A 57,671-nucleotide genomic window follows, 5' to 3' on the forward strand; every position below is an offset into this window, starting at 1 on the left:
CGTAGAACAGCGCCGGTTGCGCTTCCTGCCTCGGTCCCATCATCGCCGGTCCTCCCCCTCGATTACAGGAATTGAATCAGCAGTTCAGACTTCGATCAAGGAAGAGTTTTTCAACAAAATAAGCCCATAGGAGGCGTGTCATATTTTTTTCTGGATGCGTTCGCAGCACGAAATTTTCTGTGACTGCAAACATACCGGTGCTGCCCAGCTGCGAAATGAACGGCCATTCGCGCAAGGCGCAGCGAACATGAGAACGCCTGCAACCGGGTTGCGGGACAAAGAACAAATTCGCTGCAAATGCTCCGATGACCGCTTAGACAAAGGAAGTACAATGTCAGTCTGCGTTCGCACCGATCGTCGCAAAGTGCCTGCGGTGATCAGCGTCGAAGACGTATCGGTTTTACTGTGGGTCACCTCTGGTCCAGGGCCCAGATTTCGTGCGGCGCTCTGCACGTCCTTTGACGCCGGTTAGTAGAGGTCGCGCTACGCCTGATGTTCGCGGATGCCCAAAAGATCCCCATCAAGAACAGGTCGCAGGAAGTGTCGATCGTACCGCAGGATGCACTTCGTCCTTACGGCGAAATCATACACGGCATTGCAATCTGGGTCGGCTGCGCTTTCTGTCCGATAGACTTCGTAAGCGGCCAAAGACGGGAATGAAAACGCGGCAAAGGCGAGGTCATTTGGCCCCTCGTGTGGGAGGAAGTATCCATGATGTTTGCCCCCAAAACGCTCGACGAGAGGGATCCATGCTCTTGCATAGACTTCGAAATCCGCAGTTTTGGCAGGGTGAATCTTGTAGGTCACGTGACAGGTTATCATGATTTCTCCGGTTTGATGATTGGGCTGTTGCCCGTCGGCAGTGATTTTGAACCCAAAGGCTCTGATCCCAGAGACTCCGGGAACTTTGCGTGTGTGGAGACTTGCTCCAGATCCAATGCCCACGAAGGTAGCTCTGAGGCGAATATTCTGACCCGTTCGACAACGTTAACCGGTTCGCTCAGAGATCCGGCCGGAACGATCATCTTTGTTCCGTCACCATTTGCCCACGGAACGCCTGACCCGCAGACCCGGCAGAACGTTTTGGAGATATCACGCCCTGGCACTTGGTAGCTGACGATATCGTCCGCGCCCGCCAGCCAATCGAGCCCTTCGATCCCCCCGAACAGGTTGGATGCAAACGCTGATCCAGTGATTTGGCGGCACTGATCACAGCTGCACAAAAACAGTTTCTCAAACGCGTTGACGACCTCAAAGGAGACGGCCCCGCACAGGCAGCCACCTTTGATTTTCTGGACCGTTCGGTTGTCTGGAGAGGTCATTACCTGTGCCTTTCATACTGCATCACGCCGCCCGTTTTCACGCGCTACTTTGCCGTTTCGATCAACTCGATGCTGTATCCATCCGGATCCTCGAGAAACGCGATGACTTCCTTTTTCCCTATTTCCGAGGGTGCAGATTTCATGGGGCCAGCCGGTCTTGTTATCTTAACGCCCATTTTCGACAGACACTCGCAGGCCGCGTAGATATCCGATACTTCAAGCGCGATGTGGCCGTATCCGTTACCGTGTTGATAGCTGGTTTCATCCCAGTTCCATGTCAATTCAATCGTCGGGGCCGATGGGCTGTCGCCGTATCCCATAAAGGCCAGTGTGAAACGGCCTTCGGGGAACGTCTCGCGCCGCATCTCACGCATGCCTAAAGCATCCCGGTAAAAAGCAATAGAGCGATCAAGGTCACCCACACGTAACATCGTGTAAAGAATGCGTGTGGGGAGGATGGTTTGTTCGGTCATTCGAATTGTCCTTGCGAGAGATAGGGTGCCGACAAGCCGCGACGCGCGGCTTGTCGGCTAAAGAAACTAACTTAGGTTTTTTGGCATACTTCGCCGCTGTAGCGAACCAGTCCTTCAAGGCCGTTAGGGTCACGCAAGTCGACCAGGCCATAGCTGTTGAAAGAACCGTTGGCCCCCTCCATCGTGCCGCGTCCGGTGCCCTCTTGGATGTCATAGGTGATCTCAATCATGAAACGTCCGGGTTTGCCGGGCACAGCTGTCAAAATCCCGAGATCTTTGGTCTGGAACGCGCCGCCATCGGCACGGCCAAAGTAATGCTCCATATCCATTTCGAGGCCCGTAGCTGTTTCGCGCTGACCGGTTATTTTGCCCGCTGCGTTTTGCACACTGCCCGTCAATGTGGCGGAGATGATGATGGGGTTGCCTTCACCTTCGGCGAAGAAGTTCGGGATTGCGACGCCACCGATAGGGGAGCAGACAGCCGGAGCGGCAGACGCGCCTGTGGTGCCCGAGAGGGAGATGCCGGACGCGAGGGCCAGTGCGACGAGGGAGAGTCTAATCATGTTATTTTCCTTTGAGTAAGATGGAGTTGAGACGAGTGGTTTCGTTAGGGTGCGCGCACCCGCCCGCTGGCCCTCACATACGGGCCAGCGGCTTGTTAAAAGAGAGATATTGCAGCTGGCTTTGGCTCAGGCGGCGGTAATATCCATCGCCTTTTGGATGTCACCAAGACGGAAAATCTGCCCGGCTCCGGCCCAGCCACCGTCAGTGACCTCATAAAGCATGGCCCAGTGGTTGAGCCTGTCCTCGTGGGGGCCGACGAAATCATCGACGATACGGCCGATTTCAGCGACCAGGCTCGTTCTGGTCTCGTCGCTCAACGCGCCCTGCGGTGTTGTCACAGCGATGCGAAACGGAGGTTTATCCAGCGGCACGCCGCCCACATAGAATGTACCCTGAGGCTTTTCATTGAAATGGGCCCAGACAAGCGACTGTGCGCCTGCGCTTGCCAATGGTGCACCTTCGGCTGTGAGGACGGCATTCGAGAGTTGTGACATCAGCGCGTCTTGCTTCGATTTATCCAGATCACCCAATGGGGCGTCTACTTGAATGAGCGGCACGGATATTTCCAATCTTTGCTTAGGTTAGATGTAATAAGGGGAATGGAGGCTACGGCTGGCGGCCTCTGCGACGCTTGCGTCAAACACGCGGGTGTAAAAAGCAGCGTTGAGCTTCGCTGCGGTTTTCGGGAAGTCGTCAACTGCGAATGCATGCGCGTTTTCCACCGTGTCGAACGCATCGACTCCGCCAAGCGTATTGGTGTTCAACCCACTGAGCCAAAGCTTGGAGATCAGCCCTTTTTGCTGCTTCAGGACCGGGTTGCGATCCCGCCACGGGGCTTTTTCAAACGGGACGTTGATTTGCACTTCGGTGTACACAAAGGCACCAGGGGCCTGCGTTGGGACAGCCCCAAAATGCGGTGACCCCATGTCGCGACTTGCATCCGAAACGACAGCGGCATCAAACACGCGGGTTGTTTGTGCGACGCCGAAGTTTCTGGAAGCTGCGGGGAAGAAGGTGGTGCAGTAGTGCTGTGCCGTCTCGACGCTGTCGAAGCTGTAGATGCCACCAACCGAGTTATTCCCGACCCCCGAGAACCACGTCTTGTTGAGAAAGCCCGGCTCATTCGCAATCTGGTCGTTGAGCGCCTGCCACGGCACGGTTTCGAAGGGCACGGAGATTTGCAATTCGGTGTATACGAAGGCCTTGGGGATCATTTGTTTTTCTCCTTTTTCAGATTCGGTGCTGGCCATCGCCAGCTTGCCGCAGAGTGTGAGGTTGACGGTTGTCACGGCCGCAACTGTGCTCGCTATGATTGTGCGTCGGTTGATCCCTTTCGCGGCCTGCGACCTTTTCTGATATGTCATCTCGCTATCCTTTGTGTCTGCAGCGCCCAGCTTGATCGGTTGCGTCGCGGTAGAGTTTGATTTATAACGATCACTATATATCCACTATATAACGATCCCTATATCGTCAACCTCAAAAAATAGAGATCGCTATATATACCTGAAAGAACAGTTGATGGCGCAGTTGAAAACGAAGAAAGAACAAACCCGCGCGCGCATTCTGGACGCTGCAAGCCAGAGCTTTAGAAGCAGCGGCTATGCGGGCACCGGCGTCGACGGTATCGCAAAGGCCGCAGGCGTGACGTCGGGCGCGTTTTATGCCCACTTCGGATCAAAGGACGGCGCGTTTGAAGCCGCACTCGCGACCGGAATGGACGAAGTGATAGAGAGCATTCCGAATTTTCAAAGGGATTTTGGTCCTGATTGGGTCGCTGCCTTTGCCGATTATTATCTAGGCGAGGCGCATCGTAACGATCTTGCCTGCGGGTGCGCGATGACGACCCTGTCTCCCGAGGTCGCGCGGGCCGACCCCGAAGTTCACATGGCGTATGAAGCAAAGATGAACAAAATTGTGGGTTTGATCGCTGATGGTTTGAGCGGGGACTCGGATGAGGCCCGCCGAGCCCGAGCTTGGGCGATGTTGAGCGCGCTGATCGGTGGGCTGACGTTGTCACGCGCCGTAGCAAGCCCGGATATCGCGAACGGGATCGCTGCGGCAGTCCGCGCCGCAGCCTTGGTCGCCTCTAAGGCTTGACGCACGGTCTTGAGCCACAACGTCCGACTTGGCCTTCAATCTCCCGTTAGGCTGTGCGCTTCTCACGGCACGAGAACCTTAAAACCGCGCGTCGAACGACCGGTTTGAATTTAGGTCAATTCGCTCGCAGTGAACGGCCGTTTCTATGAAATTGTGCTGCAGCGCCGCGACTCATTCGGCAACTTGATCGAGATGCGAAGGCGAAATTCGCTGCGTCAGTATCGGTCGGCTTCGTCCCGCAACCCGGTCATAGCTGCATCGTTCGCCAGTGTCTGCTCTGTCGCATAGCAGGCCTTGGTTCATACCGCACCGAACGGCAGCCTTTAACCCGGTACCGGACTTGCTTGGCGGGCTGATGTTGGGCAAGCTAATAGTACAAGCTGACGGGTTGGAGACTATCATGATTGAACTTGAACGGCCGTTTCGACTTGCCGACGAAAAAGACGCGCACAGCCTGGCAGATTTGGTCAATTTCGCCGGTGAGGGGCTTCCGCTTCATATCTGGACTGGTCTTGCTCGGGACGACGAAGATCCTTGGGAGATTGGACGGGCCCGGCAGGCTGAAAAGGCGCGCGATGGCCAGATTGTTGTCATGGACAATGGTGACGGAGCCGTCGCAGGCCTAACAGGCTATTCGATCAGATCAGAGCCCGAGCCGATTGGCGAAGATTTTCCGCCACTGTTTCGACCTCTTCAGGAGCTTGAGAACAACGCTCTCGAATCTTGGTATGTCAACGTTCTAGCATGCTACCCTACACACCGCGGTCAGGGCATTGGATCACAGCTCCTCGAGTTGGCGGAAAGGATTGGCGCCTCCGAGGGGTTGAGGCGCATGAGCGTGATCGTTGCAAGCAACAATACCGGTGCGCGCCGTCTCTACGAACGACATGGCTATCGTCAGGCGGCCACTCTACCATGTGTCAAAGCGACATGGGAAACGGATACAGAGGCTTGGGTTCTTCTCATCAAATCGCTTTGAGGTAGCGATTGTCGGCTTTGTCCCGCTCAGCAGACCTTAAAGAAAGACGCTGCGAATGGCTGCTTCCAGCCAGTTTTTAGGTCCAGAGAATGTTGGAAAAACGAACATTTCTTCCAACCGTCATGTTTTGGCCGAACCTTCTAAAACACTTAATTTAAAGGGCTTTATCACGCTTCTACACAGATTGGAGAATATCGGGAAAATACCGTGGCCGAACCGAAAAAAGCAGTGAAATAGCCTTGTTTCTAGCCATATTTTGAAGGGTAAACTGATGAGTGTCCCCGATGGTGACCCAACCCTTCACACAGACCGAACTTTTTCGCATAGTAACCTATCATTGCCTTCAAAGACAGCCCCATCGGTAAACGGTGGGGCTGCAGGGACGCGGATGTGGTGCCAAATGCGCCGCTGGAAGAGCTGGTGGATAGGGAGCTGGAAGAGTGGGTGGCTGAAACGCGTAAAAAACGCGGTGCAGCGCTTGATCTGCCGACCGTGATGCAGGCTTGTCCTGAATTTGCGTCCTGGGCGCGCAATATGGGCGGATATCTAAAGGATTGGGGCGATCTTCACCGGGTTGTAGGTCAACTCAGGCCGATGATCGGCATATCAGAGCACGCCTGGAATCTTGCGCAGGGCACCGCATACGTTTGTGACGACGTCAGAGCTCCTGTCGACGTTTGATCTGCAGAGCTTGAGGGATTTGCCTGAACTGAACCTAGCCGAAACACTTCCGCATCCGATGTAGTCAGATTAGTGTGCCTTTGCGGCGACTATAGAGTGCGTCCGCGCATTAGAACTTCTTGGTTCGTTTCTACGTGATATTCGTTTGGAAAAAGCGCGCTTAGCCAACCCTTAAGTACCTGCCAACGGCGTGCAGCTTCTTTTTCCGTGATGCCGCATAAAGAACGCAAAAGGTCATGAGCGGCGCCGTCAGTAAGGCCCGTTGTTGATAGCCGTTCAATCTCCTGAACAATGACAGTGTTCCTGAAAATAGTCGTGAGTGCTTCGCGGAATCCCACCTCGTTTAGGCCCGGCGGAATTGCAAGCATTTCAAGGTCGTTTTTGGCAGAACGCATTGCGCTTGCTGGCATTTGATCCTCATCGCCGACGTAGGCTTCCCATAGGCCTGACCATCTAGGGCATTGCGGCGCCCACACAGTCGTATCTTCGGCATCTTCCGGATCTGCTTCCGGCCGAGCAATAGGATTGCCAGATATCCGCAACGCTTCTGCTTGTTCAGCGAGTGCAACCTTCATTTCTTGTGTTGCGATAATAGAGTTGGCCATCAATTTGGTCCACCACTCGTTCAGGCCATGTTTATGTGAATCCAACTCTACGAGCAATTCCAAGTTAGCTGGAGAGCGCCATCCCAGAGCGGTGTGGGTCAAGTTGGCTGAGCCAACGAGGCAAAGATCATCAGCAGCAAAGAATTTGGCATGAAGATGTGGATGAACCAACAAAGTTGACCCCGCACGTGCGCTCAGCTGATCCAAAATTTCAAGATCACAGACGCCGCTGGCGATGTCCTCTGGCCGCCAACGCGTTACGCAAGTAACAGTTACGCCTGCAGGAACCGCCATTAGCGCCCTTTCGAGCGAATGAGACTTAATAAACGGCGCGGCAATTTGCACGCTGGTTTGCGCTCGGCTAAGGATCGAGAGAAGGTGCTCACCAATCTTCATCTTCAGTTTTCTGATCCTTCACGAAGAAAAACTTTGGCCATCTTTCCCCATTCTTGACGCATCTCCATCAGGTCATCGTGCTTCTGAGTTTCTTCAAGCTCGTAACGAGCCCATGCCGCGAACAGCAGCCTTAGTGTATCTGATGCCCGGTGCACCCTATCGAGAAGCTCAGCGTCTGTGTCATCATCGGTCTCGGGATTTAGTGCTTCCACAAGTTGGTCGTAGATGGGGTGATTGGTATTGAAAGTGATCTTTGTCAGGTCACCAAACTGTTTGGTTGAGAAAAAATGGTGACCATCGAGGTGACCTGTAGAAAACTGCACTTTGCGTTTTCGGCTTACTACGGCTTCAGTGATGTTCTTGGCGTCTTGGGCGGAGTAATGGTCATTCTCAACCAAATCAGTTTCAAGTTCTGTCTTGTCCTGATCTGTAAACCCCGCCTCATCAGTTTCGGTTTCGTGGCCAGATTCGGCGCGCTCACGGAACTTGTCACTTGCCTGATCGTCGACGTCAGGATCTTCGTGACGTTTCTGCGAGCTGCGTTTGCCCTTTGTCTGTGCCTTTACCCGGCGTCGAATTTCATCAAGTTGCTCGTGAATATATTCAGTAACATCAATTAGCAGCGAACGTGGATCGCCATCTGCCTGAAGGCGCTCGCGGAATGCGGAACGTTGCTCACCAGGATCGGCTTCGTCGGTCCAGTCGAATTGCGCCATGGCAGCAAAGGTGTTTGCGTGCTGCTTGTTGTTTGTGACACCAAATATTTCATCAAGCGCCGATGGAAATTCGACCTCAATCCCCCACCATCGTTCACGTGGGTCGTACCCAATCGTCCAACCCTTATCGAGCTCAAGCTCTCGGCGCTCACGTACGACAGAAACCCCGACGTTCCTGGAGGAGTGCTTGCCATAAGGCATTGAGCCGCGGTCTGGCGAAGATCCCCGCGTAATTGTATCCTCTTTGGCCCAACTGATCCGGACAAGAACTGTGTGAACCTCTCCGTCCAACTCGATTTCAAACGATTGATCGCCCTCTCCCCATCTTTGGAACATGGGTTCTTTGTCGAAAGGGGCAGGCGTAGATGAATTTGGCATCAAGTACAGTGGGTCATTTACCCTTGCAGGCGCATCAAATGATGCGCCGTCTTCACTATAAGCCGCCAATCGAATGGTAAGATCACCCGCATCGATAAACTTGCGATACATCCGCCCTATGAGGACCTCAGTGTTTTCTAAAGTGGCCTTAGCGCCGCGCCATTGTAGTCTATGGTCGTCGAAATTCGACCAAAGCACGAGTGTACCGGAAGTGCCTATGACATCGGACCTATCACGCCATTCTTGTGGCACTGGTCTTTGCTCCGGTATTGGTACCGACTTCAGAAGTCCCTGCTCAATCTCATCCACGTCGAGATAGGTCCACATCGCGTTCTGCGGCCCGGCCTGCCAGGACCAAACTTCCAAGCGCCGACACTGAGAGATCGATGAGTTGGGAAGCCCCATGCCGAAACGGCCAATTCCTTTTCGGTCCTTCAAGTGCGTGCCATTGCCGAATTGGAGCGCGATACGTAGTGTTTCCGGTGTCATACCGTCACCATTGTCAATGACAGCGATCTGGTCAATTCGCCGACTTTTACGTTGGTTGACCTGCTTCATTACTTCGAAACATACGACATCAACTTGTGTGGCATTAGCCTGAACTGAGTTATCTATGAGTTCGGCCAGCGCGTAGTCTGTATTTCTATATCCGCTGTCACGCATCGCGCGCACGGCAAGCTCCGGGGGAATGATGTCGCCATTGAATCTGTTTGCTTCGTTAGCCGTAATCTGGTTCATGCCAGACATCCTCCCAGTTTTGAAATGCTTCCGCCACGCTGCCAAACCCAGGTAGATCGGGATCAGTAACCGTAATGATCTCTGCCTCTTTGTTGCCACCGGCTCGAAGACCTCGAGTCGCCCGACCAACCATTTGGCTGTACAGGACAAGCGACTTAGTTGGCCGCGCAATAATCGCGCAGCTCGTGCGTGGAGCATCGAATCCAGTGGTCAGTACGCCATAGTTCAACATGACTATCTTGCCGGACCCACTAGATTTGTAGCGCTTGATACGTCGCTCGCGTTCGCCGCCGTCTGTTTCTCCAGCGACAAAAAGAGCTTCTATGTTCTTAATGGTCAGCATTGCTTGCAGCAGCCTTGCGTTCTCTACCGACGGGGTGAATACGATTACGCGGTCATGCCGCGTCAAGGCGTCAAAAATCGCTGACAGGATGGCTTCGTTACGCGCGGCGTCGAGACCTATTTTCTCCAGAAGGTCATCAGTGAGGTCCGGGTCGTTTTCCAGCGAGCGAATATCAGCCATGTCAAGGCAGGTTTCGGTCGGTGCTTTAAGTTGGCGAAAGTTGGGCCGAGCCAGATACTCTTGATCCATAAGGAAAGTCACCGGGTCATCATATCCGTCAATTTCAAGAACGACTTTCTGCCCTTCAAAAAAATCGGAAAGGCGCTTGTCTTCGTCAATCTCCGACCAACTACGCCCCGGTGTGGCTGTAAGGCCCAAGAGAGCATTGTCAGGGCGTTTTGAACTCAATGCCCGCAAAACACGCGCGTAAGTAGGCGCGATTGCTTGGTGAGCTTCGTCGATAACGATCAGTGAAGCTCGATCAGCGAGAGCTAAGATCGTGTTGGCGTCCCTAGCGTCCAATGCCACCATCTTTGCCAAGCCAGCGACAAGTAAGCCATCATTCATATCCGCAAGTGGCGCGCGCTTGCTTCCCCAGAACCTCATAAGCTGCACATCGCGGTCACCTAGTGGTGCCCATGCTTTTTCAAATTCTTCCGCAGCCTGATCCAACAGCTCCCGGTTTTGTGCCAGCCAGATGACGACCGTAGGTCCGTATTCCCGCAAATGGCGGGCGGCAAGATGCATAGCTGTACGCGTTTTCCCTGCGCCCGTTGGCATGTGAAGCACTACTTTGCGCGGAGTTTTCGTTAGCGCAACTGCAACCTTGCTAGCGGCAACTCGTTGGTGAGGAAACAAGCCATAGGCTGCAGGAACATTTTGCGATGAAGGAGCGGCAAATTTTGGTGCACGTGGATCGTCGACGATCCCAAAAAAATCGAAAAGTTGGACTAGACCAATTTCGGCGATCTCTGCCTCGATGGTTTCGTAGGGACTTCGTTCTATTGTGAGGCCTAGGGTCGTGCAGAACTCACGCGCTTTGGCCAGCGGAAGCAGTCTGATAATTTTCAACCGGGTAGCGGTATCAATGAGCGCTTCTGCTGGGTCAAGAATTACTGCGGCAATGCGATTTACCTCCTTAGTTCCCAACAACCCTGGAGACATCCTTTCAACAAGTTCGATCACCGAGGACGGAAATAGCTCTTGAACTGCTTTTGATTTTGCACTCAGCAGCAGTGCTTTCAGAGAAATACCTGGTGCTGAGCCTGTCACGCTTCACAACTCCAATTTTTGGTTCCAGCGCTTCTTGTAACCCCAGCACCTAATACAAATACCTTCATCACGGTAACAAACCAAAACTATTGAATTTCTCGTTTCCAAGTGAACTCAAATTTGCGAGTTCCATAATAAATTGGTCAGTTTCCGTGAGTTTAAGGAGCTGCAAGTCGCAATGCAAATTACCCCGCGAGAGCTCGAGAAAATGGTACTCATATCTTCGCTTTTGAGCAGAGATGTCACCATACTGTCGAATCGACGGATCATGATCAGCGGCGCATTCTTCAAAAAAGATGCCATCACAATTCATCGATTAAGCTCCGTCCTCAACACTGATTTTGAAAATTAAACCTGACTTATGGAACTCGGCTCCAAGCTGGTCGACGAAGTCGGGCCCAGTCACAATCATTCCCACTTTCTCTAATTTCGGTTTTTTGTCGTCCCTCTCCGGAAGTGGTTCCCCATCTTTTAAAAGTTCTGCCGACTGCGTGGTTTTAAGTGGTAGATGGGTCCATTGGAAACCAGATCGAAACAGCTTTCTAAGCCGGGTCTGCTCTTTGAGTTTGTTCAGCAAGGCCTTGCTGCCGTCGGGTACCGTCGCGACATCCAAGCTCAATATCGCAGCCGTGAGATCGTTTTCACAGCTGGAATCGAAGATAAGTGTGGCAAATTTTGCCTTTCGCGGAACGAGCGCGTTGCCACGCAGCATTACACCTGCTGGTAGATTGAGTTGTAGTGAAGTTCCGTCCTTCTGTGCATAGTGAATTTCCGCGCTAAAGCGAAATGATCGTGGCAAGGGGGCCATCTCTCCCACCCTCCCAACATTTCCAAGCAGTTGCTGACGCAACCCAAGCGCGGAAACATCGCGTAGACGACCGAGAACGACTGCGTCGCCACTTGTTTTCAAGAGGTTCTTTGCCCGAGAAAGGTTGACTGTTCGTAGGTCACCGAAGTCCCAAGTCACCTGCTGCCGCTGGGCGCCATCAATCGATAAAACTGGCGTAGTATTTCCGGAAACGCCGAGCACCGGTTTCGTCATGTCGACTTCTTCGAGCCTACCTGCGACTAAAAGCACAGTTTTTAGACCGTCCGTTCTGATCAAATCGCATTCTGGGGATGCGACAAAGAACACAAGATCATTGCGCCCAGCGAAAAATCCACGAGGCTTGATCGTAGATCCCGGTCGTGGACCCATAATGTCGCCGAAAGTGATCGGCCACACAGCACCCGTCGCATGTGACCGGCGGCTTGGATTGACGAATAGCGTACGCTCCAGAATGGCGTATGTGTCGCGGTCGTTGGAAATCATCAATGGCGGAGGATCATCAGCCATTTCATCGAGTGGAATGGCTGCCTCCAGCACCTCACCGTGTGCTTCAATCTCGTACTGCAAAACACGATCAAAGATATCGAGCATGTAGCTTGACGTGTTTACGCCCTCGAACCGCAAAAGCATGGTTCGAATATGCTGCAAATCATCGATATCGATCTTACGTAGTGCGCTTGACGCCTTTACAACGGCTTCTTTCGCCTTCTGTTCCCATGTGTCTACGAACCCGGCTAACGCTTGGCTATCCCCGCGATGCGCAGCCAGCGTAAGTATAAGTCCTTGCACACGTCCAGGCGTCTGGAGTTCAGGCTTTCGCAAATGTCGAAATGCTGAGGCATGCAATTGAACTTCACTACGAAACTCTTTGGCCAGTTCGTCAATTGTCGGGATTTGAGACATTAGCACGATGGATGGAAGTGAACCGGCTCTTTGGGCAATAGCTTCCTTGAGCCGATCTACAGTTAATCGGCGGTCGTCCGCACCCTGGTGGATGCCGAGAAATAAGTCGATCAGGATCAAATCTGCAGCGGCCGCCGCATCGACAAAGTCCCGGCCATGCGTCTTGTATGGAATGCCGAGCGCGGTCAGTGCAGCTTCAGCCGAAGCCAAGAAGGGTGCATTATCTGTGGCTTTCTGCTCATAGACATCAAATAATCCACCCAAAAGATCGCGCACAGCCTCTCGATTCTGCCATAAAGCGTTGATGAACTCTTGATCAGACCTAAGGTCGTCTCGCGCACTTGGATCGAAACCCGGCGAAAACGCTTCTATCCGCGCCGCCTCATCTCCCTGGACATCATCAAAAAAGATGTCCCACCCATCTTCGTCGAGCAGCTCTTGAGCCAATGGAATTTCATCGTATCCGTCATCTACGATAATCGCAGAGCGAATGCCCGCTTCGGCTACGCGCTTCTTATCGTTCAAGACCCGTCACCCACCACTCGATAATCAAAAGTAGTAAAACGCCCTTCGTTGTTGGTGACGTCCGCATCCAAGGTGAGAGCACCACCGTTATGCTCGGCGGCTTCCTTCGCAATAAACAGACCAAGTCCGCGGCGGCGGCTCTTGTCTTTCAGCGAGAAGAAAAGGTCAAAAATCCGATCTTTGTACTGCTCGGAAATGCCTGGGCCATTGTCGGCAAACCGAACACGCGGAGGATTGTCTTCGACGGCGATGGTAAGCGCCGATTTTAGTGACATTTTTCGTTGTTTCTCGACGTCCATCCAGTAGAGAGAATTTGAGATCAAATTTTCCAGAACTTGAACCACCATACCCTTAACTGCCGAGACTTCGACAGGTTTATCAGGCAACAAGACACTTACTTCGATATCGTGGCGCAAAAATTGGACTTCATGAGCGTCCAAAATCTCTTGGACGAGCTCATCCAGCTTGAAGCGCTCCTTGCGTTGTCGGCCAGTTACACTCAGGGGATCTAGAATACGTAACCGTTTGCTGATGCTGTTCATTGACGCACGGAGACTTTCGAGACGTTGGCGAATTTCTTCAGGTACTGCTTTCCGCTTTAAGCTGTTCAAAATATCCAGAGCGTCTTCCGCCGATCGCGTCAGTTCATGCGCCACCACCTCGACCATTAAGCCGATGCCTGCCATGGCAAGCATTTGGTCTGCATCCTTTTCCATTTCAGCAACACGTTCACGCGCTTTCGCAGCGTAACGGGAAAATTCTTCACGCATCAATTCCAACTCTTGGACGGCTTCACGATGTTCCTTGGGAACAACTTGTCCAATTGAACGGATTGTGGCCTTCATCCGCTTTTCAAGATCGATTGTCCGGGTCTCATCAGCAATAAATGGCTCTTTGGCGTCTTTTTGTTCACGCGTAATGCGGTTCATCTCATCACGAAGCCTCTCGACAGCAAACTGAACCGTTTCCTTCAATATCGCTTCTTCAGGTGTTTGCCGAAGACCTTCTCGGTTCGTTTGGTCAATCAAACATGGGTTGGATAATCGACCAATCTCAACTTGTCCGATGAGCTGGATGCGGTTTAATGCATAGCCTTTGGATTTGAGAGCAGTTTTGTCCAATTCGAGCCAATCATCATCTTCTGAGCCATAGGGATAGACTCTGAACGCATCGCGATAAAGGCGTACGCCCATCCACTGGTCGAGCAGATTACGTAGAGCCTGATAGTCCCCTGTAGTTTTGTGCTTTCGCAATATCGAGCGGTTAAACCAATACAATTCAAAGTCGAACGGACCAACGGAGTCGAGGGCAGTATAGTCAATGTCCCGTTTATTCATTCGTCGGCGCTTTGCCTTAGGGCCCACCAAGGTTCCATACAGGACATCTGCGGTCGCGGTTTCGATACTAATTTCTTTTGGGTGGTCGAATCCGATGTTGTTCAATTCGATACGAAGTTCCAATTCGGGCCCGCTGTCGGTCTTCCGGTAATGACCACGCACGACAGCATTTGCGTGAGACAAAAAACTGTTCTCTAGACGTCGAATATTGATCCGCTTGCCATTCCAGACAACAGCGATCCGTTGGTTTCTTTGCTTGGCGAGCGGATTTACGAGCAATGAAAAGTCATCCATTGCGAGTCGGTCCACGCGTTTTTCTGCCCAGTCAGCATTCAATCTGCGAATTATGATCTCCGTGCCACTAAATTCTGGATCTCGTTTCTTGCCTCCGCGAACTGGTATGACGATAATATCTTGGATCATTTTGTCGGGATTATCAAAAGCGGACCAATCTATATCAATAAGACTGTAGTGGCTCTCTCCGGACCGCGTTGTGCGAACTGAAAGCGTATCCCCAAGCCTCATCGCTGACAGTCGGCCAATACCTTTTTCACCCAGATAAGGAGAGTGCGACTTACCGCCCGCTAACGCAGCATCAATTTCCGTTTTTCTCGAAGACGTACCGATCACCAGAAAAACCGAGGTGAGCTCCTTAAGCGACATCCCTGATCCTGTGTCAGACACGGTTATCGAGTTCAAACCGTTTATCTGTTGTATGGCTTTAGCAATGTCTTCGAAATTTTCTGCAGCCTCGATGAGGGAATTTGCGTTATCCCAAAGCTCATCGGCTTCGGTAATTAGTTTTCCCGTGAGCCAGTCTTTCAGATCGTCGAGAGCCCAAATATCATCTGCTTCTTCGGGGTCTTCAGCATTCAATGCCTTTAGAACCTGTGCTTTGGCTTCTTCGAAATCACGCCGTGCCAACACGATATCAAATCGTATCGTAACGCCATTTTTGGAGCCAGCATCAATGCCGTTCTTGATCAACTCATAGAAAGCAATGGGGTCGGAACTAATTAGTTCTGATCCCAATTCGAGGACGGTTCGTGCGGTTACTTTGAACATGAGATGACCTTAGGTCGAAATTCTTTATTTTGTATACAACTACTTATGGCACGTCAGGCATGCTTTGGCAGCTCCGCCATACACATCATCCAAGTCCAACGTTGTGTCTGGGCGCAGCGGGTTCGCCTGCAATCGCGTGCGCGCCCGGGCCAATCGCTTTTCGTGGTCCAATTTAATCTGTTCCTGCCGTTCTGGTTGCTCAAGGTCGGTAAGAGATTCACCTTGGCTCCAAGTAAACGGCGAACCATGTTCAATGGCGTTTTTCTCATAACGCTTTGCTTCCTCGAAGGCGTCTGGGTGTTCTGTTTTCAAACGCACCCACTCAATCTTCTGCTGGAAGAAACAGAACGTACATCCACTGCGACTGCGCCATTTGTAATAATCTGGAAGTCCTAGGCCCGAACCCTCGAGGATTTCGATGACCCCTGGCTTGTCGATGCTGGCGTCTTTGAAGGGCAATCTGACCAGCAGCTTTTCTTTGTTCGATTGATATCCTTCACGATACTCCTCGTCACTGCGGATTGCTACGTAGGAGATAACGGTTTCGCCCGCCTCGAGAAACTCGCGCACCCACTTTTCAAACGGCCGCAGCTTAAGTTGGCGCGTGCACCACCTTGACTGTGCAGATGGCAGATAGCTTTTGTAGCTCTTCAGCCAATAGTCAAAATCTCGATCAGGATTCAACCGAAGAATTGGTTTGCCAAGATAGCCTTCCAGCCGAGTCAAATACTCGTAGACTTCGGGTAGTTCTTTGCCAGTATCGGTAAAGAAATACTCCACCTCGATTTCCGGGTGCCTCTGCCGCATGAAGATGGCCAATGCAGCACTGTCGCGTCCACCTGAGAGTCCTAAAACGTGTCGGGTAGTCGTCATGCGCGTTCTCCGACACGGCGTTCATCGCCAGTATTGAGGTATTTAGAGGTGACTTCGATCAGGGCAGCAAGAATGATTTCGCGGCGCTGATGATCCGCCTCGCTCAAGGCTCGATCAAGAGTAGCAGCAAGGGCCTCGACATCGTGCCAGTCGACATCAGCCACTTGAAACTCGCTGAACAGCGAGTGCGCCGCGTTCTCTTTTCCGACCACAACTGCCATGGCATGGCGCCCGTCTTTACGACCCTTAACACGCGCCATGGTTTCTGTCTTTAAAAAGACTGTCGCAAGCTCGGTAAGCCCAACGGCGGCCCGTTCGCGGTCACCGTCGTTCCAATCTCTGGGAAGCTTGTTAACGGCCACACCCGCGAGGCCTTCCATATCTTCACGCGTTCCGTGAAACTGTGTCAGCCGCCCGACGAAGGCTTCTAGACGCAGGTCGCCGCCGATGTGGCGAATGTTGTCTGCACGGTCGCGCAAACTTTTGAATGCGTCATCGCCATGGTTTCGGACATCCAACTCTTTGAGCATCAGGTCTTTCAACTCATCGAGCACTTTTGGATATGCCGCACGCATTTCGGCCATTGCATCCCTCAGCAGCAACGCAGTCGCATTTGCATCAAAGTTACCATCGGCTAGCGGCTCGGTCAGCCGTGGGAGATCATCAAACAGGAGTTTGTTTGGGTCACTCGCCCGTTTGAGAATTTCACGAACCTTAAGTGTTTGCGGGGAAAGAGATTGAGTTCTGGATGTCCATGGGACAAGCGCATCAAATTCGCCGATGATCGATCGTGCGACTAGCAATGGCCGGGCAGCACCTTTAATCTTCAGGAGACTGCCGAGCGTCTCCAATGTCTCTCCGACAAACCCCTCCATCTCAACACGGCGCAGACCAATGTCTTTACTGTTTCGCGCAAGAAACTCTACGCAGAGCTCGTTGAAACTCGCTTGAAAGATGCTCTCGCCATAGACCGCAACGCGGTCACGACGTGATAGAATATAAGCGGACAAGAATACAGGCCCAAGACCGGCTTTCAATCCAATCGGTGTCTCACCCCAAGCATGAATTATCTCGTCAGCCCCCACCACACCCTGTTTCGATGTGAGAAGTGTGTCTGCTACACGCCACAATGGATACAGCGTGTCACCCTTTTGAGGAGCACTGTATTTGCCGTTCACATGAATTCCGGTTTCTTGCAGAAGAGAAATGAAAAGCCCTCGTTCGGCAGGGTAGTTCTTACCGTCAAAGCCAAGATCAACGTCGGAGCCACGCATTGCCATGCGTTTCATGAGCTTGGTTCTCGCGCTAACGGCATTTGAAGACGGCTCGGAACAATTCAGCAGCTCATTGCGGATCAGCGGCCCCTCGTTGAAAATTGCGTCAGCCAAGGACGACAGCTGCTCGTTTAAGAGGCGCTTGGTTAGTCGCTGTGGTTCGCGATCGACAACAAACCACTGACATTCGTCGATTAAGCCATTCAGAATATCTTCAAGTTTCTGACGGACTTCCGCAATACGCGCGTCAATTTCCCGTCGAGCGATTGGATCGCCTCGGAGTTCCGGGAAATTCTTTTCCAATGCGCTCAGGCCTGCAAGCTCTCGTGCAAGGTCGAGAAGTTTGGCTGCGTCAGCATGGTACCCGACAATTAGCGGGAAAGCGGTTTGAGAATGTGCGGCACGCTCACACGCGGCCATAGTTTCGCTTTGGTTCTCTCCGTTCATCGGCAAAGCAAACACGATGCGGCCAATGATATCCTGGGCATATTTTGGCGGCTTGAAAGCCACTAGTTCGGAGGTCGGCTCGATGGACATTTCGAACCATCGCATAGCACCTGTTTCTTCATGGTGGCGCTTTGCCAACATCGGCTGGAGGTCCGCCAACAAGCGAACCATATTAAGATCGATATCGTGTTGCTCTGAGAGAATTTCTCCCAATCGGGCTTCAACATCAAAATCGGAACCAGCATACAGAACGTAGATTCCGGCATGCTTCCTAAATACGATTTCTGATTGCTGTTCGAGACGCGCGAGCGCAACTTCGACATCAGTGCGGCTGGTTTCATTGAGCGAAAGGGCAATCGTGTCGAGATTTGTTGCGAGTCCTGAACGATCTTTGAGCAGTTCGAAGAGGGCAATGGTTTTCAATACTTTTTGCTCAAGATCACCTGCGCCGCGCGCGACGCACCTCTCTAGGACGTCATGCGCCAAAGCCCAACGGCGCCCATCTGGTGAAGATAGAATGGCAGCGTCAAAATTGGCTTGAAGATAGTTCCACAGAAGGTGAGGCGGATAATACCCATCGACCGCCTCTTTCGTGAGCGCGTCTTGTAATCCGTATGGTTCAGCAGAACTCAAAAAGGAGAACACGCTCCGCTGGTTCTGCCCAAATCGTCGGCGCGACAGCGGTCCCACAAGGCAAGCAGTAAATGGATGCAGCGGAGCAGTGCGAGCTAGTTTTCCTGCCATCCGTTTCGCTTCGGTCTTCTTGCGTGCGGGGCGCAATTTCTCGACGCACTCTTCTGCCAACGGGATGGCCTTGCGAACAGCGCGCTCATGTCCGAGAGCTTCGCCAATAAGCTCTATGGTCTCCTCAAGCGAGACCGAAATCGAAATATCAACAAAACGGCCCTGAATCTTTGCCCAGGAATCCCTAGCTTTGCGCCCTAAACGCTCTGCGTACTCTTCAAAAGCTTGGTGCAGGATTCCAAGAAATATGAACTTACCCTGACTGCGCGCGGCGAGTTCCGCAATGTCCTGCAGGAGATGAAGGTCACCTTCACCATCTGCTGCAGCCTCCAACCCGCGACCGAGCTCATCCATAATAAGCAAGAGGCCACGGTCTGCCGTTCTGCATTCAATTTCTTTGAGAATTTCCGAGGCGCTAGATGTGGTTGGGAGTTCGAGCAACTCTGCAAGTTGCTCCGCCATTGAGCGCCGCTCGGTGACCAATGGTAAGACATCCCATCGAGATGGAAAGTAGGGCAGGGCGGACTTCAATGCGGTGTTAACCGATTCGCCAAACACGGCTGCGGCCTGCTCTCGTATTTGCTTGGGTGCGCCAAAAAGGCATGCGAGCGCAACGGCTAGGCTCGACTTGCCGCCGCCGTAGGGGCCTGTCCACGTAAAGGCACCTTGCTCAGTATTAGAGACATGTGCGGCCATGAAGGTTACGGCTGCTTGGAATGAAGCTGGACAATGGAAACCGTCAATTGCAGTCGCTGATGCATAATCGGTATCAAGACGAACTGATCGACGAAATCTCGGGGTTATTGTTACGGGATCGCTCATGCGGCCACCTTTGATCGAGCTCTCATCAGGGTTTCGCGAAGTATGCGGCGCTCGATTTTCAAAGAACGTGGCTTTCGTCGAATGATTTGTCGCAGACCTGCGGTCTCCGACCAAGCCAATGTTCCGTCCGAAATGCTTTCAAGCTGCTCAAGGCGATCCACGATGTCATCTTCATCGAGCAAGAAAACCCGACCTGGAGAACCGCGCCCATAGGCGGCATTCTCGAATGACATAGTCGCTTGTTCAGGTGCGAAATTTTCCCAGAACTCATTGATACAATATAGAAATACGGAATTTGGAAGGGTCGATTTTCGTCCGCGAGATAAGCGGGATCGATATTTATCCATCGGACGAATAAGGCCTAGTTCCGCAAGTATGGATTCCCCTGCCTCGCTTGAGCCGCGACCTCCGATATATGTCCTCAGAAGGCATTGCAGGTCCCGATCAACGGTGGTCGATGCCACTCGGCTCCAACCTCGTTCCTGTGCGAGTTTGAGCAGAGGCGAAACAATGTCCTGCCGAACAAAGCTGCCACCTCTAAACTCATTAAACAGCCAATATGCAGATGTAAGCCGGGGACGGGCGGCTAAATGCCAATGAAGAAGCCAAAGCGAAGCATCTTCTTCGAGATAAGGATCAGTTCCATTCTTGTCGAACAACATTGCACCAAGCCACGTTGTCAAAAGGCCGTCGCTCGACTCTTCGAGTATTCCGGCGGCTGTCGCCCAATACCGAATTGCACCAACCATGTTTCTACCCACGCCAAAGCGCGCGATTGAGTCCGGATCCCTAAAGACATGAACTGCGTGCTTGGCAGAGGGCGCGTCATTCACCGCGTGATAGGCCTTTTGCAGCCACCCATAGCGCAAAGGAAACGTCTCATGTCCCGAGAAGCTCGGACGATAGTCGTCGGATATTAAACCTTGTGCGTTCATTTGACCTCCTGGGGATAGCATCCAGTATACAAGTCAGCCATACTACGCACTGGAGACTTCGTCCAGTATTGAGGCTGACATGCAGGTTGGTGAAACCATATATCTCGACTATCAGGCCTCGACACCTGTTGATGAGCGGGTTTTGAAGGTGATGACAGAGGCGTCGGCGACGCTTTTTGGAAATCCGCATGCGGCAGATCATGCGCTCGGATGGATGGCTGCCGCTGCCATCGAGAAGGCGGCCGAACAAGTTGGAAACCTCTTTGGTCTTCAAGGGGATGACGTGATCTTCACGTCGGGTGCGAGTGAAGCAAATGCGATGGTGTTTCGCACCGCTCATGCCATCGCAAAGCAGTCGGGAAGATCGGAAATCTTGATCGGTGCCGGGGATCATGGGTCGATCGTCAAAGAGGCAGAATCCTGTGGTTTGGTCACACGCTTTATCGCCCTTGATGACAACGGCGCTCCGTATACGGCGGATCTGAAGAATCTGCTAAGCGACGCAACGGCTCTCGTTTCAATTATTGGCGTGAATAACGAGAATGGTGCGATTGCTGATCTGAAGACAATTTCCGAGTTGTGTAAGTCTAACGGCGCATTGTTTCACGCAGATTTGGCTCAGGCACCTCTAGCGATGGACATCGATTTACTTGACCTCGACATCGCTTTGGCCACCATTTCGGCGCACAAGCTTTATGGGCCCAAGGGCGTTGGTGCATTGTTGACAGGCCCTGGTTCTTCGAAATTGGTGGAGCCGGTTATTGTGGGTGCGGGTCAGCAGGGGGGCCGACGCGGTGGCACTATGCCGACAGAGTTGATCGTCGGCTTTGGAGAAGCATGTCAAATCGTTCAATCGCTCGGTAAAGTAGAGCGGGGGGCTTTGGCGGCGACTAGGAACCTCTTCGTTAGGAGTCTTGAAAAGAAACAAATTGCCACATTGGTTGGGTCCTTAGAAAATAGGCACCCCGGAAATGCCTTGATGCGCTTTCCGGGCCATGACGCCTCCGACCTCTTGGCGCGCCTTCAGCCTCGGATCGCGGCGTCGACCCAGTCAGCCTGTTCATCGGGATCCATTGAGCCATCTCACGTTTTGACAGCGATGGGTTTTGACCGCGAGGTGGCGTCGGAGTGTATTCGTTTCAGTTTTGGAAGGTTTTCGACTGAACAGCAGGTATTCATGGCTATCGGGTTTTTGTTAGAGGCGCTCGTGTCAGCGTAGCCAGCTTTCCGTAAAACGGCTCACTTTAGGTTGGCAGTATGAGCAATGGCTCATCCGTTTCATCCGCGATTTCTTCAAGATAGGCGGGGCCGGAAATCTGATTTGCGATCAGGTTCTGTGCCAGTTGCCGCCGCCAGTGCCGCCTTGGTGCGATCCGATAAGGATTCGTACTGAACTACTACCGACTGGCGCCGGTAGGGTCATTATTACTCGATAGGCCAGAGCTAGTTATTGTCGTTACGAAACATTTCTAACAAGTCCGCCCAGGCTTGCATCAACTCCTGACGCTTTTCCCAATAGGTCGCTCGATTGTAAGTTCGTCTGATGGCATCTTTGTCCTGATGGGCAAGGGCCGCTTCGATCACATCAGGATCAAACCCGTGCGTATTCAAAATTGTGCTAGCGGTTGCTCGGAACCCATGCGCTGTCACTTCATCTTTCGAATATCCCATGCGACGCATAGCTGAATTGAACGCATTCTCGGACAGCCATTTTCGGTTCGAATTTAAAGATGGAAAAACGAGTTCGACACCCTCAATATCGATCCAATTGCGTCTGACCAACTCAATAGCTTGGATGGGCAGAGGCACAATATGGTCACGACGCATTTTCATGCGTTGGGCTGGTATGGTCCACCTCGCCGTCTCCAAGTCGAACTCCTGCTGTTTGGCTCCACGCACTTCGCCCGGACGGGTCATAGTCAGGATTTGAAACAGAAGGGCGTCTTTGATTACGCCCGCACCAGTGTATGCTTCCAGATCGCGTAAAAACTGACCAAAAACCCTTTCGTCTGTGATGGCAGGTCGATTGGTTACCTTAATTGGTAGCAGCGCACCCCTTATGGCTAGTGTTGGATCGTTTTGAGCGCGCAGGGTGACAATTGCCAACCGAAATACGGCGGAGATCGTACCTCGAAGTTTCTTTGTGGTTTCCCGTCTGCCGCTCTGTTCTACCTTCTTGAGTAAGTGCAAGATCTCTGCGGCAGTAATTTCGTTGATTGGTCGATGATGAAGTGGCTCTGCCAGAGTGTGGATGTGCCAGATCTTCTTGCGCATCGTGGCATCGGCCAATTCGCGGTCATAAGCTTGTTGGAGATATTCCTCGGCGACTAAGAGGAATGTTGTGCGCGCCTGGGTTTCGGCTTCGATCTGCTTTAGGCGCTTTTGAACGGCGGGATCACTGCCTTCCGCCAATTGGACTCGGGCCGTATCTCGCTTTTGCCGTGCCTGCGCGAGGGTCACTTCAGGATAGGGGCCGTGAGACAGCAGCCGCTCTTTTCCTAAATGGCGATATTTCTGCTGCCAAAGCTTGGATCCATTTGGCTTGATCAAAACAAAGAGCCCACCGCCGTCTGACAGCTTGTATGCTTTGGGTTCGGCTTTCGCCTTTTTGATTTTCAGGTCTGTGAGTGCCATTGGGGGTATCAACCTCTCGCCACCCGGGGAATACCCCCAGCGATACCCCCACCCGACGTGTTTTCTGGGGGTATCGAGTGTTCAACTATGGTTAAGAGGGTAGCATCAAAAAGGTCGAAAGGTCCATAATTTTGGACACTTATGAGCTTTTATGTTCAGGAAAATTGGTGCCCAGGAGAGGACTCGAACCTCCACACCCTTGCGAGTACTAGCACCTGAAGCTAGCGCGTCTACCATTCCGCCACCTGGGCAGGTGTCGTGAAGCAGGCGTTTAGCTCCGGCCCTTGCTGGTGTCAATGTTGATTTTCAGGAATCTTGGTATTCGTGAAATCAACTTGTTCAATCCTTTGCGGGCGGGTAGGAAATAAGTCGAGTTCGCAAAGCCCGGAGGCCACCACATGTCAAAGCTCGTCACCATCTACGGCGGATCAGGATTTGTTGGTCGCTATATCGCACGACGCCTTGCCAAACAGGGCTGGCGCATTCGCGTTGCCGTACGGCGCCCGAATGAGGCGATGCATGTCAAGCCCTATGGGGCGGTTGGCCAGGTCGAGCCGATTTTTTGCAATATTCGCGATGATGACAGTGTTCGGGCAGCAATGCAGGGTGCTGACGCGGTTGTTAACTGTGTTGGAACATTTGACCGAAAGGGCCGCAATAATTTCGACGCTGTGCAACACGATGGCGCCGAGCGGATTGCCCGCCTTGCAGCCGAAGAAGGTGTAAAGCGCCTGGTTCATATTTCCGCAATCGGTGCAGACACCGAATCGGACAGCATCTACAGCCGTACAAAGGCGTTGGGTGAAAAGGGTATTCTGGCCCACTTTCCGGGCGCGGTGATTCTGCGGCCGTCGGTGATATTTGGCCCCGAAGATGAATTCTTCAATCGTTTCGCCGGTATGACCCGGTTTGGGCCGATCCTGCCAGTTGTCGGGGCGGATACTCTTTTTCAGACGGTTTACGTCGATGATGTTGCAGCGGCAGCCGTAAAAGGTGTCGAAGGTCAGGCGGACGCCGGAATTTATGAATTGGGCGGACCAGAAGTACATAGCTTCCGGGAGCTGATGCAGCAGATGCTGGGTGTCATCCGTCGCCGTCGCCTGGTTGTGAATATTCCGTTCTGGATCGCGAATATTATGGCCGGTGTGATGGAGCTGGTGCAAACGGTATCGCTTGGGCTTGTTCCCGCGATGCTGACACGTGATCAAGTGAAAAGCTTGCGCGTCGACAATATAGTGTCCGAAGGTGCGCTTGGCTTTGCTGATCTTGGGATTACGCCGGTATCTGCCGATGCGGTGCTGCCGGATTACCTTTGGCGCTTCCGTCCTGCCGGACAATATGAGGCGATCAAGGAATCAGCGGGCAACCTTCGCCCCAACTAACTATACGCGATCGCCAAAAGGACCACGCCCAGAAGGATGCGGTAGATCACGTAAGGTGTGAAGCTGACACTGCGCAGAAGGCGCATCATCAGGCTGAGCGCCGCCAGAGCCGCAAAGAACGAAAAGACCGCAGCGATGGCGCTGTCATGAATGAGCGCCATGTTTGCCGTGGCTGCCATCTCAGCTGCCAGAAAAGCACCGCTGGCTATAATGGTCGGGATCGACATCAGCATGGACAGTTTGGCGGCATCATGGCGGGCATATCCCAAAAAGCGGGCGCCGGTGATCGTGATGCCAGAGCGTGACGTGCCGGGGATCAGGGCAATAGCCTGCCAGACACCGATGACCATCGCGTCCTGCAACGACCATTCTTTTTCGGTTTTCTCGCATTCCCCGGACTGATCGGACCAGTATAGTACGACACCAAAGACAAGCATCGCCCAACCAATCACGGTGATCGACCGCATGGATTCGTCAAGGCCGGTCAATTTCAGGATAAGGCCAAAGGCAACAACAGGGATCGAAGCGATCAGCAGCAGCAATGCAAGCTTTGCGCCAGGCGTATCAATGCGGCCGATCATCAGCCGAAGCAGACCGGCGAATGCCAGGCGAGTATCTGACCAGAAGTACAAAATGACAGCAAGCAGGGTTCCCACATGTACGGCAACATCAATGCCCTGTCCCTGATCCTGCAGGCCGGTAAGCGCGGGCAGGAGAATCAGATGTCCTGAAGAGGAAACCGGTAAAAATTCAGTCAGGCCCTGAAGGAACGCAACAATAAACAGATGGTAAAGGGGCATGGGCCAAATCCTGCTCGGAATTTTCCCCAAGCTATAAACCATTGGGAAATATAGGGAAGATATCATTTAGGTCCGTTTCGGTTTTAAAATCACGGTAAATCGTTACGGTGCGGGAGGCAGTATGGTAAAATCGTTAACATTAGGTCACAGTTTATGACTTTAATTTGTTTTATTCTTGAGTTAGACAGTCTTGGCACAGATAAGCTGGAGACAGGACCGTGGCGAAGCAACCGATGCTGAAATTCGTGACCGTGGAACGCGACATGCCTCAAAAGCGTGCGGCGGAGGAGCGTAACAAGGATTTCCACGAAATTTACGCCGAGTATGCGGATGCCAAGGCCAAGGAGCAGGCCAGCCGCTGCAGCCAGTGTGGCGTGCCCTATTGTCAGAGCCATTGCCCGCTGCACAACAACATCCCCGACTGGCTGCGATTGACAGCTGAAGGGCGCCTGCGGGAAGCCTATGAATTAAGTCAGGCGACCAACACATTCCCCGAGATATGCGGCCGGATTTGCCCGCAGGACCGGCTTTGCGAAGGCAATTGCGTGATCGAACAATCGGGGCATGGAACGGTCACGATCGGCTCGGTCGAGAAGTATATTACCGATACGGCCTGGGAAAACGGATGGGTCGAAACGATTGCGCCCAAGAAAGAACGCATTGAATCTGTTGGTATAATCGGCGCAGGCCCGGGTGGTCTGGCGGCGGCTGATGTGCTGCGGCGTGCGGGCGTGCAGGTTACTGTTTATGACCGGTATGACCGCGGTGGCGGGCTGCTGACCTATGGCATTCCGGGCTTCAAGCTGGAAAAAGATGTGGTGCTGCGCCGGGTTGAGCAGCTGGAGCAAGGCGGTGTTGAATTCGTAATGAACTGCGACGTGGGCAGCGACATTACTTTTGAAGAAATTCGCAATAAACACAACGCAGTCGTGATTGCGACAGGGGTTTATAAATCGCGTGACCTGCAGGGGCCGGGGGCGGGTGCTAAGGGCATCGTTCGGGCAATTGATTATCTGACGACCGGTAACCGGATCGGGTTTGGTGACAAGGTCGCCGAATTTGACAGTGGCGCGTTGAACGCCGAGGGCAAACAGGTTGTAGTGGTCGGCGGTGGTGACACCGCAATGGATTGTGTGCGCACGGCGATCCGCCAAGGGGCAAAATCCGTCAAGTGCCTGTACCGACGGGATCGGGAAAATATGCCCGGCAGCCAGCGGGAAGTGCAGAATGCCGAAGAAGAAGGCGTTATCTTTCAGTGGCTTAGTGCTCCGAAAGGGTTTGCAGGTGACCCGGTGACCACAGTCAAGGTGCAGCAGATGCGCCTTGGGGCACCGGATGCCAGCGGGCGGCAAAGCCCCGAAGAGATCGAAGGGGCCATCACTGACGAGCCTGCCGATCTGGTGATCAAGGCGCTGGGGTTTGAACCAGAAGACCTGCCAACCCTTTGGGATCAAAAGGAATTGGAAGTAACACGTTGGGGCACAATCAAGGCCGAATTCACCACAGGGCGCACCGCGATGGACGGGGTTTTTGCCGTGGGTGACATCGTGCGGGGCGCGTCATTGGTGGTTTGGGCCATTCGCGACGGGCGCGATTGTGCGGCGGCGGTGCTGGATGATCTGAACGCCGCGCAATCGGTGGCGGCGGAGTAGAAGAACGTACGAAACGTACGAAACGTACGTGGATTTCGTACGCGATTTGAGGGTTTTGGAAAAGGAGCGTACGTTTGGTACGTTTTGGCCCAAAAAGGCCGCTGGAATTTGAAACTCAGGGCAGAGTTGCTGACCCACGCAGAGGGACGGATGAAGATGGACAAGGCAAGAGAGATCTACGGCCATTGCCTGTGCGGTGCCGCCCCCGTGTGGGCCACCGTGACCGATCCAATCGTGCTGTCTGCGACGCAAGACTGGAGACCGCACATGAGCGGGTTCAAAGCGGTGTGAACTGATGCAAACAGAGACATCCAAACAGCAAGAGGTTTTTGAAACTATATACGAGAAGGGCGATTTGCGGATTGAGGCGCTTGCCGGCACTTCGCGTCGGTTGGTTGTCAGCTTCACAAGCCTGGCGTTAAAGCCTGGAACTTGGCCGAGGAAAGAATTTGTCAAAATTGCCCGCATGGGCGGTGAAAATCATATGATCTGCGCTACTGATCGCGGCTGTTCATGGTTCAATGGAGACGGGATTGCCGAACGCGTCACCGAAGGCGTCACATCTTATGTGAACGCACATGGTATCGAGGATGTCACCGCTGTTGGGACCAGTATGGGCGGATATAGTGCGCTTCAGTTTTCCAGACTCTATCCGATCCGGGCAGCTCTTGCCTTTGCGCCGCAATTTTCCCCTGATCCGACACTTGTGCCGCAGGAAGTCCGATGGATGGAATATCGGGGCAAAATCCGACAATGGCCGTTTCGTAGTATTGAAGGGCTGCCGGAAAAGCACACCGACTTTTTTATTGTGCACGGGGAATCTGAGGAAGAGCGTTATCATTGGAAAAGGTTTCCAAAGGGTAAAAAAGTGACCCACTTCATCCTGGGGAATGTTGGACATAAGATGGATACCCTGCGCAAAGGCGGGCGCCTTAAACGGCTGGTAGCTGCGGTCATCAATAATGACACTGAAATGTTTCAAAGAGTTGCGCGCCGCGCAGGTGGTTCTCTGAGAGATGAATACGAACGGCAGAATGAGAGGGCTTATTGAGATGACAAAATTTGACCAAAAATGGGCCATTGCCGAGGAAGCAAAGCGCAAGTGGCTGGCTGAAAACGGGATGTATGCGGAAGAAGAAGAGCATTCATCGTGTGGTGTGGGACTGGTGGTGTCGATCAATGGCAAGGCAAGCCGCAAGGTGGTGCAGGCCGGGATTGATGCGCTCAAGGCGATCTGGCACCGCGGAGCGGTGGATGCGGATGGCAAAACCGGCGATGGCGCGGGCATCCATGTGCAGATTCCGGTGCCGTTTTTTTATGACCAGATTCGTCGTACCGGGCATGAGCCACGCGAAGACCAGTTGGTGGCTGTGGGTCAGGTGTTTTTGCCGCGTACGGATTTTGGCGCTCAGGAAACCTGCCGGACCATCGTGGAAACCGAAGTGCTGCGCATGGGCCACACGATTTACGGCTGGCGGCATGTGCCGGTAGATGTGACCTGTCTGGGGGAAAAGGCCAATGCGACACGGCCCGAGATTGAGCAAATCCTGATCTCGAACGCGAAGAACATTGATGAAGAAACATTCGAGCGTGAGCTTTATGTAATTCGCCGCCGGATTGAAAAAGCAGTAACTGCAGCGGGGATTAACGGGCTTTATGTCGCGTCGCTGTCGTGCCGGTCGATCATTTACAAAGGCATGATGCTGGCCGAGCAGGTGGCAGTGTTCTACCCCGATCTGATGGATGAGCGGTTCAAATCTGCCTTTGCAATCTACCACCAGCGCTATTCGACCAACACCTTTCCGCAGTGGTGGCTGGCCCAGCCGTTCCGCATGCTGGCCCATAATGGCGAGATCAACACGCTGAAGGGCAATCTGAACTGGCTGAAAAGCCACGAGATCCGGATGGCCAGCAGTGCGTTTGGCGATATGGCAGAGGATATCAAGCCCATCATCGCCGGCGGATCCAGTGACAGTGCGGCGCTGGACGCCGTGTTCGAGGTGCTGGTACGCGCCGGGCGCTCGGCGCCGATGGCCAAGACGATGCTGGTGCCGGAAAGCTGGTCGAAACAGGCCGAAGATCTGCCGCAGTCCTGGCGCGATATGTATTCCTATTGCAACTCGGTCATGGAACCCTGGGATGGCCCGGCGGCTTTGGCAATGACCGATGGCCGCTGGGTATGCGCGGGTCTTGACCGGAATGGTCTGCGTCCGATGCGGTATGTGGTAACGGGTGACGGGCTGGTTATTGCCGGATCCGAGGCCGGAATGGTGCCGATTGATGAGGCAACCGTAAAGGAAAAGGGCGCCCTGGGCCCCGGTCAGATGCTGGCCGTCGATATGGAAAAGGGCGTGTTGTATCACGACACTGAGATCAAGGACAAAATGGCGCGAGCGCTGCCCTTTGGCGACTGGGTTGGCAAGATCAACGACCTGGACGAAAAGCTGGCCGTGGTCAGCGAAGCGCCGATACACACCGGTGCCGAACTGCGCCGCCGACAGATTGCCGCCGGTTACACAATTGAAGAGCTTGAGCAGATTCTGGCGCCGATGGCCGAGGACGGTAAAGAAGCGATTGCCAGCATGGGGGATGATACGCCCAGTGCGGTGCTGTCGACCAAATATCGCCCGCTTAGTCACTATTTCCGCCAGAACTTCAGTCAGGTGACAAACCCGCCGATTGACAGTTTGCGGGAATACAGGGTGATGAGCCTGAAGACGCGGTTTGGCAACCTCAAGAACGTTCTGGATGAAAGCAGCGCGCAGACCGAGATTCTGGTGCTGGAAAGCCCGTTTGTCGGCAACGCCCAGTGGAATGAGCTGATGCGACAGTTCAATGCTGACGTGACCGAGATTGACTGTACCTTCGAGTCCGGCCGAGGTGCGTTGCAAAAAGGTCTGGCGCGCATCCGGGCCGAGGCCGAGGATGCGGTGCGTTCTGGCGCGGGGCACCTGGTGCTGACAGATCAGTATCTGGGTGAGAGCAAGATCGGGATGCCGATGATCCTGGCCACCTCGGCCGTGCACAGCCATCTGACGCGCAAGGGGTTGCGGACCTTCTGTTCGCTCAACGTTCGCTCGGCCGAGTGTATTGACCCGCATTATTTTGCCGTGCTGATTGGCGCGGGCGCGACGGTGGTCAATGCCTATCTGGCCGAGGATTCACTGGCGGACCGGATTGATCGGGGGCTGTTGGACTGCGATCTGACCAAAGCGGTTGCGCGCTATCGCAACGCAATTGATCAGGGCCTTTTGAAGATCATGTCAAAGATGGGTATCAGCGTTGTGTCGTCTTATCGCGGTGGTCTGAATTTCGAGGCTGTGGGCCTGAGCCGTGCAATGTGCGCCGAATATTTCCCCGGCCTGATGAGCCGGATCAGTGGTATTGGGGTAAGCGGTATTCAGACCAAACTGGAAGAGGTGCATGCCAGGGCCTTTGACAACGGGCAGGATATTTTACCGATTGGTGGCTTCTACAAGGCGCGCAAATCGGGCGAGACTCATGCCTGGGGGGCGCAGACCATGCATATGATGCAGATGGCCTGTAACACCGCCAGTTTTGAGTTGTGGAAACGGTATTCGACCGCGATGCAGGCCAACCCGCCGATTCATCTGCGTGATCTTATGGCGATCAAACCAATGGGCCAGGCCGTGCCGATCGAAGAGGTGGAAAGCGTGACCGCGATCCGCAAACGCTTTGTTACGCCTGGCATGTCCCTGGGTGCGCTCAGCCCCGAGGCGCACAAGACGCTGAATGTTGCGATGAACAGGATTGGTGCGCGATCTGACAGCGGCGAGGGCGGCGAAGATCCGGCGCATTTCACGCCAGAACCCAATGGGGATAACCCGTCGGCCAAGATCAAGCAGGTCGCCAGTGGCCGGTTTGGCGTGACCGCCGAATACCTGAACCAGTGTGAAGAACTGGAGATCAAGGTGGCACAGGGTGCCAAACCCGGCGAGGGGGGGCAACTGCCCGGTATGAAGGTCACTGATCTGATTGCCCGGCTGCGGCACTCAACCAAGGGAGTGACCCTGATTTCACCGCCGCCGCATCACGATATCTATAGTATCGAGGATCTGGCGCAGCTTATTTACGATCTGAAACAGATCAACCCGAATGCCAAGGTGACAGTCAAACTGGTATCGCAATCGGGCGTCGGCACAATTGCTGCCGGTGTGGCCAAGGCCAAGGCCGATGTGATCCTGATTTCGGGGCATAATGGTGGCACCGGGGCCAGCCCGGCCACGTCGATCAAATATGCCGGACTGCCTTGGGAAATGGGCCTGACCGAGGCGCATCAGGTTTTGTCGATGAACAATCTGCGCGACCGTATCACCCTGCGTACCGACGGCGGATTGCGCACCGGGCGCGATATTGTCATGGCGGCCATGATGGGGGCCGAGGAATTCGGAATTGGCACGGCAGCGCTGATTGCCATGGGCTGTATCATGGTACGTCAGTGTCAAAGTAACACCTGCCCGGTGGGCGTGTGCACGCAGGACGAGGCGCTACGCGCCAAGTTCACCGGCAATGCCGACAAGGTGGTGAACCTGATCACGTTCTACGCGCAGGAAGTGCGGGAAATTCTGGCCGGTATCGGTGCGCGGTCTTTGGATGACGTGATTGGCCGGGCCGATCTGCTGACGCAGGTAAGCCGCGGGTCGGCGCATCTGGACGATCTGGATCTGAATCCGATGCTGATCACCGTGGATGGGGCCAAGGACATCGTCTATGACCGCAACCGCCCGCGCAACGAGGTGCCTGATACGCTGGACTCTGAGATTGTGCGCGATGCACAGCGGTTCCTGAATGACGGCGAGAAAATGCAGCTTCATTATGCAGTGCAGAACACCGATCGTACTGTTGGCACGCGCCTGTCCAGCCATATCGTGCGCAACTTTGGTATGCGTAACACACTGCAACCCAACCACCTGACGGTGAAACTGTCCGGCAGTGCCGGTCAGTCGCTTGGCGCCTTTGCGGCGCCGGGCCTGAAGATCGAAGTGTCGGGGGATGCCAATGATTATGTTGGCAAGGGCCTGTCGGGCGGCACGATTGTGGTGCGCCCGTCGATGTCGAGCCCGCTGGAAGCCTCGGAAAACACGATCATCGGCAATACTGTGCTTTATGGGGCGACCGATGGTTATCTTTTCGCCTCGGGACGCGCGGGTGAACGTTTTGCCGTGCGCAACAGTGGCGCCAAGGTGGTGATCGAGGGCTGCGGTAGCAACGGGTGTGAATATATGACCGGCGGTGTTGCGGTGATCCTGGGATCTGTCGGGGCCAACTTTGGTGCCGGCATGACCGGCGGGATGGCCTATCTCTATGACCCTGATGGGATGTTGGATAAGCTGATAAATCGTGAAACACTGGTAACCTGCAGTGTAACAGAGCCACATTGGCTGTCGCAAATGGAGGAACTGGTCGAGCGTCACGCCGCCGAAACCGGAAGCCGAAAGGCGCAGAAGATTCTACAATACTGGGACGTGGAAAAAGCCAATTTCCTGCAGGTCTGCCCGATCGAGATGCTGGACAAGCTGCCCTATCCATTGGGGATAGAAAACAAGGCCGTGCCGGCGGAATAAGCGGATTACGTTAAGCTACGGGGAAAGGGCGCACTGCCAGGTGCGCCCTTTTTGTTTTGGCATTCTTTCCTGTGGGGGCGCCCCGGACCCCTTGGGATTTGTGTGGCAAGAAGAAAACAGCCTGACCTCGCCGGGTGTGATCTTGGGTTTTGCATATCCGCGGCGCGCGCTATAGCTGATGCAAGATGGCGAAAACCCGCACCAAAAAACGCGCAAGCAAAACCACATCCCGCTTTCAGCCCATACGCTGGCTGCGGCGATGGGTGTTGCGGTGTGCGCTGCTGGCCGTGGTCATCGTCGTGGGTGTCGTCATCGCGCACCGGTCGGTCGAGCCGCCGGCGACGTATTACATGGGGCAGGAAAAGCGCCGTTTGGGCGGGATCAGTCACTCTTGGGTCCCACTGGACAAGGTCGCACCTGCGATGGCGCGGTCGGTTGTGGCCGCGGAAGATGCAAATTTCTGCGGTCACTGGGGTTTCGATATGGAGGCAATCCGCACGGCCATCGAAGAGGGCGGTGGGCGGGGCGCCTCGACCATCAGCCAGCAGGTGGTCAAGAATGTCTATCTGTGGCACGGGCGGAACTGGGCGCGTAAGGCCCTTGAGGCGATGATCACCCCCTTGGTCGAGGCCGTGTGGCCCAAAAAGCGGATCATTGAGGTTTATCTGAATGTGGCCGAGTTTGATGAGGGCGTTTTCGGGATTGAGGCCGCATCGCAGCATTATTTCGGGGTAAGCGCCGCACAACTAAGTGATGTGCAGGCGGCTAGACTGGCCGCCGTGCTGCCCGACCCGAAAGGTCGTTCGGCGTCAAAACCCACAGCGGCTTTGCGTAAACGGTCGGCGTCGATCCTAGATGGGGCGGCCACGATCCGCCGCGACGGGCGATCTGTCTGTTTCGAGGATTGAAATATGCCCCGGATCGGGGCATTGAGGGGTAACCCCGTAACAAGGTTTGACGCACACGATGGCCAAGCTATATCACGTTCCGCTTTCTCCGTTCTGCCGCAAGGTGCGCCTGAGTCTGGCGGAAAAGAAGATTGAATGCGAACTGGCCGAAGAGCGCTATTGGGAGCAGGACCCTGATTTTCTGCGGCGCAATCCCGCGGGTAAGGTGCCGGTGCTGAAGATAGATGGCAAGACAATGTCCGAGAGCACGGCGATTTGTGAATATCTTGAAGAGAAGTATCCAGAGCCCGCGCTTATGCCGAAGTCTGCCGATGCGCGATACGAGGTGCGGCGGCTGGTCAGCTGGTTTGACGACAAGTTTCACAGTGAAGTGACGTCGAAGCTTTTGTATGAGCGGGTTAATAAAAAGGTGATGGGCCAGGGATTTCCGGATAGCCGGAACGTCAAAGATGGCGCCAAGGCGATCAAATACCATCTGGATTACATGGCCTGGTTGCTGGATCACCGGCGTTGGCTGGCGGGTGATGTGATGACGCTGGCCGATTTTGCGGCTGCGGCCCATCTGAGTTCGCTGGATTATATCAGCGATGTCGACTGGAACCGAAGCGAGGTGGTCAAGGACTGGTACGCCAAGATCAAGTCGCGCCCGGCCTTTCGCAGAATTCTGGCTGATCAGGTGTCAGGCTTCCCGCCGCCGGCGCATTATGCCGATCTGGATTTCTGAAACAGGGGGCTTTGCCCCCCACGCCGAAATCCGGGGATTTCGACATGTCCCCCAAGGTATTTATGCCAAGAAAAAATATGGATGATTTGAAAAACAGGCTGGTGGCGCGCGCCCTTGAAGAGGGGTTTGACGCCTGCCGGATCTGTCGTCCCTGGGATGTGGGGCATGTGCCCGAACAATTGGCCGCGTTTCTTGACAGGGGCTATCACGGGCAGATGGGCTGGCTGGCCGAGCGCAGCCATTGGCGCGGGGCGCCTGAGGTCTTGTGGCCCGAGGCGCGTTCGGTGATTGTGCTGGGCGAAAGCTACACGCCTGGCGAGGACCCGAGGGCAACGATCGGGCAACCCGAGGTCGGAACAATCTCGGTTTATGCGCGGAACAGGGATTACCACGATCTGGTCAAAAAGCGGCTGAAACGGCTGGCGCGGTGGCTGATTGACGAGGCGGGCGGCGAGGTCAAGGTCTTCGTCGACACCGCCCCGGTGCCGGAAAAGCCGTTGGGACAGGCGGCGGGGCTGGGCTGGCAGGGGAAACATACCAATCTTGTAAGCCGCGATCTGGGTAGCTGGTTTTTTATAGGGTCGGTATTCAGCACGCTTGAAATAGAGACTGATCTTGCGGAAATCGACCATTGTGGATCGTGTCGTGCCTGTCTGGATGCCTGCCCCACAGATGCGTTTCCGGCACCCTATCAGCTGGATGCACGGCGCTGCATCTCATATCTGACGATTGAGCATAAGGGACCGGTGGATGAAGGCCTGCGACCCTTGATGGGTAACCGGATTTACGGATGTGATGATTGCCTGGCCGCCTGCCCATGGAACAAGTTTGCGGTTGCGGCACGCGAGTTGCGCTATCACGCGCGCGAAGATCTCAAGGCGCCGGAACTGGCGGCGTTGGCGACGCTGGACGACGGGGGGTTTCGCGAAATGTTTTCCGGCTCGCCGATCAAGAGGATCGGGCGGGACCGTTTTGTGCGCAATGTGCTCTATGCGATTGGAAATTCAGCCACCCCGGAATTGAAGCCTATGGCGCAAGCGTTGTGTGACGATCCGGATGCAGCGGTTGCGGATGCAGCGCGCTGGGCGGTCAGGCGACTGGAAAGTGACGCAAACGGGCTGGAATAGCCCGACAAACCCGCTAAACCCATATCGGAACAGGATGAAGGACAGGGCGCATGGCGTTGCTATTGGGCGTGGATACCGGCGGGACCTACACCGACGCGGTGCTGATCCGCGATGAGCGGGATGTGATTGCCAGTGCCAAGGCGCTGACCACACGACACGATCTGGCCGTGGGCATTGGCGAGGCGATTGCGGCGGTTTTGCGGACAAGCGGCGCGGATGTCGCCGAGATCGGGATGGCTTCGCTTTCGACCACACTGGCGACCAACGCTTTGGTCGAAGGCCAGGGCGGGCGTGTTGGACTGGTTTACATCGGCTTTCGCGAGCATGATTTGCAGTCTCATGGATTGTCAGAGGCATTGGGCGGCGATCCGGCGCTGGTAATCACGGGTGGGCACAACCATGCGGGTGGACAGGCACATGCCTTGGATAAAGACGCACTTTTGGCATGGTTAGAGACTGGTATTGGGGCCTCTGCTTTTGCCGTAGCGGCACAGTTTGCAACCCGCAACCCGGCGCATGAGCTGGAGGTGGCCGAGATGATCCGTGATGTGACCGGGCGGCCGGTATCGTGCTCGCATCATCTGTCGGCCAAGCTGAACGGGCCCAAGCGGGCGCTTACGGCGCTGCTGAATGCGCGTCTTATTGGGATGATCGCCCGGCTGATCGAAAAGGCCGAAGGCAAGCTGCGTGATCTGGGAATTGACGCGCCGCTGATGGTGGTACGTGGCGATGGTGCATTGATTTCAGCAGATCAGGCGCGCGAACGGCCGATTGAGACAATCCTGAGCGGACCAGCAGCAAGTATTGTCGGCGCACGCTGGATGACCGGGGCGGATTATGCGTTGGTGTCGGATATCGGCGGTACGACCACGGACGTGGCCGTACTGCGTGGTGGAAAACCGGCAATTGACCCGGCAGGCGCGCAGGTGGGGCCCTGGCGCACAATGGTTGAGGCGGTGGCAATGCGCACGACCGGGCTGGGCGGTGACAGCGAAGTGCATGTGAATGATGAAGGTCTGGCTGGTGGTGTCACCCTGGGGCCGCGCCGGGTGATCCCGATAAGCCTGATGGCGGTACAGGCACCCGATATGGTGCATGACACACTGGACGAACAATTACGGAGCACCACGCCCAGCGAAAATGACGCGCGGTTCGTACGGGCCGTGCCCGGGATTGACGCCGGAGGGCTGGCGGATCGCGATGCGGTGCTGTTGGACCGGGTTGGTGACAGCGTTCAGCCGATTGGCAAGGTGCTGAAGACGCGGATCGAGATTCAGGCGCTGCAAAGGCTGGTCCGGCGCGGCCTGGTGCAGGTTGCGGGTGTGACACCGTCGGATGCAAGCCATGTTCTGGGTGGGCTTGAGGCCTGGGACGCCGAAGCGGCCGGCAAGGCGATCGAATTGTTGGGGCGCAAACGGACCGGATCGGGTAATCGTCTGATGCCCGACCGGGTGGGCATGGCGCAGATGATTGTGGACCAATTGACACATCAAACCAGTCTGGCCTTGTTAGAGACTGCTTTTGCTGAAGAAGAAGCAGGATTTGGTTTGCCGCCAGCCCAGTTGGCGCGGCATGTTCTGATGCAAAGGGGGCTGGACCATCATCGGGGATTGGTGCGGCTTGAGACCGGGTTGAATGTACCGGTGATCGGGTTGGGGGCGTCGGCCAGCAGCTATTACCCGGCAGTGGGCGAAAGGCTGAGCTGCCAGATGATCCTGCCGGAGCATGCCGGCGTGGCGAATGCCATTGGCGCTGTTGTCGGGCGGGTAACGATCCGGCGGAGTGGCACGGTCACCTCGCCATCAGAGGGACGTTTCCGGGTGCATCTGGAGACCGGCCCCGAGGATTATTCCGAGGCCGAAGCGGCGCTATCGGCCTTGCAGGCCGCTTTGGAAATCGAAGCACGGCGCGAAGCCGAGCTGGCCGGGGCCGAGGATATACATGTCAGCGCCGTGCGCGATATCCGGGCGGCGCAGGCCGAGGCGCGCGAGGTGTTTCTGGAGGCCGAGATTACGGTAGAGGCGTCGGGGAGGCCGCGGATTGCGGTGTAGTTCGGGCCGAGAGTGACACAAGCCAGTCACGTACCTTTTCTGCCTGAGGACTGAGCGGGCGGCTGTTGGACCAGACCAGATAAAACGCGGCGCCGGTTGTCCATGCCCATTCGGGGCGGGCGGCCAACAGACCCTGCGCGATCAAGCCCTGGGTGACGTGCTGCCAGCCAAAGGCAAAACCTTCGCCTGCAATGGCGGCTTGTAGTACGAGAGCGTAATCATTCAGGCGCAGGCCGGTTTTGGGTTCGGTATAAGGCACGCGCCAGTGGGCAAAGTAATCGGCCCAGGAGGGGCGGTCACGAACGGGCTCTTCCAGGTGAATCAGAGACTGATTCAGTAGATTTGCTACGGTTTTCAGGTTGATCGCCGCGGCCATCACTCGAGGGGAGGCGATGGGGGCAATCACCTCGGGCGCGATCAGGTGGCTTTCGCAACCAGACCAGTCTCCGGTGCCCCGGCGGATCGCCAGGCTGATGGCTTCGGCATCTATATCCGGTTCGCGTTCTGAGGTTTGCAGGCGCAGATCGATATCGGGATGGGCCGTGTGAAATTTCGCCAGCCGGGGCACCATCCAGTAATGGGCAAAGGCTGTTGAGGCGGACAAAGTCACGTGGTCATTGGCGCTGCGGGTCGTCAGCAATCGGGCACTTTGCAGGATGCGATCAAAAGCGCCAGATGTATCGTTGTAAAGCCGCTCTCCGGCGTGGGTGAGCGTGACCGACCGATGGGCGCGCACGAATAGCTGAGTGCCCAACGAACCCTCCAGCTGTTTGATTGACGCGGAAACGGCCGGTTGCTGCACGTTCAGTTCCTGTGCGGCACGGGTGAACGATCCAGTGCGGGCTGCGGCCTCGAACACGAGCAGATGCCGGGGGGAGGAGACTAGTTTCCAGAGTTCTTGCATAATCTGAAATTATCCAAACCCACAGAATTTTCAAGGATCACAGGCATTACTTAGCCAGATAGATTGATCTGGCAACAGGGGAGGGTCAGGCATGGCCAGACGGGCACGCAACAGGCGGGACATGGGTGCGGCGGAAGCATCAGTGATTGCATCGCCTTATGTGCGGAGACGATTGCCGTTTTTCGACATAATGGACGAGGAAACGGTGGTGAAGCTGGAACGCCAGGTTGACTGGATCATTCAGGATATTGGCCTTGAATTTCGTGACGACCCGGAAGCGTTGCAGATCTGGAAGGATGCCGGAGCCGATGTGCAGGGTACGCGGGTGCGGGCGGCGGCGGACTGGATTCGCAGCCTGTGCGCCAAGGCGCCGCAAGAATTTACTCAAGTGGCGCGCAATCCCGAGAGGAATGTGCGCATCGGCGGGCACAATCAGGTGTTTGCCCCGATCTATGGCGCGCCGTTTGTGCGCGATCTGGCGGGGGGGCGGCGTTATGGCGACATGGAAAGTTTCGAGAAGCTGGTCAAGCTGGCCTATATGCACCCCAATCTGCACCATACCGGGTTGGTGATATGCGAGCCTTGCGACGTGCCGGTCAGCCACCGGCATCTGGACATGGTTTATACCCATATGGCCTGCAGCGACAAACCGCACCTTGGCGCGATTACCGAAATGAGCCGCGCGCAGGATAGTGTGGACATGGCAGAAATTCTCCATGGCCGTGATTTCATGGAAGAAAATTGCGTGATTATGGGGAATGTAAACACCAATTCACCGCTGTTGGTGGATCGGGTGGTGACCGAGGCAATCAGAGTCTATTGCAGCCGAAATCAGGGCATTGTCGTGGTTCCGTTTATCCTGTCAGGGGCCATGGGGCCGGTTTCGACCGCAGCCAGTGTCACGCAGGCCATGGCCGAGGCAATGATGTGCTGCGCCTTTGCCCAACTGGTGCGCCCGGGGGCACCGTTTATACTGGGGAACTTCCTGAGTTCAATGAGCCTGAAATCAGGGGCGCCGACATTTGGCATGCCGGAACCTGTGATCAGCAACTATGCGATCGGCCAGATGGCGCGGCGCGTGGGGCTGCCGCTGCGCTGTGGCGGATCGTTGACGGCCAGCAAGGTCGAGGATGCGCAGGCGGCCTATGAATCGGCGGATTCAATGCATTCCACGGTGCTGGCGGGGGCCAATTTTGTGCTGCATGCCGCCGGATGGCTGGAAGGCGGGCTATGCACAGGGTTTGAAAAGCTGGTCATGGATGCGGATCGACTGGGCGGTTACCAGAAAGTGCTGGCGGGTCTGGATGCCAGCGACGAGGCGATGGCGCGCGACGCTTACAACGAGGTCGAGCCGGCAGGGCATTTTCTGGGCTGCAGCCATACGATGCGAAATTATCAGACGGCGTTTTATGAACCTGCCCTGAGTGACAGCGAAAATGTTGAGAGCTGGGAAGAGAGCGGATCGAACGACATGCGGCAACGCGCCTATGCGCGGTGGACCGGGATGCTGGAGCGGTATGAGCCACCAAAACTGGATCAGGCGACCGATGAGGCGCTGAAAGATTATGTTGCCCGTCGCAAATCGGAAATTCCTGAGGCATGGTATTGAGTCTGGAGGAGTATCACCATGAGCGCATCAAACCGATTTGACGAAGACATATCCGGGCGGCTGGATCAGCTGCGCGATGAGGGCCTGTACAAGACCGAGCGGGTTATTACCTCGATGCAAAAGGGCGAGATATCGCTGGCGAGTGGGCGCGAGGTGATCAACCTTTGCGCCAACAATTATCTGGGCCTCGCCGATAACCCCGAAATCATCGAGGCCGCGCACAAAGCGCTGGACCGATACGGGTTTGGCATGGCTAGTGTTCGATTTATCTGTGGGACGCAGGAAGAGCATAAAGCGCTGGAGGCGCGGATCGCCGGGTTTCTGGGAAAAGAAGACAGCATTCTGTACGCCGCCGCGTTTGACGCGAATGCCGGTTTGTTCGAGACGCTTTTGGGCCCGGAAGACGCGATTATTTCCGATGCGCTGAACCATGCCAGTATCATCGACGGCGTGCGCCTGTGCAAGGCACAGCGGTTCCGGTATGCCAATTCGGATATGGCCGATCTTGAGCGTTGCTTGAAGGAAGCTGCAGGCGCCCGTCATCGGATGATTGCCACCGATGGCGTTTTTTCGATGGATGGTTATTACGCGCGGTTGGATGAGATTTGCGCATTGGCGGACAAATACGATGCCATGGTGATGGTGGATGATTGCCATTCAACCGGGTTTGTCGGGCCAACCGGGCGCGGCACGGCTGAAAAGTTTGGGGTTTCTGACCGCGTGGATGTCATGACCGGCACGTTGGGCAAGGCGCTGGGCGGGGCGTCGGGCGGATATACCGCGGCCTCGGCGCCGGTTGTGGACTGGTTACGGCAACGATCACGGCCCTATCTGTTTTCCAACACGCTGGCACCGGTGATTGCGGCGGCCTCGCTCAAGGTGTTTGACATCCTTGAGCAGGGCGAGGAAATGCGCGCGCAGTTATGGGAAAATGCCGCTTATTTCCGCGATCGAATGGGCAAGCTGGGGTTCGAGTTGCTACCCGGTGAACATGCGATCATTCCGGTTATGTTGCGCGACCCGAAGCTGGCGCAACAGATGGCGGCAAAACTGAACGATCACGGTGTTTTTGTGACTGCTTTTTCCTTTCCGGTGGTGCCAAAAGATCAGGACCGTATCCGCACACAGATGAGCGCCGCATTGTCCCGTGACATGCTGGACAAGGCGATTGACGCGTTTGAGGTTGTCGGCCGTGAACTGGAGGTGATCTGATGGAAAATCAGATGAAAGCATTGGTCAAAGCCAGGCCAGAACCGGGGCTTTGGATGGAGTACGTTCCGGTGCCCGAGCCGGGGCCGAATGATGTGCTGATCAAGGTCCGGAAGTCGGCGATATGCGGCACCGACGTGCATATCTGGAAATGGGACGAGTTCAGCGCCAAAACCGTGCCGGTGCCAATGGTGGTTGGCCACGAATTTGTCGGCGAGATTGTCGATACCGGTGCGGCAGCGGTTAAATACAAGATCGGCCAGCGGGTATCGGGTGAGGGGCATATCGTGTGTGGCACCTGCCGCAATTGTCGCGCCGGGCGCGGGCATTTGTGCCGCAACACCAAGGGAGTGGGCGTAAATCGACCGGGGTCTTTTGCCGAATATGTCTGTATTCCCGAGAATAACGTGGTGCCGATCCCCGAAGACATCCCCGATGAAATCGCCGCGATTTTCGACCCGTTCGGCAATGCGGTGCACACCGCGTTGAGTTTCGATCTGGTGGGCGAGGATGTGCTGGTTACCGGCGCGGGGCCTATCGGGATTATGGGCGCGCTGGTGGCGCAGAAGGTCGGCGCGCGCAAGGTGGTGATCACCGATATCAACCCTTACCGTCTGGATCTGGCGAAAAAAATGGGTGTGCAGCATGTCGTGGATGTAGGTAGCGAGCAGCTACGTGATGTCATGACCAAGATCGGCATGACCGAAGGTTTCGATGTGGGGCTGGAAATGTCGGGTGCGGCGCCAGCGATGCAGCAAATGATCAGCCGGATGAATAACGGTGGCAAAGTTGCCCTGCTGGGGATCGCACCCACCGAATTTCCGGTCGACTGGAACACCGTGATTTTCCGGATGCTGCACATCAAAGGCATCTATGGCCGCGAGATGTTTGAAACCTGGTACAAGATGATCGCGCTGGTACAGAGTGGGCTGGATGTGTCGGGGCTGATCACCCATCGGATCGGAATCGATGATTTCGAGGAAGGATTCGCCGCGATGATTTCGGGAAATTCCGGCAAAGTTGTGATGGATTGGAGTTAATTAGTGTCTGACTTTCCCCGTCTCACCTCTGAACTGCCTCTGCGTCACAAGGTGCTGCGCAACCGGATCACTTTCGGGGCGCATACGGCGAATATGTCGGTTAACGGTCTGCCTGGGGAACAGTTTGGCGCCTATCTGCTGGAACGTGCGATCGGAGGCGCCGGTATGATCGTGGCCGAGCCCATGCCGGTGCATCGAACCGGTGTTCTGACCCGCGGCAACTTTCTGGCCGAAGACGACGCGGTGATCCCGGCGTTTCGCAAGATCGTCGAGCCAGTGCAGGATGCGGGCGCTGTTGTGTTGCAGCAACTCTATCACGTCGGCGCGCATGGCGATTCTGACCTGAGCTATCAGCCGCATTGGGGGCCGTCGGGACTGCCCAGCTATCATGACAGCGATGGCAGTCATGCAATGACAGGGGCCGAAATTGAAGAGATGATCGCGGCTTTTGTCGCGGCCGCTGTGCGGTGCCGTGATGCCGGATTTGACGGGGTCGAGATCTGGGCCGCCTATCAGTCTTTACTGGAACAGTTCTGGACCCCCTGGAGCAACCGGCGCGATGATCAGTGGGGCGGGCCCTTGGAAAACCGAACGCGTATCTCGATGCGGATACTCGAAGGGATCCGGCGCGCCTGCGGCGAGAATTTCATTGTTGGTATGTCGGTCAGTTATTCCGACAGTTTCGATGTCACATTGGGGATAGAGGAACTGACCGAGGTCCTGGCGCTGCACGATGCCACCGGACATCTGGATTATGTCAGTTGTGGGTCGGGCGGGTATCTGGATTTTGAAAAGCTGATGCCGACTTTTGTGCTGGGCGAAAAGCCGACGGTATCGGCGACAGAAGTGTTCAAGCAAGAATTGCGCCATGCAAAGGTGCAGGCCGAAAGCCAGATCAGAACGCCCGAGAATGCTGAAAGTGTTCTGAGTGCAAATCAGGCTGATTTAGTCTCGATCGTGCGCGGGCAAATTGCCGATCCAAATCTGGCCCGCAAGGTTACAGAAGGACGCGCCGATGACATTCGTGGCTGTATTTCCTGCAACCAGATGTGCTGGGGCCGACGGTCGCGGGACTATTGGATTTCATGCCTGATCAACCCGTCTGTGGGGCGTGAGTATCAATGGGGTGGTGACCGGTTCATCAAATCCAAAGCGCCGAAATCAGTGCTGGTTGTGGGCGGTGGTCCGTCAGGGCTGGAAGCTGCGCGGGTCGCGGCAGAACGTGGGCACAAGGTGCAAATCCACGAGGCAGCATCGCAAATCGGTGGGCAGTTCCGGCTGGCTGGAATGCAGCCACGCCGGGCGCAGATTCTGGATTTGATGGGCTGGTACGAGCGGCAGTTCGGCAAGCTTGGTGTCGAGTTGAGACTAAATTCCTATCTGGACGCAGATGATATTCGCGAACTAGGCGCCGATGTAGTGGTATTGGCTACCGGCTCGCTGCCGGATGAGGAGAGAACGCAACGCTGGTTACCGCAACTTGGCCCCCTCCCCGGGCGTGAGCATGGCAATGTCTTTGCCCCTGAAGAGGTGATGCGGCGCGAGGCGAAGATCGCCGACACTGTCATCGTTTATGATGAGGGCGGCAATATGCGGGGTGTTGGCACCGCCTGGCATCTGGCCGAGACGGGCAAACAGGTGGTGCTTGTTACACCTGATCCGTTTGTCGGCAAAGAGCTGGCGCGTACAAGTGCCGATATCCCGATCCGGGCCAAGCTGGCGCAATTGGGTGTCAGGATGCTGAGTGAACATGCCATTGCCGGATGGCACGGGCAGGGCGCCGCGGTGCGCAACCTGCTGGACGGATCAGAAGAAGAGATCGCGGCTTCTGCTTTGGTGATGGCGACGACCAATCGCTCATTCGAGCCTGTTTCGGCGGAACTGACCGATCTGAACCTGCGGATTGTGGGAGATGCACAGGCCCCAAGGCAGGCACCTTTTGCGTTTTATGAGGGCCGCAAGTGTGGCCTGGAGATTTAGAAATACCCGCGTATTGCGCGGAACAAGACAGTAAGGGAGGCAGTTTTGCCAGATATCATCAAAGAAGAAACCGCTGGCGGAAAGAAATTGCCCAGCCATGCCAAAGTTGTCGTTATCGGCGGCGGCGTAGTGGGATGCTCGATCCTGTTTCACCTCGCCAAATTCGGCTGGAAAGATGTGGTATTGCTTGAGCGTGACGAACTGACCAGTGGGTCAAGCTGGCATGCGGCGGGGCAGATACACACCATTTCAAGCGACCCTAACATCAGCCGTCTGCAAAGCTATACGATCGACCTGTATAAAGAGATCGAGGAACTGTCAGGCCAATCTGTTGGTCTGCATATTACCGGCGGATTCTATCTGGCGTCGAACCAGACCTGGTATGACTATCTGAAGCGCGAGCGCTCGAAGGCGCGGTATATGGGCCTGAACCAGGAATTCATCAGCCCCAAAGAGGTGGCCGAGCGGCATCCGCTGATTGATCCCAGCCACTATATTGCGGCGCTGTGGGATGACCAGGATGGCGATCTGGACCCTTCTGGTGCGACCTATGCTTTTGCCAAGGCTGCCAAAGTGCATGGGGCGCAATATTTCACACATTGCGGTGTGACAGGGACGAAACAACGCCCGGATGGCAGTTGGGACGTGACCACCCCCAAAGGCGTGATCAACGCCGAGCATATCGTCAACTGCGGCGGGCTGTGGGCGCGTGAGGTCGGGCATATGCAGGGGGTTAACCTGCCAGTGCAGCCGATGGAGCATCATTACCTGATCACCGAAGCCATCCCCGAGATTGCGGCACGTTCTGAACGTCTGCCTTGCGGGATTGATTACGAGGCGAACATCTATTTCCGGCAGGAACGCCAGGGGATGTTGTTGGGCACCTATGAGCCAAAAGGCACGCCGTGGAAGGTCGACGGGACACCGTGGGATTTCGGGCACGAGCTGTTGCAGCCCGATCTGGAACGGATTGCCGACCGCCTGGAACTTGGGTTCGAGCGGATTCCGGCACTGGCAAATGTAGGCATCAAAGATGCGATCAACGGGCCCTTCACATTCGGCCCGGATGGCAACCCGATGATCGGGCCTGTGCCGGGCATGAAGAATTATTGGTGTGCCGTGGGCGTGATGGCTGGCTTTTGCCAGGGTGGCGGTGTGGGTCTGACCATGGCCGAATGGATGATTGATGGTGAGCCCAGCATTGATGTCTGGGCGATGGATGTGGCGCGGTTTGGCGATTGGGCCAGTCCCGATTGGGGTACGGTGAAATCCACCGAGAATTACGAGCGCCGGTTTGTAATGACCTTCCCGAACGAGACCCTGCCCAAGGGGCGCTGTCAGAAAACGACCGCGCTCTATGACCGCTTGGTGGCCAAGGGCGCTGTGATGGATCAGGGCTTTGGTTTGGAAAATGCGCTGTGGTTTGCCGATGGTCCCGAGGATGCGCACGAAGTGCCGTCGTTCCGACGTAACCGGTCGTTTGACTATGTCGCGCGCGAGGTCAAAGCCGTACGCGAGGCAGTGGGGGCCATCGAGATCGCCAACTTTGCCAAGCACGAGTTCAAGGGGCCGGGTGCGCGGGCCTATCTAGACACTATTCTGGCCGGATATGTCCCTAAACCGGGTCGTTTGACCTTGACTCCGATGCTGACCGAGAAGGGAAAATTGTATGGCGATCTGACAGTTGCCTGTCTGGCCGAGGACCATTTCATGTTGTTCGGATCGGGCGCCATGCAAGAGGCGCATCGGCGCTGGTTCGAGTCGCGCCTGCCCGACGACGTAAGCTATGCCAATGTCAGCGATGACTGGCACGGGATTGCCCTGTCGGGCCCAAAATCGAGGGCGCTGCTGCAAAAGATCACTCGCAAGGATGTAAGTGCCGAGGGGTTCAAATTCCGTGATCTGGAACAGACCTATGTCGGCAGTGTGCCGGTGGTATTGAACCGGATCAGTTTCAGTGGCGAACTGGGGTACGAGATTTACTGCAAACCCCAATACCTGATCCGCCTGTCCGAGGCGATTGAAGAAGCCGGCGCTGATCTGGGCCTGCGCTGGTATGGCGCGCGGGCGCTGATGAGCATGCGGCTGGAAAAAGGCTGGGGTGTCTGGACACTGGATTACCGCCCCGATTTCAATGCGGTTGAAAGTGGCATGGATGTCTTCATCAACTGGAAGAAGGATTTTGTAGGCAAGGCGGTTGCAGAGAAACAAAAGACCGAAGGGCCTGCCAGTAAACTGGTCACACTGGTAATTGATTGTGACGGAATTGACGTGTCGAATGACGAAGCCATCCTGAAGGATGGCAAGGCTGTGGGCTATGTCAGTTCGGGTGGCTATGCGCATCGTGTCGGGAAATCTGTGGCGATGGGCTATGTCAGAGCCGATCTGGCCAAAGGCGGCACCCGGCTGCAAGTAGAACTGCTGGGCGAAATGTTTGACGCCGAAGTGCAGGGCGCGCCGCTTTACGATGCCAACGGGGCGAACATGCGGGCCTGATACCGGAGGAACCCGGAGTGACGATAGATGACGGACCTAAAAGATATGTCTTTCTGCTTGTGCCGGGGTTTTCACCGCTTGGCCTGACCTGCGCCCAAGAGGCCTTGGCACTGGCCAACCGGTTTGCGGGGGGACGCCCTTATTATGACTGGATGCTTGTCAGTGAAGATGGCGAGCCTGTGACCAGTTGGAATGGGCTGCAGGTAGGCGTGACTGCGGGGCTTGTCGACCTGCATCGGAAGGACACGCTGATTGTTTGTGCCGGTGTGGATGCCGTCACAGGCAGTAGCCGGAAAGTTCTGAACTGGTTGCGCCGTGAAACCCGTAAAGGCATTGATTTTGGTGCACTCAGCAGCGGCACCTGGACGCTTGCCATGGCCGGCCTGCTGAACGGCAAACATGTGACCACCCATTGGGAATATGCCAGTGCGCTGGCTGAAACCTTTCCCGATGTCGAGGTGCAGGAATCGATCTATGCGGTGGATGGCCGGGTTTTTACCTGTGCCGGTAGCGCCAGTTCGATGGACCTGATGCTGGACCGGATCCATTCGGATTACGGCGCAGAGCTGGCAACATGGGTGGCCGATCAGATGGTCTATACGGCGCCACGCGCGGAATCGCATTCGCAACGCATTTCGATGGCCGGGCGGATGGGCGTGCGCAATTCAAAACTGGTGCAGGCAATCGAGGTCATGCGTGAAAATCTGGAAGACCCGATGCCGCCGGGTATGATCGCAAGCAAGGTGGGCTTGTCGACACGGCAGCTAGAGCGGCTTTTTTCCAGGTATCTGGGAACCTCGCCCAAGAAATACTATCTTGGTATGCGGCTTGAAAAGGCGCGAAACCTGCTGATTCAGACGGAATTGTCTCTGATCGAAATTTGTGTGCTGTGTGGTTTCAAGGCGCCATCACATTTCTCGAAAACCTATCGCAAGGCGTTTGGCGTGGCTCCCAGTCGCGATACGGGCGGGTCTGACCTTTTGTTTTCGAGAAAGTGACGGGCCTTATTTCAGCAAGGCATCAATCTGGTTGGTGATTTTGCGCGATAAAGGACGGGTCACAGACCCATAGGTGGCCACAACCCGTCCTTCGGGGCTGATCAGGATTTTGTTGAAGTTCCAGCTTGGGGCGAACCCTGTCTCGGATGCGACGGACTGGTAAAAAGGGTGGGCCGATGCACCGGTTACCTGCGTGATCCCGGTCATGGGCAAGGTAATGTTATAGTTAAGTTCGCAGAATTCCTTGACCTCGGCCTCGGTGCCCAGTTCCTGCCGGAAATCATCGGAAGGCACGGCCAAAACTACCAAACCCCGTCCGCGGTAGCGGTCATAAAGAGTTTGCAACCCCTCGTATTGTCCAGTGAACCCGCAACGCGAGGCAGTATTCACCACCAGAACCGGTTGTCCGGCCCAATCTGACAGCTTCAACTGCCCACCATCAATGTTCTGGAACGGCGCATCAAGTTCAAGTGCGAGCGCGGGAATTGCCAGTAGAGACCCTAAAAGTGCCAGAATAAAACGCATGGTGACCCTCTTTTTCATATAACAGTGATACGGCGCTGGCGCAGCTTTGGATCACCGAAGGTTGAAGCAGTTGAAATGTGATTTTGAATTAGGCGCTTTCACCCCATTTAATAACGGACATACTGGCCAAAAAGGAGAGTCGCGTTGAATAATTACAAAAAAGACCCTGACGCCATCGCAGCCTTGGATGCCGAGCAATTTCGGGTAACTCAGGAATCGGGCACCGAGCGGCCGGGTACGGGCAGATATCTGGATAACAAGGAGCCGGGGATTTATGTGGATATCGTTTCGGGTGAGCCGCTGTTTGCCTCGTCCGACAAGTACGAATCTGGTTGCGGCTGGCCCAGCTTTACCAAACCGATTGAACCGGCGCATATCAGCGAATTGCGCGATACGACCCTTGGCATGATCCGCACCGAGGTGCGCAGCACCCATGGCGACAGCCACCTTGGCCACGTTTTTCCGGACGGGCCGAAGAACAGGGGCGGATTGCGTTATTGCATCAATTCAGCCAGCCTGAGATTCGTGCATCGTGACGAGATGGAATCGCAAGGCTACGGTGACTACCTGGATCAAGTGGAGGACGTGACATGAGCGAACGCGCAGTTCTGGCAGGCGGATGTTTCTGGGGCATGCAGGATCTGATCCGCAAGATGGACGGGGTGATTTCAACCCGGGTGGGCTATACCGGCGGCGACGTGCCGAATGCTACCTATCGCAACCATGGCACCCACGCCGAGGGAATCGAGATCATGTTTGACCCTGGTAAGATCAGCTATCGGGATTTGCTGGAATTCTTTTTTCAAATTCACGACCCGACGACAGTGAACCGTCAGGGCAACGACATGGGCATGAGCTATCGTTCGGCGATCTACTATGTGAATGACGCGCAAAAAGAAGAAACCCTGCGCACCATCGCCGATGTCGAGGCCAGCGGGCTTTGGCCCGGCAAGGTCGTGACCGAGGTCGCGCCTGTGGGCGACTTCTGGGAGGCAGAACCCGAGCATCAGGATTATCTGCAGCGCTTTCCCAGTGGCTATACCTGTCATTTCGTCCGCCCTGATTGGGTGTTGCCGAAAACGCAGGCAAAATCCCCGGCCTGAGGCAAAAACAGAGACCAACAAAGCCAAAATCAAATCATTGACCTTTTGGTCAGGGCGGGCCAGTGGATTCGCCTGGAGGCCCGCCCATGCACCCTATGACGGGTATTGCCCTGAAACTTTTTTCGGTGATGCTGTTCATCATCATGTCGTCGCTGATCAAGGCAACGTCGGGTCATGTGCCGCCGGGCGAGGCGGTTTTTTTCCGGTCTGCCTTTGCAGTGCCGGTGATTTTGGTCTGGTTGTGGGCGCGGGGTGATCTGGCGACCGGGCTTCGGGTCAAATCCCCCATGGCACATCTTTGGCGCGGAATCCTGGGCACAACGGCGATGGCAATGATGTTTGCCGGTCTGGGCCTGCTGCCCCTGCCCGAGGTGACGGCGCTGAGCTATGCCGCGCCTCTGCTGACTGTGGTCTTTGCCGCCGTTTTCCTGCGTGAAAAGGTGGGGATCTACCGGTTTGGTGCGGTGGCCCTTGGCATGGCAGGTGTTTTGACAGTGTTGTCGCCGCGGTTAACTGGCGCCGCAGTCGAGGCAGGGATGACGCTTGGGGCGGCTTTGGTGCTAACCGGGGCAACCTGTGTGGCGATGGTCAACATCTATCTCCGCAAACTGGTCCAGACCGAGCAAACCTCGGCCATTGTGTTTTACTTCTCGATTACGGCAACCTGCCTGTCACTGCTGACCCTGCCGTTTGGCTGGCAGATACCCAGCGGGACAGAACTGCTGATGTTGGTGCTGGCCGGAATATTTGGCGGGTCGGCGCAGATATTCATGACATCGGCATATCGCTTCGCCGACGCGTCGGTGATTGCACCGTTTGACTATGCATCGATCCTCTTCGCGCTGATCATTGGATATCTCATTTTCGACGAAGTGCCGACGCTGACCGTTTTGTGTGGTGCGGCGCTGGTGATTACGGCGGGTTGCGTGGTGATTCTGCGCGAACGGCAGCTTGGTTTAAAACGTGGTCAGGTACGAAAAGTCAAAACACCGCTGGGTTAGAGCCTGTATTCAGCCGCCCACCACCATCGCATAGGCATATAACGGCCACAGCGTGGCGCGGCGAAACCGGCCCAGAGGGAAGCGTTTAGGCGGTGTCTGCATGATCTTGGGATGCAGGTGTTGCAAGGTTCTGTCCTGCGCCATATCCGCCAGAAGCGCCCCGGCATAAGTCCCCATCGCCACCCCGTTCCCATGATAGCTGATCGCGGTGAACGCCCCCGGCATTTCGGGGATCGGGCCGGCATAAGGTGTCAGATCGCGCGAGATGGAAAGCAGGCCCTGCCAGCTGTAAGGTGTCTCGACATGGGTCCAGGCCGGGAACATGGTTTCGAAATGTGTGCGGATCAGGCGATACATCCTGGCATCAGCGGCGGCCGAGCTGGCCAAACCGCCACGCATGCCGAACAGCATTTGTTTGTTGGGCATCAGGCGGAAATAGTGCAGCAGGAACCGATCATCATATGACATCTGATGGGTTGTCCAACCCTGGGTATCCAGTTCTTTGTCGCTCATCGGGCGGGTGACGATGACGTTGGATTGTGTCGGCAGGTATCGGGCCCGAAGCCATTGCGGCAGATCATCCGAGGAATAGCCGTTTGTGGCCACGATCAGCCGGTTCGCTATGATTGTGGCGTCCGGCGTTGTAAGGGTAAAGCCGCCTTGCTGGTCTATCCGCTGCACAGGTGTATCGGAAAAAATGCGCGCGCCGGCCTTTTGGGCCGCATCCGCAAGTCCAAGGGAATATTTAAGCGGGTTCAGAGCAAACCCGATAGGGTTGGTGATGGCGCCGAAAAACGGCCCGGTCATGCCATGGCCCGCCAGATCGCTTTGCTGAAGGATCGTGGGCGTCACACCGTAGTCGCGCTCGATGGTTTTTGCCCTGTCTTCGAACCCGTCCATTGCCTTTTGCGTATGGGCCATCAGGGTTTCGCCATCAGAATGGGTGTCGCAGGCGATGTTGTGTTTTTTGATCAGAGACGCAGTCAGATCAACGGCGCGGTGTTCGGCGGTTCGGAACTCTCGTCGCGCAGGTTCACCGTGAAGCTTGGTAAGAATGCTGTCCGATGCCGCAGACCCCCCCAGACAACAAAACCCGCCATTGCGGCCCGATGCGCCCCAGCCGAGACTTTGGGCATCTACCACGACGACATCACTGCCGGCCTCGGCCAGATTTAACGCTGCGGACAAACCGGTAAAGCCTGCCCCGATCACCGCAATATCGCAGCTGATCCGACCCGTAGCGGCCAAGCGGGCAGGAACAGAGACTGTATCAGGCCAATAGCATCCTGCCCGCGGGCCTTCGCCATAGGTATAGGCGGGAAAGATCTGCCTCATGCGTGGACGGCGGCGCGTTCATCTGCCTGTTGCTTCAGGCTGGCCCGTTTGGTGATCAAAGAGGCGGTAATGACCCCAACCGCAACGATTGCAATCATGAGGGTCGACAGCGCATTTATTTCGGGGCTGACGCCAAGGCGGACCGCGCTCCATATCTTGATCGGAAGGGTGGTCGAGGACGGTCCCGAGGTAAAGCTGGCGATGACCAGATCATCAAGGCTGAGCGTGAACGCCAGAAGCCAGCCCGAGATGACAGCCGGGGCTATGATCGGGAGGGTGACAAGGCGAAAGGCCGAAATGGGCGAGCAGCCCAGATCAAGTGCGGCCTCTTCCAGCGACTTGTCAAAACTGACCAGCCGAGAGGACACTACGACCGAGACGTAGCACATCGAAAAGGTGGTATGCGCCAGTATGATTGTGAATACACCCCGGTCCAGCCCGATGCCGATGAATAAAAGCAGCAGGGACAGGCCCGTGATCACCTCGGGCATCACCAGCGGCGCGTAAATCATACCGGAAAACAGGGTCCGTCCCGAAAACCGGCCCGCACGCACCAGAACAAGGGCGGCCATGGTGCCCAGAACCGTGGCGATGGTGGAGGAAATCACGGCAACGCGCAGCGTGACCCAGGCCGCATTGAGAAACGCCTCGTTCTGTATCAACTCGCCATACCATTTGGTCGAGAATCCCGCCCAGACCGTGACAAGTTTCGACTCGTTGAAGCTGTAGATGATCAGGATGACCATCGGCAGGTAGAGAAAGGCAAAACCCAGCGTCAGCGCGGTGGTGTTGAACCATGAAAGGCGTCTCATGACATGGCTCCCTTGGTGCCGATTTCTTTGAAAGAAATCGGGACGAAATCTTTTGAAGATTTCGTTTGCACGGTGGTTTTCATCCTTCGGCCTCCCGCTGTTTTTGCTCGTTCCGCTGGAATAGAATGATCGGGACGATCAGGATCAGCAGCAGGATCACCGCCACCGCCGATGCCACCGGCCAGTCGCGGTTGTTAAAGAATTCCTCCCACAGAACCTTGCCGATCATCAGGGTTTTTGATCCGCCCAGCAGCGAGGGGATGACAAATTCCCCCAAAGTTGGGATGAAGACCAGAAAACAGCCCGCGATGATGCCGCTTTTCGACAGCGGAATGGTGACCAGCCAGAAGGCGGTAAATCGCGAACATCCCAGATCTTCGGCAGCTTCCAGCAAAGACGCGTCCAGACGTTCCAGTGCCGAATAGATCGGCAGGATCATGAAGGGCAGATAGGTATAGACGATTCCGATATAGACGGCTGTGTTGGTATTCAGAATCGTCAGCGGCTCGGATATCACGCCCAAACTGAGCAATAGCTGGTTCAGGTAACCCTCGTTGCTGAGGATACCCATCCACGAATAGACCCGGATCAGGAAGCTGGTCCAGAATGGCAGGATGATCAGCATCATTAGCGTCGGACGCCAATGATCAGGTGCATTTGCCATACCGTAAGCGATAGGATAGCCCACCAGCAGGGTCAGAACTGTGGCGACAAAGGCAATTTTCAACGACGACAGATAGGCCTTCCAATACAGATCGTCGGTGGTAAGGAATTCGAAGTTTTCAAAATCCAGATTGCCGAAGAAATCCTTGATCCCCACCCAGCCGGCACTGAAATCCAGCGTTGGTGTATAGGGCGGGATTGACAGCGCGGTGTCGGACAGACTGATTTTCAGGACGATGATGAAGGGCACCAGAAACAGCGCCAGCAGCCAGGCATAGGGGATGATGATCAGGGCAAGGCGGCGCATCTCTTACCCCGCTAACAGAACACCGGCGGTGTCTGTCCATGATAGCCAAACGTCATCTTCCCAGGTGAAAGACCGGCGCGACAGGCGTCGGGTGTTGGCCGTTTGAGCCTTGATAATCTGCCCGTTCGGCAGTTGGACATGATAGGTCGAAAGATTGCCCAGATACGCGATATCCAGGATCTTGCCCTGCATTGCATTGGCCGCATCAACGGGTTTTTCCGCGGTAATAGAGACTTTTTCCGGCCGGATAGCCAAGTGGCAGGCCTGCCCCTTGTCCAGTCTGGTATCGGATTTGGATCGCAGAGGCGGCTGGCCTTCTGCAAAGGCGATGTCGTATCCATCGTCACGTGGTGTCGCGGTGCCTGACAGGATGGTCACATCGCCGATAAAGTCGGCCACATAGACCGAATTTGGTGACTCATAGATGCGTGCGGGTGTATCGACCTGAATAATACGGCCATCGTCCATGACGGCGACACGGCTGGCGACGGTCATCGCCTCTTCCTGGTCGTGAGTTACGATTACGAAAGTGGTGCCGGTTTTTTCCTGAATGTCCATTAACTCAAACTGCGTATCCTGCCGCAGTTTGGCATCCAGCGCGCCAAGGGGTTCGTCAAGCAGCAGCAGTTTGGGGGCTTTGGCCAGGGATCGGGCCAGGGCCACGCGCTGGCGCTGACCACCGGAAATCTGATGCGGTTTGCGTTTGGCGAACTGCTCCAGCCGAGTGAGTTTCAACATCTCGGCGACGCGGGCCTCGATATCCGGTTTGGGCATGCTGTCGCGTTTCAGGCCAAAGGCGATATTTTCCCAGACACTCAGGTGCGGAAAAAGCGCGTAAGACTGGAACATCATGTTCACGGCGCGTTTGTTGGGTGGGATCGGTGCAATGTCCTCGCCGCCCAGAAGAATGGTACCCTCGGTGGGCGTTTCGAACCCTGCCAGCATCCGCATCATCGTGGTTTTACCGCAACCCGAAGGACCCAGGAGGGCAAAGAACTCCTGCGCGTAAATATCAAATGTCTGGTTGTCGATGGCGACAAAATCGCCAAATTTCTTGGTGACATTCTTGAACTGAATCAGTGGTTTCGCGCTTGGATCATTCCACGGTTCAAATATAGTCTGGCCCATTCCCGCCCCCCGGGTTTCAGTAAAAAGGCCCGCGCAAGGTGGTTTGCGCGGGCTTGGTTCACCTCAGGCTCAGGTGCCCGATTTGATCTTTGTCCAGAGACGGGTCACGACCCGCTGAACTTTGGGGTCATATGGCGTGGTGGTATAAAGGTTTTCCAGCGTCGCCTCGTTGGGGTAAATCGCCGGATCACCAATCACGTCTTCCTCAAGCATGGGCTGCGAAGCCTTGTTGCCGTTGGCGTAGTAAACGTAGTTCGATGCATCCGCCATGTTTTGCGCATCCATGATGAAGTTCAGGAAGATATGCGCGCCTTCGGGGTTGGGGGCATCGACCGGAATGGCCATCTGGTCAAACCACATCAGCGCGCCCTCGGTCGGGGCGTTATAGACGATTTCAACCCCATTGTCGGCCTCGGCCGCGCGGTCGCGCGCCTGCAGGATGTCACCGGACCAGCCGAATGCCACGCAGATGTCACCATTGGCCAGCGCGTTGATATATTCCGAACTGTGGAATTTCTGAACATAAGGGCGCACGCCCGCCAGAACGGCCTCGGCCTTGGCGATTACCTCGGGGTCATGGCTGTCGGGGTCTTCGCCAATGTATTTCAAGGCGGCCGGGATCATTTCCACCGGTGCATCCAGGAAATGCACACCACAATCGGCCAGCTTGGCCATGTTGTCGGGGTTGAACACCAGCTCCAGTGAATCCAGCGGAGCATCTTCGCCCAGGGCCTCAGTCACCTTGCCGACATTTGCACCGATACCCGTGGTGCCCCACATGTAATTGATCGAATATTCATTGCCGGGATCGTATTGCGCGGTCCGTTTTTCGACCACATCCCACATGTTCTTGTGGTTTGGCAGCTTGGACATATCCAGCTTCTGAAAGGCGCCTGCGCTGATCTGGCGTTGCAGGAAAGTGCCCGAGGGCACAACCACGTCATAGCCAGACCCGCCGGCCAGCATTTTGGTTTCCAGAACTTCGTTGCTGTCGAAGACGTCATAGATCAGATCAAGCCCGGTTTCGGTTTCGAACTTTTCCAGCAGTGCTTCATCGATGTAATCAGACCAGTTGTAAACCCGCACTTCCTGGGCGTTAGCGGTGAGTGCGCCGAGGGCCAGCGTTGCGGTGGTGGTCAGAATCAGGTTTCTCATTATCTTCTCCCGTTGGTCGGCAGTTGGTTGCCTTGTGCGCGGATTTGATCAAATAATTTCGCAGAAGGCAATATGGTAATGTTTCCACGCAGTCGCTAAACTCGCAAGGGAAGACATTTCAGGCAGGGGCGCAGGTATTACAAATATGAACAGGGCTGCACAAAAATTCATCAAAGGGGCCGATGGCAGCAGCCGCCTTCCGGCGCATGAACTTATCTATCGTCAGTTGCGTGATCTGGTGTTGTTTGGTGATCTGGCGCCAGGGCAGGCCGTGACCATTCAGGGCCTGACCGACAGGCTGGGGGCTGGCATGACCCCGGTACGCGAGGCGATCCGCCGCCTGATCGCCGAAGGGGCGCTGGAATTTCAGGGCAACAGGCGGGTTTCCGTGCCGATGTTGAGTGCCGAAAATATCAGTGAATTAATCCTTGCTCGCCAATGGCTTGACCCGCATCTGACGTTGCGGGCAACCCAGCGCGCCACGCTGGAGGATCTGGAACAGCTATCGGCCATGGATCAGGTGCTGGATGATGCCATCAGCACCGGTGATCTGCGGGCTTATCTTGAGCTGAACTATAGGTTTCACAAGCGGATTTACGAGATTGCCGATGCCCCGATTCTGGCCAACCTGGCCGAGGGGTTGTGGTTGCGATTCGGGCCCTCGTTACGGGTGGTCTGCGGCCGCATGGGAACCCAGAATCTGCCGGATAAACATAAGGACATGCTGACCGCTATGCACGCCCGCGATGCCGAAAGTGCCGCACGGGCAATACGCGAAGATGTGATTCAGGGAATGGAGCAGGTGCGACATTCTTTGGAGGTTTCCGCCGGCCGGCACTGATTCGATTGACAGCGAATAATTTGATCATATTCTGGAGGGCAGCACCGGGCGCCGTACCGCCCTTCCTGATTCCCGATTGCGAAAGGCAAAGCCATGAACATGATCACAAACCATATGCCCACCGCTGAACTGCAGGCGCTGGACGCCGCGCACCATATGCATCCCTTTACCACAAATAACGAACTGGCTGAAAAAGGCGCGCGCATCATCACCCGCGCCAAAGGGGTGACGCTGACTGACAGTGAGGGCAACGAAATTCTGGATGCCATGGCGGGGCTGTGGTGTGTGAATCTTGGGTATGGCCGCGATGAACTGGCCGAGGCCGCAATGCGCCAGATGAAAGAACTGCCCTATTACAACACGTTCTTCATGACCAGCCATGTGCCCGCCATCGCGCTGAGCACCAAGCTGGCCGAACTGGCGCCGGGGAACCTGAATCATACGTTTTTTGCCAGTTCAGGGTCTGAAGCGAACGATACCAACATCCGTCTGGTGCGCACCTATTGGGCCGAACTGGGCAAACCCGAGAAGAAAGTGATCATCGCGCGCAAGAACGGCTATCACGGGTCTTCCGTTGGCAGTGCGTCTTTGGGTGGGATGAAACCGATGCATGCGCAGGGCGGCCTGCCGATCCCTGATGTCCACCACATCGACCAGCCCTATTGGTATGGTGAGGGCGGTGACAAATCCCCCGAAGAATTCGGGCTGGAGCGGGCGCAGCAACTGGAACAAGCCATTCATGAGATCGGCGAAGACCGCGTTGCCGCCTTTATCGCCGAGCCAATTCAGGGCGCTGGCGGTGTGATCATTCCGCCCAGCACCTATTGGCCCGAAATCCAGCGTATCTGTGACAAATATGAAATTCTGCTGATTGCCGATGAGGTGATTACCGGGTTTGGCCGTACCGGCAACTGGTTTGCCTCGCAAACGTTTGATATCAAGCCTGATATCATGACCATCGCCAAAGGGCTTTCTTCCGGTTACGCGCCGATCGGTGGGTCAATCGTGTCGGACGAGGTCGCCAAGGTGATGGATGCCTGCGAATTCGTGCATGGTTATACCTATTCGGGCCACCCGGTTGCCTGCGCCGTGGCGTTGGAAAATCTGCGGATTCTGGACGAAGAAAAGGTCGTAGAACGCGCCGGGGCCGAAACCGCGCCTTACATGCGGCAGAAATGGGAATCGCTGACCGACCATCCGCTGGTGGGTGAGGCCACGATTTCAGGTTTGATGGGGTCGATCGCGCTGACCCCCGACAAGGCCAGCCGCGCGGCCTTTGCTGCGGATTCCGGCACTGCCGGGTATATATGCCGCGAAAGCTGTTTCGCCAATTCACTGGTGATGCGCCACACCGGCGACCGGATGGTTGTCTCACCGCCGCTGG

At 55.4% G+C, this 57,671-nt stretch carries 47 protein-coding genes and 1 tRNA gene (1 of these 48 running past the window's edge); 24 read left to right on the plus strand and 24 right to left on the minus strand.

Annotated features, from left to right (window positions below):
• Positions 1-483: 483 nt before the first annotated feature.
• The 6 genes from PEL8287_RS03440 to PEL8287_RS03465 all read right to left on the minus strand — a co-directional run bounded on the left by PEL8287_RS03440 (position 484) and on the right by PEL8287_RS03465 (position 3,723).
• Positions 484-822: an NIPSNAP family protein gene (locus PEL8287_RS03440; RefSeq protein ID WP_085890988.1), complete on the minus strand. Its 339-nt coding sequence runs from the start codon at positions 820-822 to the stop codon at positions 484-486.
• Entirely contained in the window at positions 819-1,322 is a 504-nt protein-coding gene (locus PEL8287_RS03445; RefSeq protein ID WP_085890989.1) for a GFA family protein, read from the minus strand. Before PEL8287_RS03445 ends, PEL8287_RS03440 begins: the two co-directional genes overlap by 4 nt.
• Before the next feature lie 44 nt (positions 1,323-1,366).
• Positions 1,367-1,795, minus strand: a complete 429-nt coding sequence (gloA, locus tag PEL8287_RS03450) for a lactoylglutathione lyase (RefSeq protein ID WP_085890990.1) — start codon at positions 1,793-1,795, stop codon at positions 1,367-1,369.
• A 71-nt stretch (positions 1,796-1,866) separates the two neighbouring features.
• Positions 1,867-2,358, minus strand: coding sequence for a hypothetical protein (locus PEL8287_RS03455; RefSeq protein WP_085890991.1), 492 nt, complete (start codon positions 2,356-2,358; stop codon positions 1,867-1,869).
• A 126-nt stretch (positions 2,359-2,484) separates the two neighbouring features.
• Positions 2,485-2,916, minus strand: coding sequence for a hypothetical protein (locus PEL8287_RS03460; protein ID WP_139837691.1), 432 nt, complete (start codon positions 2,914-2,916; stop codon positions 2,485-2,487).
• A 24-nt stretch (positions 2,917-2,940) separates the two neighbouring features.
• Positions 2,941-3,723, minus strand: coding sequence for a YdhR family protein (locus PEL8287_RS03465; RefSeq protein WP_085890993.1), 783 nt, complete (start codon positions 3,721-3,723; stop codon positions 2,941-2,943).
• 154 nt (positions 3,724-3,877) lie between these two features.
• Between PEL8287_RS03465 and PEL8287_RS03470 the strand changes: the two genes are divergently transcribed.
• From PEL8287_RS03470 to repC, 3 genes are all read left to right on the plus strand, one after another.
• Positions 3,878-4,456: a TetR/AcrR family transcriptional regulator gene (locus tag PEL8287_RS03470; RefSeq protein WP_085890994.1), complete on the plus strand. Its 579-nt coding sequence runs from the start codon at positions 3,878-3,880 to the stop codon at positions 4,454-4,456.
• 400 nt (positions 4,457-4,856) lie between these two features.
• Positions 4,857-5,435: a GNAT family N-acetyltransferase gene (locus tag PEL8287_RS03475; protein ID WP_085828816.1), complete on the plus strand. Its 579-nt coding sequence runs from the start codon at positions 4,857-4,859 to the stop codon at positions 5,433-5,435.
• A 393-nt stretch (positions 5,436-5,828) separates the two neighbouring features.
• Positions 5,829-6,116 (plus strand): replication initiation protein RepC, encoded by a 288-nt coding sequence (gene repC, locus PEL8287_RS03480; protein WP_235862170.1) that lies wholly within the window; start codon positions 5,829-5,831, stop codon positions 6,114-6,116.
• A gap of 89 nt (positions 6,117-6,205) precedes the next feature.
• Here the strand turns inward: repC and PEL8287_RS03485 are convergent, their stop codons facing one another.
• The 8 genes from PEL8287_RS03485 to PEL8287_RS03525 form a co-directional block, all read right to left on the minus strand.
• On the minus strand, positions 6,206-7,117 hold the full coding sequence (locus tag PEL8287_RS03485) for a phospholipase D family protein (protein WP_085890995.1): 912 nt from the start codon (positions 7,115-7,117) through the stop codon (positions 6,206-6,208).
• 2 nt (positions 7,118-7,119) lie between these two features.
• Positions 7,120-8,949 (minus strand): ATP-binding protein, encoded by a 1,830-nt coding sequence (locus PEL8287_RS03490; RefSeq protein ID WP_085891452.1) that lies wholly within the window; start codon positions 8,947-8,949, stop codon positions 7,120-7,122.
• Positions 8,930-10,564: a DEAD/DEAH box helicase gene (locus PEL8287_RS03495; RefSeq protein WP_139837692.1), complete on the minus strand. Its 1,635-nt coding sequence runs from the start codon at positions 10,562-10,564 to the stop codon at positions 8,930-8,932. The genes PEL8287_RS03490 and PEL8287_RS03495 overlap by 20 nt, the downstream gene beginning before the upstream one ends.
• Before the next feature lie 316 nt (positions 10,565-10,880).
• Positions 10,881-12,821, minus strand: a complete 1,941-nt coding sequence (locus tag PEL8287_RS03505) for a hypothetical protein (protein WP_085890998.1) — start codon at positions 12,819-12,821, stop codon at positions 10,881-10,883.
• Entirely contained in the window at positions 12,818-15,223 is a 2,406-nt protein-coding gene (locus PEL8287_RS03510; RefSeq protein WP_085890999.1) for a sensor histidine kinase, read from the minus strand. The genes PEL8287_RS03505 and PEL8287_RS03510 overlap by 4 nt, the downstream gene beginning before the upstream one ends.
• A gap of 39 nt (positions 15,224-15,262) precedes the next feature.
• Entirely contained in the window at positions 15,263-16,096 is an 834-nt protein-coding gene (locus tag PEL8287_RS03515; protein ID WP_085891000.1) for a phosphoadenosine phosphosulfate reductase family protein, read from the minus strand.
• Positions 16,093-19,383, minus strand: a complete 3,291-nt coding sequence (locus PEL8287_RS03520; protein WP_139837693.1) for an ATP-binding protein — start codon at positions 19,381-19,383, stop codon at positions 16,093-16,095. Before PEL8287_RS03520 ends, PEL8287_RS03515 begins: the two co-directional genes overlap by 4 nt.
• Positions 19,380-20,318 carry a DUF4007 family protein gene (locus tag PEL8287_RS03525; protein ID WP_176228548.1) on the minus strand — a complete coding sequence of 313 codons (939 nt, stop codon included), beginning with the start codon at positions 20,316-20,318 and terminating at the stop codon, positions 19,380-19,382. Before PEL8287_RS03525 ends, PEL8287_RS03520 begins: the two co-directional genes overlap by 4 nt.
• 79 nt (positions 20,319-20,397) lie before the next feature.
• Between PEL8287_RS03525 and PEL8287_RS03530 the strand changes: the two genes are divergently transcribed.
• On the plus strand, positions 20,398-21,537 hold the full coding sequence (locus tag PEL8287_RS03530; RefSeq protein WP_085891003.1) for a cysteine desulfurase family protein: 1,140 nt from the start codon (positions 20,398-20,400) through the stop codon (positions 21,535-21,537).
• A gap of 224 nt (positions 21,538-21,761) precedes the next feature.
• Here the strand turns inward: PEL8287_RS03530 and PEL8287_RS03535 are convergent, their stop codons facing one another.
• Together PEL8287_RS03535 and PEL8287_RS03540 are read right to left on the minus strand one after the other, a co-directional pair.
• Positions 21,762-22,952 carry a tyrosine-type recombinase/integrase gene (locus tag PEL8287_RS03535; protein ID WP_085891004.1) on the minus strand — a complete coding sequence of 397 codons (1,191 nt, stop codon included), beginning with the start codon at positions 22,950-22,952 and terminating at the stop codon, positions 21,762-21,764.
• 165 nt (positions 22,953-23,117) lie between these two features.
• Positions 23,118-23,203, minus strand: a tRNA-Leu gene (locus tag PEL8287_RS03540).
• Between the two features lie 147 nt (positions 23,204-23,350).
• Between PEL8287_RS03540 and PEL8287_RS03545 the strand changes: the two genes are divergently transcribed.
• Positions 23,351-24,334: a complex I NDUFA9 subunit family protein gene (locus PEL8287_RS03545; RefSeq protein ID WP_085891005.1), complete on the plus strand. Its 984-nt coding sequence runs from the start codon at positions 23,351-23,353 to the stop codon at positions 24,332-24,334.
• On the opposite strand, the gene PEL8287_RS03550 is transcribed toward PEL8287_RS03545, so the two are convergent.
• Entirely contained in the window at positions 24,331-25,134 is an 804-nt protein-coding gene (locus tag PEL8287_RS03550; protein WP_085891006.1) for an undecaprenyl-diphosphate phosphatase, read from the minus strand. The genes PEL8287_RS03545 and PEL8287_RS03550 overlap by 4 nt on opposite strands.
• A gap of 218 nt (positions 25,135-25,352) precedes the next feature.
• Here PEL8287_RS03550 and PEL8287_RS03555 point away from each other — a divergent pair, with 218 nt between their 5' ends.
• The 8 genes from PEL8287_RS03555 to PEL8287_RS03590 all read left to right on the plus strand — a co-directional run bounded on the left by PEL8287_RS03555 (position 25,353) and on the right by PEL8287_RS03590 (position 37,181).
• Complete coding sequence (locus PEL8287_RS03555) at positions 25,353-26,786, plus strand: NAD(P)-dependent oxidoreductase (RefSeq protein WP_235862172.1); 1,434 nt, start codon at positions 25,353-25,355, stop codon at positions 26,784-26,786.
• A gap of 108 nt (positions 26,787-26,894) precedes the next feature.
• Positions 26,895-27,077, plus strand: coding sequence for a hypothetical protein (locus PEL8287_RS03560; protein WP_139837694.1), 183 nt, complete (start codon positions 26,895-26,897; stop codon positions 27,075-27,077).
• Between the two features lie 4 nt (positions 27,078-27,081).
• Positions 27,082-27,837, plus strand: coding sequence for an alpha/beta hydrolase family protein (locus PEL8287_RS03565; RefSeq protein ID WP_085891009.1), 756 nt, complete (start codon positions 27,082-27,084; stop codon positions 27,835-27,837).
• A gap of 1 nt (position 27,838) precedes the next feature.
• Positions 27,839-32,371: a glutamate synthase large subunit gene (gene gltB, locus PEL8287_RS03570; protein WP_085891010.1), complete on the plus strand. Its 4,533-nt coding sequence runs from the start codon at positions 27,839-27,841 to the stop codon at positions 32,369-32,371.
• A 185-nt stretch (positions 32,372-32,556) separates the two neighbouring features.
• Entirely contained in the window at positions 32,557-33,279 is a 723-nt protein-coding gene (gene mtgA / locus PEL8287_RS03575; protein ID WP_085891011.1) for a monofunctional biosynthetic peptidoglycan transglycosylase, read from the plus strand.
• 58 nt (positions 33,280-33,337) lie between these two features.
• Positions 33,338-34,003 (plus strand): FtsZ-binding protein FzlA, encoded by a 666-nt coding sequence (gene fzlA, locus PEL8287_RS03580; protein ID WP_085891012.1) that lies wholly within the window; start codon positions 33,338-33,340, stop codon positions 34,001-34,003.
• 77 nt (positions 34,004-34,080) lie between these two features.
• Entirely contained in the window at positions 34,081-35,130 is a 1,050-nt protein-coding gene (gene queG / locus PEL8287_RS03585) for a tRNA epoxyqueuosine(34) reductase QueG (protein WP_085891013.1), read from the plus strand.
• Between the two features lie 50 nt (positions 35,131-35,180).
• Positions 35,181-37,181, plus strand: a complete 2,001-nt coding sequence (locus PEL8287_RS03590; protein WP_085891014.1) for a hydantoinase/oxoprolinase N-terminal domain-containing protein — start codon at positions 35,181-35,183, stop codon at positions 37,179-37,181.
• On the opposite strand, the gene PEL8287_RS03595 is transcribed toward PEL8287_RS03590, so the two are convergent.
• Complete coding sequence (locus PEL8287_RS03595) at positions 37,141-38,085, minus strand: LysR substrate-binding domain-containing protein (RefSeq protein WP_085891015.1); 945 nt, start codon at positions 38,083-38,085, stop codon at positions 37,141-37,143. The genes PEL8287_RS03590 and PEL8287_RS03595 overlap by 41 nt on opposite strands.
• A gap of 91 nt (positions 38,086-38,176) precedes the next feature.
• Between PEL8287_RS03595 and PEL8287_RS03600 the strand changes: the two genes are divergently transcribed.
• The 6 genes from PEL8287_RS03600 to PEL8287_RS03625 are packed head-to-tail and all read left to right on the plus strand — an operon-like array spanning position 38,177 to position 47,417.
• Positions 38,177-39,694, plus strand: coding sequence for a trimethylamine methyltransferase family protein (locus PEL8287_RS03600; RefSeq protein WP_085891016.1), 1,518 nt, complete (start codon positions 38,177-38,179; stop codon positions 39,692-39,694).
• Positions 39,695-39,712: 18 nt separating this feature from the next.
• A complete protein-coding gene (locus tag PEL8287_RS03605) occupies positions 39,713-40,906 on the plus strand; it encodes a glycine C-acetyltransferase (RefSeq protein ID WP_085891017.1) in 1,194 nt (397 codons plus the stop codon).
• Between the two features lie 11 nt (positions 40,907-40,917).
• The gene (gene tdh / locus PEL8287_RS03610; RefSeq protein WP_217807667.1) at positions 40,918-41,943 is read left to right on the plus strand and encodes an L-threonine 3-dehydrogenase; all 1,026 of its coding nucleotides are present in this window, start codon (positions 40,918-40,920) and stop codon (positions 41,941-41,943) included.
• Between the two features lie 3 nt (positions 41,944-41,946).
• Entirely contained in the window at positions 41,947-43,923 is a 1,977-nt protein-coding gene (locus tag PEL8287_RS03615) for an oxidoreductase (protein WP_085891019.1), read from the plus strand.
• A 45-nt stretch (positions 43,924-43,968) separates the two neighbouring features.
• Complete coding sequence (locus tag PEL8287_RS03620; RefSeq protein ID WP_085891020.1) at positions 43,969-46,419, plus strand: GcvT family protein; 2,451 nt, start codon at positions 43,969-43,971, stop codon at positions 46,417-46,419.
• 17 nt (positions 46,420-46,436) lie between these two features.
• Positions 46,437-47,417, plus strand: coding sequence for a GlxA family transcriptional regulator (locus PEL8287_RS03625; RefSeq protein WP_235862174.1), 981 nt, complete (start codon positions 46,437-46,439; stop codon positions 47,415-47,417).
• A 6-nt stretch (positions 47,418-47,423) separates the two neighbouring features.
• Here PEL8287_RS03625 and PEL8287_RS03630 read toward each other — a convergent pair whose 3' ends face one another.
• A complete protein-coding gene (locus PEL8287_RS03630; RefSeq protein WP_085891021.1) occupies positions 47,424-47,942 on the minus strand; it encodes a glutathione peroxidase in 519 nt (172 codons plus the stop codon).
• A 144-nt stretch (positions 47,943-48,086) separates the two neighbouring features.
• Here PEL8287_RS03630 and msrB point away from each other — a divergent pair, with 144 nt between their 5' ends.
• From msrB to PEL8287_RS03645, 3 genes are all read left to right on the plus strand, one after another.
• A complete protein-coding gene (gene msrB / locus PEL8287_RS03635; RefSeq protein ID WP_085891022.1) occupies positions 48,087-48,536 on the plus strand; it encodes a peptide-methionine (R)-S-oxide reductase MsrB in 450 nt (149 codons plus the stop codon).
• Positions 48,533-49,045, plus strand: coding sequence for a peptide-methionine (S)-S-oxide reductase MsrA (msrA, locus tag PEL8287_RS03640; protein WP_085891023.1), 513 nt, complete (start codon positions 48,533-48,535; stop codon positions 49,043-49,045). The genes msrB and msrA overlap by 4 nt, the downstream gene beginning before the upstream one ends.
• A gap of 86 nt (positions 49,046-49,131) precedes the next feature.
• Positions 49,132-50,046 (plus strand): DMT family transporter, encoded by a 915-nt coding sequence (locus PEL8287_RS03645; RefSeq protein ID WP_085891024.1) that lies wholly within the window; start codon positions 49,132-49,134, stop codon positions 50,044-50,046.
• A gap of 9 nt (positions 50,047-50,055) precedes the next feature.
• Here PEL8287_RS03645 and PEL8287_RS03650 read toward each other — a convergent pair whose 3' ends face one another.
• The 5 genes from PEL8287_RS03650 to PEL8287_RS03670 all read right to left on the minus strand — a co-directional run bounded on the left by PEL8287_RS03650 (position 50,056) and on the right by PEL8287_RS03670 (position 55,446).
• Positions 50,056-51,381 (minus strand): NAD(P)/FAD-dependent oxidoreductase, encoded by a 1,326-nt coding sequence (locus PEL8287_RS03650; RefSeq protein ID WP_085891025.1) that lies wholly within the window; start codon positions 51,379-51,381, stop codon positions 50,056-50,058.
• Positions 51,378-52,193, minus strand: coding sequence for an ABC transporter permease (locus tag PEL8287_RS03655; protein WP_085891026.1), 816 nt, complete (start codon positions 52,191-52,193; stop codon positions 51,378-51,380). The genes PEL8287_RS03650 and PEL8287_RS03655 overlap by 4 nt, the downstream gene beginning before the upstream one ends.
• A 79-nt stretch (positions 52,194-52,272) precedes the next feature.
• Positions 52,273-53,163, minus strand: a complete 891-nt coding sequence (locus PEL8287_RS03660) for an ABC transporter permease subunit (RefSeq protein WP_085891027.1) — start codon at positions 53,161-53,163, stop codon at positions 52,273-52,275.
• Positions 53,164-53,166: 3 nt separating this feature from the next.
• Positions 53,167-54,291: an ABC transporter ATP-binding protein gene (locus tag PEL8287_RS03665; protein ID WP_085891028.1), complete on the minus strand. Its 1,125-nt coding sequence runs from the start codon at positions 54,289-54,291 to the stop codon at positions 53,167-53,169.
• Between the two features lie 69 nt (positions 54,292-54,360).
• Positions 54,361-55,446, minus strand: a complete 1,086-nt coding sequence (locus PEL8287_RS03670; protein ID WP_176228549.1) for a polyamine ABC transporter substrate-binding protein — start codon at positions 55,444-55,446, stop codon at positions 54,361-54,363.
• Positions 55,447-55,591: 145 nt separating this feature from the next.
• Between PEL8287_RS03670 and PEL8287_RS03675 the strand changes: the two genes are divergently transcribed.
• On the plus strand, positions 55,592-56,287 hold the full coding sequence (locus PEL8287_RS03675; protein WP_085891030.1) for a GntR family transcriptional regulator: 696 nt from the start codon (positions 55,592-55,594) through the stop codon (positions 56,285-56,287).
• A 93-nt stretch (positions 56,288-56,380) separates the two neighbouring features.
• Positions 56,381-57,671, plus strand: the 5' portion of a protein-coding gene (locus tag PEL8287_RS03680) for an aspartate aminotransferase family protein (RefSeq protein ID WP_085891031.1). 107 nt of this gene lie beyond the right edge of the window; only the first 1,291 of its 1,398 coding nucleotides appear in the window; the start codon lies at positions 56,381-56,383; the stop codon falls past the right edge of the window.

It is taken from the genome of Roseovarius litorisediminis (assembly GCF_900172295.1).
Taxonomy (GTDB): Bacteria; Pseudomonadota; Alphaproteobacteria; order Rhodobacterales; family Rhodobacteraceae; genus Roseovarius; species Roseovarius litorisediminis.

Coding starts and splice junctions, on each gene's coding strand:
- PEL8287_RS03655 (WP_085891026.1), bottom strand. CDS start 52,193: ATGAGACGCCTTTCATGGTTCAACACCACCGCGCTGACGCTGGGTTTT.
- queG (WP_085891013.1), top strand. CDS start 34,081: ATGGATGATTTGAAAAACAGGCTGGTGGCGCGCGCCCTTGAAGAGGGG.
- PEL8287_RS03605 (WP_085891017.1), top strand. CDS start 39,713: ATGAGCGCATCAAACCGATTTGACGAAGACATATCCGGGCGGCTGGAT.
- msrA (WP_085891023.1), top strand. CDS start 48,533: ATGAGCGAACGCGCAGTTCTGGCAGGCGGATGTTTCTGGGGCATGCAG.
- mtgA (WP_085891011.1), top strand. CDS start 32,557: ATGGCGAAAACCCGCACCAAAAAACGCGCAAGCAAAACCACATCCCGC.
- PEL8287_RS03515 (WP_085891000.1), bottom strand. CDS start 16,096: ATGACGACTACCCGACACGTTTTAGGACTCTCAGGTGGACGCGACAGT.
- PEL8287_RS03475 (WP_085828816.1), top strand. CDS start 4,857: ATGATTGAACTTGAACGGCCGTTTCGACTTGCCGACGAAAAAGACGCG.
- PEL8287_RS03545 (WP_085891005.1), top strand. CDS start 23,351: ATGTCAAAGCTCGTCACCATCTACGGCGGATCAGGATTTGTTGGTCGC.
- PEL8287_RS03590 (WP_085891014.1), top strand. CDS start 35,181: ATGGCGTTGCTATTGGGCGTGGATACCGGCGGGACCTACACCGACGCG.
- PEL8287_RS03530 (WP_085891003.1), top strand. CDS start 20,398: ATGCAGGTTGGTGAAACCATATATCTCGACTATCAGGCCTCGACACCT.
- PEL8287_RS03510 (WP_085890999.1), bottom strand. CDS start 15,223: ATGTTCAAAGTAACCGCACGAACCGTCCTCGAATTGGGATCAGAACTA.
- PEL8287_RS03665 (WP_085891028.1), bottom strand. CDS start 54,291: ATGGGCCAGACTATATTTGAACCGTGGAATGATCCAAGCGCGAAACCA.
- PEL8287_RS03455 (WP_085890991.1), bottom strand. CDS start 2,358: ATGATTAGACTCTCCCTCGTCGCACTGGCCCTCGCGTCCGGCATCTCC.
- PEL8287_RS03520 (WP_139837693.1), bottom strand. CDS start 19,383: ATGAGCGATCCCGTAACAATAACCCCGAGATTTCGTCGATCAGTTCGT.
- PEL8287_RS03660 (WP_085891027.1), bottom strand. CDS start 53,163: ATGCGCCGCCTTGCCCTGATCATCATCCCCTATGCCTGGCTGCTGGCG.
- tdh (WP_217807667.1), top strand. CDS start 40,918: ATGAAAGCATTGGTCAAAGCCAGGCCAGAACCGGGGCTTTGGATGGAG.
- PEL8287_RS03440 (WP_085890988.1), bottom strand. CDS start 822: ATGATAACCTGTCACGTGACCTACAAGATTCACCCTGCCAAAACTGCG.
- PEL8287_RS03525 (WP_176228548.1), bottom strand. CDS start 20,318: ATGAACGCACAAGGTTTAATATCCGACGACTATCGTCCGAGCTTCTCG.
- PEL8287_RS03465 (WP_085890993.1), bottom strand. CDS start 3,723: ATGACATATCAGAAAAGGTCGCAGGCCGCGAAAGGGATCAACCGACGC.
- PEL8287_RS03550 (WP_085891006.1), bottom strand. CDS start 25,134: ATGCCCCTTTACCATCTGTTTATTGTTGCGTTCCTTCAGGGCCTGACT.
- PEL8287_RS03470 (WP_085890994.1), top strand. CDS start 3,878: ATGGCGCAGTTGAAAACGAAGAAAGAACAAACCCGCGCGCGCATTCTG.
- PEL8287_RS03645 (WP_085891024.1), top strand. CDS start 49,132: ATGCACCCTATGACGGGTATTGCCCTGAAACTTTTTTCGGTGATGCTG.
- PEL8287_RS03600 (WP_085891016.1), top strand. CDS start 38,177: ATGGCCAGACGGGCACGCAACAGGCGGGACATGGGTGCGGCGGAAGCA.
- PEL8287_RS03445 (WP_085890989.1), bottom strand. CDS start 1,322: ATGACCTCTCCAGACAACCGAACGGTCCAGAAAATCAAAGGTGGCTGC.
- PEL8287_RS03630 (WP_085891021.1), bottom strand. CDS start 47,942: ATGCGTTTTATTCTGGCACTTTTAGGGTCTCTACTGGCAATTCCCGCG.
- PEL8287_RS03485 (WP_085890995.1), bottom strand. CDS start 7,117: ATGAAGATTGGTGAGCACCTTCTCTCGATCCTTAGCCGAGCGCAAACC.
- PEL8287_RS03595 (WP_085891015.1), bottom strand. CDS start 38,085: ATGCAAGAACTCTGGAAACTAGTCTCCTCCCCCCGGCATCTGCTCGTG.
- PEL8287_RS03565 (WP_085891009.1), top strand. CDS start 27,082: ATGCAAACAGAGACATCCAAACAGCAAGAGGTTTTTGAAACTATATAC.
- fzlA (WP_085891012.1), top strand. CDS start 33,338: ATGGCCAAGCTATATCACGTTCCGCTTTCTCCGTTCTGCCGCAAGGTG.
- PEL8287_RS03535 (WP_085891004.1), bottom strand. CDS start 22,952: ATGGCACTCACAGACCTGAAAATCAAAAAGGCGAAAGCCGAACCCAAA.
- PEL8287_RS03670 (WP_176228549.1), bottom strand. CDS start 55,446: ATGAGAAACCTGATTCTGACCACCACCGCAACGCTGGCCCTCGGCGCA.
- gloA (WP_085890990.1), bottom strand. CDS start 1,795: ATGACCGAACAAACCATCCTCCCCACACGCATTCTTTACACGATGTTA.
- PEL8287_RS03675 (WP_085891030.1), top strand. CDS start 55,592: ATGAACAGGGCTGCACAAAAATTCATCAAAGGGGCCGATGGCAGCAGC.
- PEL8287_RS03490 (WP_085891452.1), bottom strand. CDS start 8,949: ATGAACCAGATTACGGCTAACGAAGCAAACAGATTCAATGGCGACATC.
- PEL8287_RS03650 (WP_085891025.1), bottom strand. CDS start 51,381: ATGAGGCAGATCTTTCCCGCCTATACCTATGGCGAAGGCCCGCGGGCA.
- gltB (WP_085891010.1), top strand. CDS start 27,839: ATGACAAAATTTGACCAAAAATGGGCCATTGCCGAGGAAGCAAAGCGC.